Here is a 57,671-nt window from a genome sequence, read left to right as displayed (position 1 = left end):
CTGATCGATGGCGAAGGTTTCATCCGCGCCTTCGACCGCACGTGCGGCAGCACGCCATTCGACTGGCCACGCGCCAGAGCATTGGTGGTCGGCAGCGGCGGCGTCGGCTGTGCTGTGGCTGCAGCGCTGGCGGCGCGCGGCATTGGCCATGTCGCCATTTACGATACGCGCCAGGAGCAAGCCGAAGCGCTGCAGCAGCGCCTGCAGAAAATGTTCGGCGCCACCGAAGTGGTAATCGGGGCGCCGTCCGCCGCAGGTTATGACTTGGTCGTCAACTCGACGCCGCTTGGCATGAGCGCGGACGATCCGCTGCCGCTTGACCTGAATGGCATCGCACCGTCTTGCATCGTCGCCGATTGCGGCATGAAGATTGAAATGACGCGGTTGCTGGTGGAAGCGCAGCGCCATGGCTGCCGTATCCAGAAGGGACGCGAGATGATGATCGAACAAGCGCCGCTGTATCTGGAGTTGTTCGGATGGTCGGGTGTGTCGTCGGATGCATTTCGCGAGCTGGGGGCGATATGAATCTGAGTAATTTCGGCATGGACAGTATCACCTTGGCGGGACCGCTGGAGTCGAAACTCAATGCCTCCAAGGCGGCAGGATTTTCGCAAATCATGTTGTGGGCCAAGGACCTGGCCGGCCATCCCGGTGGCCTGGAGCAGGCGGTGCGCCTGGTCAGGGCGAGCGGGATTCGTGTTACCGGCATCCAGGTCATGCGCGACTTCGAGGGATTGTCCGGTGCCTTGCATGAATACAAACTCGACATCGCCAAGAACATGCTGCATGTGTGCCAGGCGGTCGGCGCACCGCTGTTGATGGTTTGCTCCAGCACCTCCAGCCACGCTAGCGGTGAATTGCCATTGATCGCGCGTCACCTCGCAAAGTTGGCGACGCTGGCGGTGCCGCTGGGTGTGCGTATCGGCTATGAAGCGTTGTCGTGGGGCCGTCATGTCAACCAGTATACGCAATCGTGGGAAGCAGTAGAACTGGCTGACCACGCCAACCTGGGCGTCGTGATCGATTCTTTTCACATGCTGGCGAATCAGGCCGACCTAGATGGTTTGCAAGATATTCCGAGCGACAAGATCGCGATGGTGCAGTTGTCGGATTTCATGTGGCGTGATATCCGCAGCGCCGAAGAGCGGCTGGAAACGGCGCGCCACCTGCGCGTATTTCCAGGCGAGGGCGCGCATTCGAAAGAACTGTCCGATTTGTTGCGCCGGCTGGATCGGGGCGGCTATCGCGGCGACTACAGTTTCGAAGTCTTCAATGACGATTATCTGCAACTGTCGCCCGATATCGTGGCCCGCCGTGCCCACCGTGCCGCCAAATGGGTGACCGATCAGGTCCTGCGACGCAGCCTGCAGGTGCGTCAACCGGGTGCGGGACATCCGACCATGGCTTAGCCGTCCGCAGCAAGCGGTACAAAAACCATAGCCGCAAACAAAAAAAATAACGCGGCTTTAGCAAGGTTATCGAGGAGACAGCATGACCCCACACCCAAAATCCGTTCTGGTTCTGAACGGCCCGAACCCGAATCTGCCAGGTTGCCGCGAACCGGCCGTGTATGGCAGTCAGACCCTGGCTGGCGCAGTGTTCAACGCCGGCGCCTATACCCACCCATGCTTCGATTGCCCTGCATGACGCTATTAAGGGCGCTGCCGTCGACCTGGTCGAATTGCACCTCTCGAACGTCCACGCGCGGGAACCGTTTCGCCATCACTCGTAGTTCTCGCTGTAATGAATCATTAATCGTTAACCATAAAAACAAACCAAATGGAGATGTCATGAAGATAAAATTCGTCGCTGCCTGCAGCCTCGCCGGCTGTTCGGCTCTGACGCAAGCTCAGTCCAACGTCACCTTGTATGGAGACGTCGACCAGTACCTGGGCTATATTCACAGCAGTAGCGGCACCAGTGTCGTCGGCCTTAACGATGGCGCCATCTTGCGTAGTCGGCTTGGCTTGCGCGGCGTGGAAAAACTGGGCGGCGGCTACCAGACCAAATTCACCCTGGAGCAGGGGTTGAACGCCAATACCGGTGGTGCGGCGGATTCCAGCCGTCTGTTCGACCGCCAGGCATGGGTCGGCATGAATACGCCGGCAGGTGAGTTCCGTATCGGGCGCCAGAACAGCATTCCGTTCTTCATCGGCGGTGCTATCGATTACACCGAACGCACGACTTATGGTTCGATCATAAATACCTTCGGTGTACCGTCGCGTTACGACAATGACCTTTCCTACAAGTCGCCACGTCTGGCCGGCTTTCAGCTGGACGCGCATTATGCGCTGACGGAAACCGCGGGCGAGGGCGTAGGAGCACGCGGCGTCTATCAATTCGGGCTGGACTACAGCAAGGGACCGTATCGCGCAGGTTACGCCGGACTGTGGGCGAAGCCGGCGGCGAATACACTGTATTCAGAGCGCGTGGTCTATCACAACCTGTATGCGAATTACGACTACGGCAAGGGCAAGCTTTATTTCGCCTACGTACGCAGCAACAACGTGACAGCCAATGCCAGCGGCAATAACGCAACCGCGATCCTCAGCAACGTCAGCATCCCCAACAATGCCTTCGCGGGAAATAATCCAGACGTGCTGCGCATGTACAACATTTATCAGATATCGGCCGACTATCGTCTCAGCCCGCAACTGCGGATCGGCGCCTTGTACGGTGTGATGCAAGACACGTCACACCGGGATTCAGGCGCGCACGGCGGCAACTTCGGGGCTTACTACGATTTATCCAAGCGCACCACGCTCTACAGTTTTGCCAATTACATGAAAAACGACGCCAACGCCGGTTTCCGTTTCAGTGGTTCCGCCGGCCCTGCCGCCAACCTGGCCGGAGCAGACATCAACGGCAAAAGCCTGATCGGTTTGCAAGCCGGCATTCTGCATCGGTTTTAACGCGTCGCTTTAACACGTCATTTCAACATTATCATGTAGGGAATTCGTTCTCTTCGTGTAAAAAATAACCTATAGATCATCGAGGACGTTATGTCTACATCTACAGTATCGAAACAAATTCGGACGCCAGGCGCGACCAGCGCTGCCATTGCGGCGCCGCAGGCCGCCACTCGTTCACCGCGTAAGGCAGCGCTGGCCAGCTGGATCGGCAGCGCGGTCGAGTATTACGATTTTTTCATCTACGGCACTGCGGCCGCACTGGTGTTCGGCAAGATATTTTTCCCGTCGTTCGACCCGGTAACGGCTACCATCGCAGCTTTCGCCACGTTCGGTGTCGGTTACGTGACGCGGCCGATCGGCGCGGTAGTGCTGGGGCATATCGGCGACAGATACGGGCGCAAAAAGGTACTCACCTTTACGTTGTTGTTGATGGGGGTATCTACCTTCACGGTCGGTTTATTGCCAACTTATGGGCAGGTCGGTATCGCGGCCCCGATCATGCTGGTGATACTGCGCATGCTGCAAGGTGTGTCGGCTGCAGGAGAACAGGCCGGCGCCAATTCGATGACGCTGGAACATGCACCACCGCATCGACGTGCTTTTTTTACAAGCTTCACCCTGAGCGGAACCCAGGCCGGCCTGATTCTCGCCACCCTGGTTTTCCTGCCGATTTCAGCGCTGCCTGAAGATCAGTTATTGTCCTGGGGGTGGCGCATTCCATTTTTTCTGAGCGCGATCGTGGTGTGGGTTGGGATCTGGGTGCGCCGCACCTTGCCCGAGACACCAGCTTTCGAACAGGAAAAGTCGCAGGCACAGGGAGAGAAGGAAACAAAACTGCCGTTCATGGTGCTGCTGCGCGAGCATAAGAAGAGCCTTGCGCGGGTCATCTTTGCCGCCCAGATCTCTGTGGTGAGCACGATTTTCAGTGTGTTTACGTTGTCATACGCAGTCAACACCATCCATATTCCACGCGCCACCATGCTGACCGTGCTGGTATTGGCAAATGTGGTGGCGCTGGCGGCGATTCCGGCTTTCGCCGCATTGTCGGACCGTATCGGCCGCAAGCCTGTGTTCATCTTTGGCGGGCTGGCTTGCGCCTTCCTGATCTGGCCTTATCTGTGGAGTATCAGTCAGGCCAACATCCCGCTGATCTTTGTTTTCGGCTTGCTTTTGTCTGGCGTTGTGTATAGTGCGGCAAACGGTGTCTGGCCATCCTTGTATGGCGAAATGTTCGATACCCGGGTGCGCCTGTCCGGCATGGCCATCGGTACTCAGATCGGTTTTGCCCTGGGTGGTTTCGCACCGAGTATCAGCGCCGCGATCTTGAAACCTGGCGCGGATGGCTGGATACCTGTGGCGATATTCGTTAGCGCTACCGCGATCATCTCCGCCATCTCCGCAGCTACGGCGCGCGAGACCTATCGCACCCCGATGCATGAACTCGGCAAATAATAAAAGAGACGAATCTGGCCGCTGCTTTTGCCGAAACTTAAGTAGAAATTTCTGCTGAAATTCGGTCTATATCAGGGGTCGCTCCGGCGTAATGGCATGGCCTTTTGTCGGGAGCGTAAATGTGAAGCAGGTGCCGCTACCAATGGTACTGGTGACATCAATGCTCCCGCCGTGCAATTCGACAATAGATTTAGTCACCGCCAAACCCAGGCCGGTATTTTCACCCGAGCTGCGGGAAATATCAGCCCGATAGAATCGATCGAACAGATGCGGCAAATGTTCCGAACTGATGCCGGCGCCGGAATCGCTCACCGACAGCAAAACCATGGAGCCGCCCGGTTCTGCCCGCAATGTAATGTGGCCCTTTGGCGATGTGTAGCGGAGCGCATTCATGATCAGATTGGAGAGCGCGCGCCGCAGCAGCAAAGGATCGGCACAAATCACGATGTCGCCGTGAGCGTTCAATGTGACATCTTTTTCTTCGGCCAGTGCTTCGAAGAAGTCGAGTACTTTCTTGAATTCATCACCGGTTTGCAAGGTTTCCAGATGTATGGCTTGTGTCGCGTTTTCCGTTCTCGCCAGGAACAACATACCAGACACCATTCGTGACAAGCGTTCGCCTTCATCCACAACGGTGGCAAGCGTGTCCTTATAATCGGCCGGGTCCCTGTCGCGGGAAAGCGTGACGCCGGCAGCGGCCACCAGATTGTTGATCGGCGACCGGAACTCATGTGCCAGATCTGAAGAGAAGCGCGATAACTGATCGAATGAATTTTCCAGCCGGCCTAACATGGCGTCGAACGTCTGGGCCAGCACTCTTAAATCGGAGGGCCAGGGTTGATTGCCGATGCGTGTATCCAGTTTTTCGATGCTGATGCGTTCGATAGCGCTGCTGATAGCCCTGACTGGCGCGAGCCCCTTGTGGGCAACAAAAAAGCCGAAGCAAGTGGAGAAGATCGTGACGGCGCATAGCATCAGCGCGAGGCCTTCCCAGTATTCATTGATGATGGCACGGCTTTGCGTCACGTCAAGTGCGGCCTGGAGAGACCATGTCCGGCCGGGCTGGGTAGTGATCGCGACGTTGGTCAACATGTAGCGTGGGTGATTGCCGCCCACTTTTTTTGCTTTCCAGATTTTGAACTCCGGACTGGAGGATGACGAGACTGCGGGAAATTTATCAAACGGAACAGTCACGCCGGAGAGTTCCGACGTTTCCGACGCTCCCGTATGTGCCGGATCACCAGGTGCTGTCAGGCGGAACCACAGCCGATCGGATTTCTCCATATGCTCGCGCCATTCCTGTTGCCACATGCCCGGCGCCTGGTTGTTCTCCAGGGCACGTACCATTTCTTCCTGGAGCGCGATTGCATGCAGTAGCTCGGTTTGGTCTTTTTGATAGATCTGGTGTTCTACCTTCTCATACAGAAAGCTGGAAACGCTAAGCAGGATGATTACCATCGATGCAGAAAACAGCAGCGTCAACCGTACGGTAAGAGGCCAGAGGCGAGGATCGAACATTCGCATCCGCAGGTTGCCCTGGCGAGCGAACATCGGGTTAGTCGCGTAGTTCGAGGACATAGCCGACTCCTCTTACGGTATGGAGTAATTTGCTCGGGTAAGGATCGTCCACTTTGGTACGCAGGCGGCGCACGGCGACTTCTACCACGTTGGTGTCGGAATCGAAATTCATATCCCATATCTGTTCGGCCAGCACGGTACGGGAGGTTACTTCGCCGCCACGACGCATCAACAGGCTCAGCAGCGCGAATTCCTTGGGGGTGAGCTCCAGGCGATCGTTGTTCCGCATTGCGCGATGTTTGAGTAAATCCAGCGTCAGGTCGCCAATCTGGAGCATGGTGGTTTCGCTACTCGGGCGTGGCGCCGAGTAGCGCCGCAGAATGACGCGAATGCGCGCCAGCAATTCGCTATAGGCGAAGGGTTTGACCAGATAGTCGTCGGCGCCAAGTTCCAGGCCGCGTACGCGATCGTTGATTTCGTCGCGCGCGGTCAAAAAAAGTATCGGCGTTTGCCTGCCGGCGCGACGCGCGGTTTCCAGAATGCTCCAGCCATCCAGCCCGGGCAGCATGATGTCGAGAATGGCGACGTCGTAATCGTTCGTCAACAAAAAATGCAAACCGTCAGGACCGTTATTGGCGATGTCGACCGCCATTCCTTCTTCCCGCAGGCCTTTGGAGATATAGTTGGCGGCGGTTTGTTGATCTTCGACCAGCAGGATTTTTATCATGGACTGAATTTCTGAATTGGATTTCTGGATTAAATTTCCGACAATGTCGTTTTGCCTCGATTCGAACCGATTTTTTCCCCTAGCTGATCGAACCACAGATAAAGCACCGGTGTGATAAACAAGGTAATCAACTGGGAGAACAGCAGGCCGCCGACGATGGCGATACCCAGCGGCTGACGCAATTCAGCACCTGCGCCTATACCGAGTGCAATCGGCAAGGCGCCCATGATGGCACAGAATGTTGTCATCATGATCGGCCGGAAGCGTTGCTGGCAAGCCTTGCGGATTGCCAGCGCCGGCGGCAAGCCGTCGCGGCGTTGTGCTTCCAGCGCAAAATCGATCATCATGATCGCATTCTTCTTGACCACCCCGACCAGCAGCAAGATACCGATCATGGCGATGAAAGACAGTTCCAGTCCGGTTATCCGCAATGCCAGCAAAGCACCGACCGCGGCGGACGGTATGCCCAGCAATATCGTCACCGGATGAATCCAGCTTTCGTACAACATGCCGAGCACTACATAAATGACGGCCACGGCGATCAGGATCAGCCAGAGTTGTGTGCTCTGCGATTGCTGGAATAACGCGGCCTGTCCGGCATAGGCGCCGAAGATTGAAGTAGGCAGGCCGATCTCCTGTTTTGCTGTGTCGATGGCGGCACTGGCGTCAGACAGCGACTTGCCGGGGGTGAGGTCGAAGGAAATGGTGACGGCCGGCAGTTGCCCCTGATGATTGATGGCCATCGTGCCTTTGCTGCGTGTGACGGTGGCGAAGGCGCTCAGCGGTACCAGGGTATTGCTGGTGCTGCTGCGGACATAGATTTTCGACAGGTCGCTTTCGTCGCGCCGGTTCTGGCTGACGACTTCCATGATTACCTGATAACTGTCTTCCGGCGCGTAGATGGTGGAGACCTGCCGGGTGCCGTAAGCGGCATATAGCGTATTGCGGATGCTTGCCATATCGACGCCCAGCAGCGATGCCTTTTCCCGGTCCACGTTCAGCTGCGCTTGCATGCCATTTTTTTGAGAATCTGAATTGAGGCCGACGAAGACATTCGATTTCCTCATGGACTCCATCAGTTTGTCAGCCCACACGTCCAGTTGACCGGGGGTGACGGACTGCAAGGTATATTGATAGGTACTCTTGGAGCTGCGGCCGCCGATCTTAAGGTTTTGAACCGGACTGAAAAGTACCCGGATGCCTGGAATGAAATTGGCGTCCTTTCTCAACTGTGCAAGTACCGCTGGCATGGGCGGCCGTTGCCCCTTGTCTTTGAGCGTGATGACAAAGGCGGTAGTATCGTGGTCTACCTTAGAGGCGAAATCGGCGATGCTGGCGTCTTTCAGGAGACGTTCTTCAATCTGCGTCAGCACCGCCAGTCGCCCTTCGTAGGACATATCTTCAGGCGTATCGACATTGGCGGATATCTGGCCGATATCTTCTTGCGGAAAAAATCCCTTCGATGCGCCGGCATACAGCCAGGCGGTAAGAACGAAGGTTGCCAGGGCCACCGCCAGGACTGTATTGCGATGATTCAGCGACCACTCCAGACCTTTTTGATAAGTGGCCAGCATGCGCTCGAACATGGCTTCGAAGCGGCGGCTCCAGGCGGCTGTCTCGGGTTGCGTCTCATGGTGCGCAGCGATGTTCTTGATCAGCATCGGCACCAGGATAGGAATCAGGGTCAGCGCAACTGCGGCCGACACCAGAATCGACAGCGACACCACGATCGCAAATTCGTGAAACAGCAGGCCGATGGTTCCCGGCATGAAGAAAATCGGAATGAATACCGCCACCAGCGAAATCGAAATCGAGATCACGGTAAAGCCGACTTCACGCGCGCCGCGCACGGCGGCAGGGAAGGGCGCCATGCCTTCTTCGATGTAGCGCATGATGTTTTCCAGGACCACGATGGCATCGTCGACCTCCAGGCCGACGGCAATCGTCAGGCCCATCAGCGATATGTTGTTGAGGCTCAGGCCGAAGGCGTACATCAGGCCGAAGGTGCCTAGCAGGGAGATCGGCACGCTGATGGAGGGGATGAGCGTAGCTGACGCGTGCCGCAGGAAAAGCAGGATAACCATGATCACCAGTGCGATCGTCAGCAACATGGTCAGGTTGACGTCATGGATAGCCTGCCGGATCGATATCGAACGGTCGCTCAGCATTTTGACTTGCACCGAGGCTGGCATCTGGCTTTGCAGTATCGGCAGCATGGCCTTGATGGCGTCGACGGTGGCGACGGTATTGGCGCCAGGCTGGCGTTGCACGGTTAATAAAATCGAGCTTTCGCCATTGATGGTACTGCTGTTCTGGTTGTTTTCGATGCTGTCTTCGACTTTTGCGATATCCGACAGCTTGATCGGCTGGCCGCGGCGTGTCGCAATAATCACTTTGCCGAAATCCTCAGCTTTCATGAGGCCATCGGACATTTGCAGCATCAGCATCTGGCGCTTGTTGTCGAGCTGCCCGATCGGCGCGTTGGAATTGGCCGCTTTCAAGGCATTGCTGACGTCGGACAAACTCAGGTCGATGGCCGCCAGGCGCTCCGGGTCGATCTCAATCCGCACGGCATAGCGCTTTTGACCGGTGACCATGACCTGGGCCACGCCGCTGAGCGTTGACAGGGCTGGCACGATCAAATTGTCGGAATAGCCGTTGAGTTCAGTCAGCTTGAGTGTCGGAGAGTTGAGGCCGATCAGGATGATGGGGGCGTCGGCGGGATTGATTTTCTTGTACGATGGCGGCGTTGTCATTTCCGCCGGTAGCGAACGGGTGGCGCGGTACAGGGCCGCCTGGACGTCGCCGGCAGCGGCATCGATATTCCTGGCGGGATCAAATTCCAGGGTGATCTGGGTTTCACCTTGTATGCTGCTCGAGGTCAGCGCCAGCAGGCCCGGTATCGCCGAAAATTGCTTTTCCAGCGGCGTGGCGACCGATGTGGACATGGTTTCCGGACTGCCTCCGGACAGATTTGCCTTCACCTGAATCGTCGGCATGTCGTAATCGGGCAAGGCGGAAATCGGCAGTTGCAGCCAGCAGGCAGCCCCGCCGACGATCACGCTTAGCCACAGCAGCATGGTGGCAATCGGACGCTGCATGCAGAATTCTGAAATGTTCATTGTTGCGATCCGGTGATGGCGACGGCCGGCGAGTTGGCATCGCCCTGGGTTTCGGCTTGGGCAACAACGCGGACGGCGGCGCCGGCGCGCAGATTGTGACCGCCGTCGCGGACCACGCGCACACCTTCCGGCAAACCGTCGATGACAGCATCCTGATCCTGCATACGCAATAATTTCACCGGCATTGCCGAGACCTTGCTGTCAGCGCCGATCAGGTACACAAAGCGCCCCTTCGGCCCCTCCAATACCGCTTGCGGCGGCAGCACGACGGCGCCTTTGCTGACGCCTGCGCGCAGAGTGATGCGGGTGAATGCGCCGGGCCACAGGCTTTTGCCGGGATTCGGGAAATTGGCTTTGAGACTGATGGTCCCGGTATCAGAACTGACGGTATTATTGACAAAAGTAAGCGTGCCTTCCACCGGTTTGCCACCAGGCACCTCGGCCACCACGGTGACTGTGCCGGTCTGGCGGGCGGCGACGATCTGACTCAGGGCTTGTTCCGGCAGGCTGAATTCGGCGGCGATAGGATCGAACTGGATCAGGCTCAGCAGCGGCGCGCTGGCGCTTTGCTGGGCCAGGCTGCCCGGATGGACGGTCAACGCGCCGGCCTGCGCCGATATCGGCGCGGTGATGCGGGTATAGCTCAGTTGCACTTGCGCGCTCGCGATGTCGGCACGCGATGCACGCAGTTGCGCCTGGAGAGATTCGACTTTGCTGGCGGCGGTATCGACAGCGCTAGGGGCAATGAAATCGGACTTGACCAGTTCCCGCGAGCGGTTGTAGTCGCGCTTGGCATCGTCAAGCTGGGCCTGTATTTGGGCCGCCTGTGCCTGCACCCGGTTGAGCTGGGCGGTGGCGTCGTTATTGTCCAGCGTGAATAGCAACTGGCCGGCGTGTATCTGATCTCCTTCATGAAAATCGACACTGCGAATGCTGGCGGTAATCTGCGGGCGCACATCCACCTGATTGAGCGGAACGATATGGCCCTGGGCGGAAAATTCCACGGGCAGGTCGCGTAACTGCGAGGTGGTAGCCGTCACTTGGGGAAGCTGCCTGGGTTGCGTCTTGTCCGGATTTTTTCCGAAAGAGACAAACTGACTCAAGGCTAATCCAGCCCCGATGACAGCGCAGCTGAGGATCAGCAGATGGGATATTTTTGTTTTTTTCATGGTGTAACCCGGTATCGGTAAATTAAATTGGCATGTCGGGAGAGCGGCGTGATCGCGGCCGATCAATGCTTTTCTTGTATCTGGGTTTGCGCTGCCAGCCAGCTGTTGACGTCGACCAGCTCAGCTTCATTCAGATTGCCGACAGATGCCGATAATTGTAGTTTGTTGAACAGGTATTGATATTTTGCTAACACAAGGTTGTATACGGTCTGGTAGTAGTTCTGTTCTGCATTGAGTACGTCGACGGTGGTGCGAACGCCCACCTCGCGCCCCATCTTGCTTGAGGCGACTGATGATGCACTGGAGGTTTTCGCCTGTTCCAATGCCTTGATCTGGGCCGCGCCGCTTTCCACGCCGAGATAGTATTGCCTGGCCGACTGTTCGGTGTCGCGCCGGATCTGCTCCAGCGTATCGCGTTGCTGGTCGCGGAAAGATATTGCCTGGCGCAGTTGGGAACTGCGCTGTCCGCCGGTGTAAAGCGGAATGGTAAGTTGCAGGCCTATGAACCCGGACAGGGTCCGGTCGCGGCCGCCGGAAGTCGAGATACTGCCGTTCTCCGTCTGGTTCCCGTAACTGGCCACCAATGACAATTTCGGAGAATTTTCGAGCCGGTATCGCTCGATATCGAAGCTGGCTATATCCAGATCGATCTGCTGGGCGCGTATTGTCAGGCTGTCTTCGCGTGCTTTGCCCATCCAGATGTCCACCGACGACGGCTCCGGAGCGGTAGGCATGCGCAGGTCCGCAAACACGTTCAGCCGGGTCGGCGGCTGGTTGGTCAGGTTGCGGTAAGCATTGGCCTTGACCACCAGGTCGTTTTTTGCCGAGATTTCACTGGCGATGATGGCATCGTAACGGGCCTGGGCTTCGTTGGTGTCGGTAATGGTAGAACGTCCCACCGCGAAGGTTTTCCTGGCCAGCGCCAGCTGTTGACTGACGGCTTCCTTTTGCGAGTTGACGAGGGCCAGGTTTTCTTGTGCGATCAGGACGTCGAAATAGGCTTTCGCCACACGCAGGATCAAGTCCTGTTCGGCAGCCTGATACAGGATTTGCGCCTGAACGGTTTTTTTCTTCAATTGCTTGCGCGTGGCAAAGGCCGATGCGTCATAAATCGGTTGCGTCAGATTCAGCGCCGTATTGTAAGTCTGGCCTTGTTTGGTCGCGCTTGGATCGGAAATGCCGTATTGGCCGGCATGATAGGTGCTGGTGGATTGACTGGCGTCTCCTGTCATCGTGACTTGCGGCAGTATTGCGGCATCGCCTTGTTTGGCGTTTTCTGCGCCGACGGCTAGCGCATCTCTGGCCATGGCGAAATTGGCGTCATACGAACGGGCAGCCTGCCATGAAGAAAGCAGATCGGTCGCTTGCACGTTTTGCAAGACGAACGGCGTAACCAGTATTGTGAACAGAAGTATTTTTTTCATGTGTTGTCATCGATGGTTTTCGCGCGCATCTGTTCTGCAGGCACGTCAAGATGGATGGCGTGGAACCGACAGCGGGCAGGGCGATGCTTGTTGTTGCGTGGATTATGCCAATGCATCGCGGACAAATATCAGATCCGGAGATTACATTTTTGTTATCTGAGCGAGTATTTTCGATGCTTAAGCGGCCGGCAACTCGCAGAACCAGCATATTTCAATGCTAGATGCGTGATGTAAATTGAAAGTGAATGATTTCTGAAAATTTATTCAGGTTGACGCCGGGCCGATCGCGGGGCGGGCCATGAGCGGATCTATGGCCGCATTCACAACATTGAAGCTGGAATTTCGATGGTGATCTGCAGGCCGATGTTATTAGTACCTGAACTGGCAAAAATACGGCCGTGATGCAAGCCGACTATGCTGCGGCAAATGGCCAGGCCCAGGCCATTTCCCTTGTCTTCGGAACCCGGCGGGTTGAGGCGCACGAAGCGCTCAAAAATGCGCTCATGCTGTTCTACCGGTAAGCCGCGTCCTTCATCTTCGACGCAGATGCGCCAAATGCCGTCGTCCAGTTGCGAGCGCAGCGTAACGCTTCCGCCAGGCGGCGAAGCGCCAAGCGCATTGGTCAACAAATTGAGGAAAACCTGCCGCATCCGCTTCTCGTCAAAACAGGCCATGCCTGCGCCGGTGTGGTTATGGGCAAACAGGCGGCCCTGGCTTTCGGCAAGCACGCGGGCATCTTGCGCAAAACTGTTTAGGAAATACACCGGACTGACTTGTTTCAAATCAAGCGTGATGGCATGGGCTTCCGCGCGTGAAAGGAACAGCATTTCTTCGATGATCTGGTTGAGTCTGGCAACTTCCTCCAGCTGTAGCTGGACCGCCTCCTCATTGGCAGGACTGAGGCCGCCGCCAAGCAGCATTTTTTCGGAATACAGGCGGATCAGGGAGAGCGGGGTTTTCAATTCATGCGAGGCCTCGGCGCTGAATCGCCGGATTTGATTGAAGGAAGATTCGAGACGATCGAAGGTCTGGTTGAGCATTTTCGCAAGATCGGATATTTCATCGCGCACCGCATTTACCGGGATGCGCTCGCTCAAGTTGTCGGAGCGGATGCGATTGGCGGTTTCACTGATCATCCGTACCGGCCGCAGCGCCAGCCGGCTAAGCAGCATGCCCACGATGATGCTAATAAGCAACATTCCGGCGAGCAGCGCGAGACAGACTTTGATGTACTCTTCCAGCGCCAGATCCACTCCGCGCAGCGGGGTGCCGACTGTGATGGTAAACGGACCGCTGACATTTTCCACGACGCGCAATTTGCCGATGTCGCTCACTTCCGTATTGAATATCTTCTGCCCGCCGCCGTCGGCGATCGGTTGCCCTTTTAAATTGCTGGAATAGAAAGTGGCGCCGCTTTGCTGGTCGCGAACGTTGATATAGAAGAGCGATGCGGTGCGTTCGGATGCTTTGCGAATACGTCTTTCGATCAGGGCGGCATCATACGGATCGTAATCGTGCATGAGATGCAGTTTGATCACCTCCGCTTCTGACCGGTTCAGTATGTCGATGCCGTGAATAAGGTTGTGCTGGAGCAGAAGATAGCCGACCACGAACAGGCCTGCGAGGGTCGTTGTCGCGGCCGTGGCGTACCAGACGGCGAGGCGTGTACTGATCGATTTCATCGGAAAAACTGCCGATTTAAAGAAGCTGATATCCGACGCCGCGTACAGTCTTGAAGAGAGGTTTGCTGGGTGTCGTATCGAATTTGGCGCGCAGCTTGCTCATATACACGTCGAGCAAATTGGTGTCGACGTCATAGTGAGAAGCCCAGATTTTTTCAGAAATTAGGGTGCGCGGCAGGATGCGTCCGACGTTCTGCATGAAGATTTCGAGCAGGGCGAATTCGCGGCTGGTGAGGTCGACCGGCACGCCATTGACGTGCACCACATGTCCCAGCAGGTCGAGCTTGATCCCGCGGTGTTCCAGTACCGTTTCTTTTGCCGCGGAGTGGCGCCGCAGCAAAGAGCGTACGCGGGCCAGCAGTTCTTCGAGGCTGAAAGGTTTCGGTAAATAGTCGTCGGCGCCGAGATCCAGTCCCTTGATGCGGTCCTGCACGGTATCGCGGGCGCTCAAAATCAGTACGGGCTCATTAAAGCCGCTCTTGCGCCATTCGCGCAGCAGGTCGAGGCCGTCGCCGTCGGGCAGTCCAAGATCAAGCACGATAACGTCATAACTGGTTTCACATAACGCGTCACGCGCCTCGCGGCAGGTGCCCACCCACGATACGGTATAGGAATGTTCGGTCAGGCCTTGTTTTACAAACCGGCCAAGCCGTTCTTGGTCTTCGACGATCAGAATTTTCATTTTATAAGTCCCTTGATCCCTGGAAAAGCCGCACGACCAATTGCATCGGGCGGGTGAGCGACGCTACAGAATACGCATTCAAATCCACCGGTTTTATTAGAAATATCCGGCTGTCTCCGAGATGTAATGCGTCATGCGCCGCACAAGAACTGGCCATCAGCATACTACTTAATCGGCGTAAATGAAACGTGCACGAGCGCTCTTTCCCCGTTCCGTTTCACATCTGATGCAGGGTGGGCCTTTGCTCAGGCTGCATTGCTTTTCGGCATTTTAACCAGGCCGCTTAACCTGAAAAAAAACTCAGAAACGGTTCAGGTTCCGTTTAGTTTGGTAGCGCATTCTTGGCGCAGGGATTTGAAAACCCGGGCTAGCGCCAACCGCTGAATACCTCCCTGGCGGGGCAGGCATGTTGGCAAACCCTAAATCAATTAAATAAAGGAGACATCACATGATCGGCAAATTCAGCAAACATACAGTGCTTACTTCTATCGCTTTCGCCGCTGCACTTGCAGGTTCGACGAGCGCAATGGCCACGGAAAAAGTCACCCTCATGGTTGGCGGATATGAAAAGCAGATTTATCTGCCGGCCAAGCTGGCCGAGGGACTGGGCTACTTCAAGGCCGAGGGGTTGGACGTGGTACTGCTGAACGAAGGGGCTGGCGTTGATGCCGAAGGTGAACTGCTGACCGGTGCGGTGCAGGGCGTGGTCGGTTTTTACGACCATTGCATCGATATGCAGAGCAAGGGCAAATTCCTCAAGTCGGTGGTTCAGTTCAGCCAGGCGCCAGGTGAAGTCCAGCTGGTGTCGACCAGGCATCCTGAAATCAAGTCGATGGCAGATGTCAAAGGCAAGAGCCTGGGGGTTACCGGCCTGGGTTCATCGACCAACTTCCTGACCCAATATCTGGCGGTGAAAGCAGGAGTGCCGCTGGGGCAGTTCAATTCGGTGCCGGTGGGGGCAGGTACGACCTTTATCGCCGCAATGCAGCAAGACAAGATCCAGGGCGGCATGACGACAGAGCCGACAATTTCCCGCCTGCTCAAGACCGGCGAAGCGAAGATCCTGGTCGATATGCGTACTATCGAAGGCACCAAGCAAGCCCTCGGCGGTACTTATCCTGCGGCATCGCTCTACATGGAATCGGGCTGGATCGACGCTCACAAGGAAGTCACGCAGAAGCTTGCAAATGCCTTCGTAAAAACCCTGAAATTCATCAACACCCACACAGCTGCAGAGATTACCGAGGCAATGCCAAAGGCCTTCTATGTAGGCGACAAGGAAAGCTACGTCAAAGCGCTCGAAGGCAGCAAGGCGATGTTCACGTCTGACGGCGTGATGCCGGCCGGCGGACCGGAAACCGTGCTGGCTGTGCTGTCGGGATTTTCGAAGAACATCAAGGGAAAGCAAATCGACCTGGCCAAAACCTATACGACTGAATTTGTAAATAAGGCCAGGTAAGTTGTCAGAGAGAGGCGGCGGGATGTCCTGACGCCTTCATTGCATCTTCACCGCATTCAATAATCTGACACCGTACTGCTTTTCCACTTTTGCCGAGTGGAAGAAACAGGGAAAGGAAAGTATGTCTAATTCTCCAGGAAAGATGAGCCCGGCCGTGGAGCTCATCAACGTCAGCCGGCGTTTCATCACCCCGGATGGAAAATCCATGACGGCCATCCGCAACTTCAACATGACCATCGAACGCGGCGAGTTTGTCGCCATTGTCGGTCCGACAGGCTGCGGAAAATCAACCACGCTAAATCTCGTCACCGGCCTTGCCAAGCCATCCAGCGGCGAGGCGCGCTTGTTCGGCGAACCGGTGAGCGGCATCGATCCGCGCATCGGCTTCGTGTTCCAGACCGATGCGCTATTTCCGTGGCGTAGCGTGATCGATAACGTTGTAGCCGGTCCCATGTTTCGCGGAAAACCTAAGGAAGAGGCGTATGAACTGGCGCGCAAGGCGCTCGCCCGCGTCAATCTTGCCGGTCATGAAACAAAATATCCGCATCAGCTTTCCGGCGGCATGCGCAAGCGTGTTTCGCTGGCACAGACCTTCATCAACGAACCGGAAATATTGTTGATGGATGAGCCATTTTCCGCACTGGATGTGCAGACGCGCGCATTGATGCATGACGAACTGCTGAAACTATGGTCCGACGCCAAGGCCTCAGTCCTGTTCGTGACGCATGACCTGGAAGAGGCGATTGCGCTGGCTGACAAAGTTTACGTGCTCACGGCAGGGCCGGCCACGGTGAAATCCGTTTATACGATCGATATACCGCGGCCGCGCGTCGTTTCCGATATCCGCTATGACCAGCGGTTCATAGACATCTCGCAAACCATATGGAACGACCTGCGGGATGAAGTAAAGATCGGTGCGGCACGCACCGAAGTTTCTGCGTAAGCGCGACGAGGACATCATGACAGAATCAATCATACAAGCCGACAACTCCATCTACAGCCCGGGGACATCCGATGTGGAGATCGAAGCTGCCGCAGCCAGGGCCGCGCTCAAAAACAAGCGTTCGGTGACCTTCTGGCGATGGCTCATCCTTGTCGTCTTTCTCGGGGGATGGGAATTCGGCACGCGCTACAAGCTGCTCGACGACTTTTTCTATTCGAAACCGACATCGATTCTGCAACGCCTGTATGAATGGATGACGGAAGGCATAGACGGCGTTTCGCTCTGGTACCACCTCTGGGTCACCATGGAAGAATCGCTGCTTGGCTTTTTCACCGGCGCCATCGCGGGCATCTTGATCGGTGTGGCGCTCGGACGCAACAAAAAGGCCGCCGATGTGTTCTCGATCTATATCAAGGTGATCAATTCGATTCCACGCGTCGTGCTGGCGCCGATATTCATCATGCTGTTCGGTCTCGGCCTCTGGTCGAAAGTGGCGCTGTCTTTCGTCATGGTGTTTTTCGTCGTGTTCTCCAATGCGTTCCAGGGCGTGCGTGAGGCAGACCGTTCGCTGATCGCCAACGCAAGAATTCTGGGCGCATCGGATTGGCAGCTGACGCGATCGGTCATCGTGCCGTCGGCAATGAGCTGGATTTTCGCTTCTTTGCATGTGAGCTTCGGCTTCGCCATCATCGGCGCCATCGTCGGCGAATTCGTCGGCTCCAACTTCGGCATCGGACTGCTCATCAATATCGCAAAGGGATCTTTCGATGCGGCGGGCATGTATGCGGCCATCATCATCGTCATGGTGGTGGCGCTGGCAGCAAGCTATCTGATGACAGCTGTTGAAAATCGGGTTGCCAAGTGGCGTCCGGCGGCCCTGAACGATACCGAGTGAGTGAATCATCATGGCCGGCCGATAGACGCCGGCCATGGCGGAAAAAACCCGAAAACCAAAAAAAACTGAGAACGGAGACATAACCATGAAACGTACCGGTATACATGACACACTACGTCACACAATCATTTCTCTCGCCGTTGGTTTGACACTGAGCGCCGCGATGGGGGCGACGGGCGCGTCAGCCGGCCCCGCAGCCGGCGTACTCGAACCGCCCGCACCGAGAGCCGCAGGCACCCCGGCGCCGATGGTGCAATGGGTCGAGCCGGCGGTGGCGTCAACCAAGCCGCAAACCAAAGAACAGTCGGATTCGTCGATTAAGTCCGGTCGGGAACTGGTCGAGCCGGAAATCCTGCAGCCACGGCTCGATGCTGCTTTGCCATCTTACCGGCCACGCACAGACATCAAGCTGGAAGGCGCATTCAAAGGCGCGGCATCCGATGTGTTGCCATCGCTGGTCAAGCGCTGGATCGACGGTTTCAAGAAATTTTATCCGGGCGTGAATTTCGATGTGTCTCCGCCATACGCCGGCAGCCTTGGCGCCAAGGAACTGGTCAAGGAAAAGCTGGATTTCGTGTTCGTTTCGCGTGAGCTGAAACCGGACGATATCACCGATTTCAAGGCCAAATTCGGCTATAACCCGCTGAGCGTGCCGATTTCGGGCGGTTCCTATCGTCACTTCGGGTTTCTGGATACGATCGGGTTCTATGTGAACAAGGACAATCCGATCGAGAAGCTGACTTACGATCAGATCGATGCGCTGTATTCCAGCACCCATTATCGCGGCGGCAAGCCAATCAAGACCTGGGGCGAACTGGGAGTGACGGGCGAATGGGCGGATAAGCCGGTTCATCTGTATGGCATCAAGCCATGGAACGGCTTTGAAGAATTCATCCGTCAGAAAATCCTGAGCGTCGACGGCAAGCGTGGCGAATGGAGCCAGGACATCCAATTCGACAAACTCGTGTTTCCTGCAGCCCGGCGCGTGGAAGATGACAAGTACGGCATCGGCTATTCCGGCATTGCCTATATCGATAGTAGCGTGAAGATGCTGCCGCTGGCCGAGAAAAGCAGCGGCCCGTTCTATGCACCGTCATACGAGAACGTCGCACGGGCTGCCTACCCCCTGAGCCGCCTGGTGTACTTCAACACGAACAAGGCGCCGGGTAAGCCGTTGAACCCCGTCATCGCTGAATTCCTGCGCTATGTGCTGAGCAAGGAAGGGCAGCAAGCGGTACTCGATCATGCGCTGTATGTGCCGCTGAGAGCGGGGCAGGTAAGTAACGCCCGGGCACTCGTCGATAACTGATACCTGAGACCTGTGCCGCGCATGTGATGTTTTCCTGCGCGGCGCCGCAGGAGTGCGCGCACCTTTTGTGCGCCGGAATCACTCAACCGGGAGCAAGTTCCGTGTTTCATCTTCTTCATTCTTGCAGTAGCTTCTTTGGACTATCGGGGCCGGCCATGAAAAGCCGGCCAGTGCGTCGCGCGCCTGCCCGTTTCAGGACCATGCAAACTGGCTGGATGCTGGCCGGCTGCATTGCCGGGCTGGCGCCGGGTGCCAGTGCCGCATCTGTTGCCGCCACGGTGGATCCGGCACTCCCGACCTATCATTTTGAACGTGAAATCACGGGCAGTATCAGCGGCGTCGGCGATGACGCGATGAAACCTTTGATGGATGCCTGGCTGGCAGCGTTTCGCAAACGGCAGCCGGGCGCCAGGCAGGGCGAACGCTGGGAATATGTGAGCGGCGCCACTGCATTCGGTGCGTTGATGTTCGATACCGCGGATATTGCACCGCTGGCGCGCGCGCCGTTGCCGGAAGAACTGGCGCCATATGTGCACCAATATGCCGGCGACATGATGAAGTCGCCGGTGCTGGTACGGGTTGGCGGCGATACCAGCCGCCCGGCTTATATCGCATTGAACAAGCGCCCCGGCTCGCCCTTGCCGCCGAAAGTGAAGGAATTTATCACCTTTGCGCTCAGCCTGGAGGGCCAGGAAATAGTCGCCCGCCAAGGCAAATTCCGCTCTCTCAGCGCGACTGAGGCAGCCGAGGAGCGTGCCAAACTGCAGGGTTACCTGGCGCGGCTTGATCCGACGCTGCCGGCGTACCGGCCCGCCGAGTCTGTCAGTGGCGCGATCGATAGTGTCGGCAGCGACGGCATGAAATCGCTCATGGAAACCTGGATGCGGGACTTTCGCCGGGTCCAGCCCGGCGTTCACAAGGGTGAGTTCTGGGAGCACCTTGGCACGCTGAACGGCTTCCACGCGCTGATTGCCAACCTGACCGATCTGGCGCCGATGGGGCGCGAATTGTGGCCGGATGAAAGAGCCGTCTATGAGGTCACGCATCATCAGGCTATGCCTCTCGAAATCCGCGTCGCGCGGGGCGGATTCAATACGCCGCAACGCACCACCGCGCAGGCGATATTCGTGAATCAGCACAATCCGCTTGCCCGTATAACGCTGCCACAGCTAGCGGCGATTCTCGGGGCGCATCCCGGTATTACCCGTTGGGGGCAACTGGGACTGACCGGCGAATGGGCCGACCGGCCGATCACTATCTATGTGCCGCCCCGGGTGGCGCCAAATGCGATGTCGATGCAGGTGATGGTGCTCAAGGGCGGCGCATGGAGCAGTACGGTGCATGAAGGTTCGATTGCCGAGACGGCGCAAGCCATCGCACGCGATCCGGGCGCAATCGGGTTCGGCGGTTTCGAAGAGGGCGGACCGGGACTCAAGACCCTGGCTGCGGCTGCCACCGAGGGCGGTCCGTTTTACAGCGGCTCCGGCGATAGCGCCTCCAGTGGACGCTATCCACTCACGCGTTACATGTATATCCGCCTTAACCGCAAGACCGGCGAGCCGTTGTCTGCGCCGGTGAAGGAATTCTTGCGCTACATCCTGAGCCGCGAGGGTCAGGAACCGATCTTGTATTCGGGTTATTTCCCGTTGACAGCGGAAGAAGTGAAGCAGGAACTCGCCAAGCTGGAGTGACTGATTATTTCGCGCTTGCGCTTGTCCCGAATGAGCGAACCGGTCAACGATAACGATTGATGGAAAGGAGTAAATCGCTTATATACGCAATGAAGCCTGATAATAGACAGCAAAAAAATGCTGCTTTCAGAAAAGAGCGTGATTCCCATGCAGGCCGGAATTCACGCCATAACAAGGTAGGAGACGAAGTCAAATGAAGAACAAAGGGAAATTTAAAGGACGTTGTGTATCAAGAATCATATACGCGACTATCGGCGTGGCGGGGATGGCCATGCCATTTGCTGACGCGGCAGCCGCAGCCGATGATGCAGCCGGCAACGGTGTCGTAAACACGGCTGGCGACAGCAAAAAAATCAGCTTTAAAGATCAAGATACCTTGCCTATGACAAAAAATGTCGTGTCGGGCAAAGAGGTCGAAAATGCGCAGGACGGTTATGCCGATGCGATCAAGAATGTGGCGGGCGTGTCAAGCAACAATGCGAAAGGCAGCGCAAACGACAGCGTCAAGATTCGCGGCATCCAGCTTAATCTTTTCACCGATTATCGTTTGAACGGCGGTCTGCCCATTACCGGCGTCATTTCGTTTCCGACAGAAGACAAGGACCGGATTGAGGCGTTGAAAGGGGCAAACGCGCTCATGTTCGGCATTGCCAGTCCGGCCGGCATTGTGAATCTGGTCACCAAGCGGGCAACGGACAAGGACATCAACACGCTGACCTTGTCCGGAAATTCCTTTGGGCAGTATGGCTCCGCTGTCGATCTTGGCCGCAAGTTCGGCGATGAAAAACAATTCGGGCTGCGCGTCAATCTGGCCGGCTCCCATCTGGAAAACGGCGTCGAAGGCGGTAACGGTCACGGCCTGTTCGGCAGCGTGGCAGCCGACTGGAAAGCCACCGATCGCCTCAGTTTTCAATTTGACTATGAGAACTACCGTAAGGATGTAGTTGAACAAGCCAGTGTCAGCTTATCGCCGGTCAATCCCAAGACAGGTACTATCCCGGTGCCGCGTGTCCCGGATCCGACCAACTTGCTGTCGGGAACCTGGGATATTTATCATCCTCGGACCGAGAACGTCCAGCTCCGTGCCGATTACAAAATTGCCAACGACTGGAAATTGACTGGCGAGGTATCGCGCTCTCATTCGGAGCGCTCACGTCTCCAGGACCGTATCGACATCGGTAACAACCTGGTGTCGGGGTGGGGTGCTAATAACGTATCCTGGATACATAACAATTACACCACGGAATTTGAGAAAGTCGAGTTGCTTGGCAAGTTCCTCACCGGCTCGCTCAGGCACGAGCTGACATTGGGTGTCTCGTCAACCGACAGGACCACGACCACATCGACCATCAACAATGTCCAGCCTCACGGGCAGCAGCAAAACATCTATAACCCGGTGGTGCTGGCGCCACCGATCCTGCCGACCGGACCGCTAGCTTATACGCTCTCGACCGGCAACAACACGGGGATTTATACCTACGATACGATTAGCATTGGCGCCCGCTGGAAGGTGCTGGCGGGTTTGCGCGAAACCAATTTTACGTTTGAAAACCAGGTAGGACGTACCACGGGCAAGACGGCATCGCCAGCGATCGGGCTTCTCTATGACATCGCAAGAGACACAACGGTGTATGCGAGTTACATGAAAGGTCTGGAAGAGGGCGCCACTGCCCCCACCAATGCGCAGACAAAAAATAGCGGCATGATTTTGCCGCCCGGCGTAGCGTCTCAGGCTGAACTCGGCATCCGTACGACATTTTTCAAAGGGGTTACCGCGAGCGCAGCGTATTTCAGCATTGAACGTCCAAACGCCGTTACCGATCTGGATACCGGTATATTCGCGAATGCCGGGACGAACAAATTTCGCGGGATAGAGACCACGCTCAGTGCCGATATCAATCGCTGGTGGACAGTCAATGCTAGCGGGCAGTATCTGCATGTGCTGCAAAATTCGATAACCAACATCAACGGGCTGGTGCCGGAAAATACGCCACGATTCGTCGGCAATTTTTCGGTAACGCACCGTTCGCCGCTGGTTCAGGGGTTAACACTCACGGCAGGTACGTCTTACGTATCGAGTCGCTTTATCAATCCGCAAGACCAGGGAATCATCCCGGCGGTTACCTTGTTCTCTGCAGGAGCCGGTTATGCGACAAAGATCGGTGGCCACCGGACGACCTTCCAGCTTAGCGTCGATAATATTGCGAACAAGCGGTATTGGAACTCTGTCACCACCGGAACATATGGCGCCGGCATGGACCGCAGCTTCAGATTCAATGCAAAGATCGACTACTAAAGGTTGTTGACCCAGGTAGCGTGGCATAAAAAAAGCGTGGCAGATAAATTCTGCCGCGCTTTTTTTTTTTCAGTTTCTGCTGATGCATGAAGCGGAACATCCCTGATACTCAATCCAGCTTGGAGCGCTCCTCCGCAAGCTCCTCTGCATTCAGGGGCAGGTAGCCGAGTGTTCCGGAGGCGATCGCCTGTTGTCCCTCATATGACAGCACCAGGCGTAAATATTCGCGCACGAAAGCATCGAGCGGCCGGCCAGGCGAGCGCCGCACGAAAATATACAGATGGCGGTCCAGCGGATAGCTGCCCGAGATAATGTCTTCACGCGATCCGCGTGAAGACGGATCCGCGGGGTGATCAGAGACGGCCAGGATTTTGACCTCCGGCGTCGCCCGGTTGAGCGCTGCAAAGCCGAGCGCCAGCGGGTCCGTACCCACGCACTTGACCGCCTCGGCCGATTGCGGAAATCCGGAAAACCCCACTGCATATGGATGCCCGCCGAGTTTGTGCTTTTGCATGAAGATGCCGAGCGCCGTTGCAGCGTGCAAGCCGCACAGATGGATAGGGCGCTGTGCCCATTCGCCGGTCAGGCCGAGCTGCCCCCAACGTGTGATTTGATCGTCCGACGTGCGCGCCGTGAAAGCGCGCGCAGCCTGGTCGATGGACAATTTTCCGATCGGATTATCATGATGCACGTAGAGTGCAAGCGGTGCGGAAAGCGCGCGAGGTTCCAGCGAATCATGTGCCACGCGGATGGCGGTCGGTTTGGATCCGGCCACGCTTTCATAGGCAGTGAGCTCGGCATCCGAGAACTCCGCGCCCATCGGTGCGAAAGCCGAGCGGCCTTGTGCGAGCGCTGCAGGCGCGGTGCGTGTTCCCTTGAGTACGAGCGAAAACCGGAACTCGGGATGAGCCCCGACGAACAGAGTATTGATTGCGGTGAGAATGCCAAGCATATCGTTGTAGCCGATGATGCTGATCTCGCCGGCAGAGGTAACATACGATGCTTCCCGGGGAAACGCGATCGGCTCCGGCCGGTAGCGCGGCAACCGAGCGTCGACTAATGCTGCCGCCGACGTTGGACGCAAGGCTGGTTCAGATATCGGTTCGACGGCGCCGGCCGGTGTGCCTTGTGCTGCACAAGTGAAGATAGAGCCGCCTAGCATAGCGACTATCCAATGGAAGTTTTTCATTGCTGGCCCCGCAGAATGGTGAAAATGGCGTCAACGAGTGCGACGATTAAAAAAATGGACGTGTCGCCACGTCCGAAACAGCATTGAAAATGCTGGGGAGAAACTCTGGAATATGTGCCGGATGGTAGTTCAGGCCCGCCGGATATGGAATCCGTTGGACAGGTTCGCTGCCGTCATATCTACATGATTGAATATTGTTATTGAACGGGCTCGAACAATTTCTCCAGTGATGGCGTTTGCATGCGTAATTCTTCTTTAAGTTTTTCCGCCATTTCGCGGACCGCTGATTTGTCTTCGCCAGCCTTGTACTTGAAGGTCGCGCCAAGAACGCCGATCGTTTTCCCCGCTATGTCTTGCATCAGCAGCTCGACCGACGTGTCGCCGGTTTTGGTGGTTTCCATCCGCGGCTTGCCGGTATTGAGCACGCCGAGATCGTCGGCATCGGCTTTCTTGCCGATCCGCCCGATGTTGGAAGCGATAATCACATTATCGGTGCCGTTCGGGGGTGTCACATGCATCGCGAGCACGGTCAGGTCGCTATGTTTTGCAACGGTCGCGTCAACCAGCTTTTGTGCGTAGATCAGGTAGGACGGCTGTGCCGAGGCAGGCAGCGATACAGTGGCTGCCGTCACAAGAAAGGCGAGAGTTGCGTTGCGTATCATCTATTTCTCCGGTATTGTTAATCTATGAATCTAAATAAAAATGTCGATCTCGCTAGCCGTTGACCTCAGGAATTTCAATCACGATTTGCAAACCTGCGTCATTTGAGGCGGAGGTGGCGAAGATACGGCCACGGTGCAATTCCACGATGCTGCGGCAAATGGCAAGACCCAGGCCATTGCCTTTGTCCTCGCTGTTGGGGGGCGTGATGCGGACGAATCGCTCGAAAATGCGCTCATATTGTTCTGCCGGCAGGCCAGGGCCTTCGTCTTCGACACTGAAGCGCCACAGGCCTTCGTCCAGTCGGGAGCGTAAAGTGATTTTTCCGCCCGGAGGAGATACATTCAATGCATTGGTGAGCAGATTCAGCAGCACCTGGCGCATCCGGCTATCGTCAAAGCTGATACAGCCTTCGCCGTGATGGGTATGAAAGAAGTCGCGGCCATGATGCTCGGCAAGCGTGCGGGCATCCAGTTCAAAATCCCGCAGGAAGCGCGCCGGATTGACCGGCTTGAGATTGAGCGTGATGGCGTTGGCCTCGGCTCGTGAAAGAAATAGCAGCTCTTCAATGATGCGATCCAGCCGTGCCACTTCTTCAAGCAGTTCCAGGAGTGTGTCCTGGTCGGCGCTGCTGCGATTGGTGTCTAACAGCATTTTTTCCGCATACAGGCGCACCAGGGAAAGCGGCGTCTTGAGTTCGTGCGACGCTTCTGCGGAAAAACGACGAATTTGATTGAACGATAATTCCAGGCGGTCGAACATCTGGTTCAGCATGCGGCCCAGATCGGATATTTCGTCATTCACTTCGGAAACCGGAATCCGATGACTCAGATTGTCCGAGTGAATGTGATTGGCAGTCTCGCTGATGAGACGTACCGGCCGCAACGCCAGCCGGCTGAGATAGTAGCCGATACTGGTGCTGACCAGCAGCATGCCTCCCAGCAGCGTCAGGCAGACGATCATGTAGCCATCCATCACACTGCGGACCTGGTGCAGCGGCGTGCCTATGCTGACTTCGAACGGCGGCAGGAAATATTCGCTCACACGCAATTCGCCGATGCCATCCATTGTGATGTTGAACGAATGCTCGCCCTTGATATCGGGCATGGAACGTCCATTCAGGTTGGTCGAATGGAATAGCATTCCTTTTTGCGGATTGTCGACGTTGATATAGAACAGTACGGAGGCATAGTCGGTGGTTTCGCGTATGCGGGCGTTGATGACTTCGCCGGTAAGCGTTTTATAGTCTGAACCCAGATGCGATTTCAATTGTTTGAATTCGGCCGCGTTCAGCAGATCCAGGCCGTTGATCAGGTGATTCTGCAGCAACACGTAGCCGGCGAAGAACAGGCAGGCAAGGGTGGTGGTAGCTGCAAGTGCATACCAGGCCGCAAGCCGCACGCTGATGGGCTGTAGCAGCTGGTTGAGACGGTGGGGGGAAAAGTTCATCGATATTACTCGTTTACTGAGGCCAGGCAATAACACTTATCGGCGCTCAAGCCGGGAAAAAATCCCCGTCTTGTCAGGACGGGGGAATGCAGACCTCAGGAAAACTGTTGTTGCCAAACATTCGGACTGGCGAGTGCAGGCCATTATTTCCCGGCCAGATGGAAACTCCAATCCAGGCCAACCCTTAACTCGCTGATGTTTTCGCCATCCGCGCGTCCTTTGCGCACGCCGAAATCGAAAGACAGATCTTCGCTATGCTTCCAGATAGCGCCTAGCAATATCGAGTTTGTGCGTGGCTCGGTGGCATCCCTTTCGGTAAATATTTCCATCACCGGCCTCACCGGCCACGCTTCGGGACCTTCCAGAATCACGCCCAGGAAGCGGCGGGTCGTGTGCTCACGTGTACGCGTCAGCGCTGCGTTCAGGTGCACCGCACCCGCTTCCCCGCGCCCGGATACGATGCCGTTACAGGTCGCGCCGGTGCCGGACTGGCCATATATGGTTGGCAGCAGAACACCGCATTCTGCGGCGATGCTTGGCCCGCTCCCATCTTGCAGGCTGCCGCGCCGAAAGACGTGTTTGACTGAAAATGCGGTATCTGAAAAACTTGTCCGCCGGGTATTGCTGAAATCACCGAACTGTCGCTCCAGCCGTCCTTCCAGCACCAGTTCCGTATCGCCGGCCAAACCTAGATTGCCGGTCACGGCAGGAGCGGACAGCGATTTTTCTCTGCCCTGGTGCTGATAGCTGCTGCCGAATTCCAGTTCAAATACGCCAGGCTCCGCCGTTCCCGCATCCGAGCCGTCGAATGGTCGATAAGCATACGCAGGAGCCCAGATTGCGCTCAGTAAAGCGACGCACATAATTGGTTTAAGCGACATTTTTCCAAATCGTTCTGCTGCGGGATGGCTGCATCTGGCTGGCTGCAGCAATGATGCCGCCAGCGCATAAAATCTGCCATGAATCATGGTGTTCTTTCACTATGAATGTGCAGGACCCGGGCTATGCAGTCCGAATCCTGCCTAGTCTCGCCAAAGCGATTAATGTTTATCTGGCTTGTTTGTACAGAGCCTCATAGCTCGGGATCTGCTTTTGCAGGTTGTCGCGCAAGGCGGTTGAAGACTTGAAGAAATCTATGTCTTTCTTGCCGCTGTTCGCCGGATTTTTATATGCCAGGACGAGCATTCCACAGTTTTCACCCTGGGCATCGCGCAGCGGCACCATCATGACGTACTTCGGTTTCACGTCTTTCGTACGGTGCCAGCGCGGATCCAGGATGGTGATGCCGGTTTCGACAACCATGACATCGTCCGGATCGTCCGGATTGCCGATCCGCTCAGGGTAGGAACCGGCGAACATCGTGTATACCTTGGACATGCCCGGTGGAACGCCGTGGAAGGTAACGCTCAACAGTTCAGGATGTTTCGCCATGATCTGGTCGGACAAGGTTTGTGCATAGATCTTGTATTCCGGAGGAGTCCAGTTCTTTGCTTCCGCCGCGAAAGCGCTGGAGGCGCTGAAGACGGCTGAAGTGGCGAAGACAGCTGCGACTGCGATTTTTGCTAATGTTTTCATGATTTCCTTGGGGAGATGGTCAAAAAATATTTTTACTTTTTGCACCGGCCGAGCCGGTGCACCGGTCGATCTTTATCAGTCGACCTTGTCCAGCTTGGCCAACTCTTCCTTGACGACCGCCGGTGTCAACGGAATATAGACACCCTCGTTGGCGACGACTTCCTGGCCTTGACGGCTCAATACCATCTTCAGGAATTCCTTGACCTTAGGTTCGATCGGCTGCCCCGGTTTTTTGTTGATGTAGATATATACGTAGCGGCTCAGCGGATATTTATGGCTATACACGTTCTCCAGATTCGGTTCGTAATACGGTTGCCCCGCCTTCGCGGCGAGCGGCACTGCGCGGACGTCAGGCGTGAGATTGGCCAGCAGCGCATAAGTCAGGCCGCCAGGATTCTTTGCCATGTCTTCGGCCGCAACGTTGAAGGCGTGGACAAAGCCTTTGCCCTTCATCATCTGGATATTGTCCTTGTACTCGCCGCCCATCATCGCCTGTGCCTTGATGAACTGCTCGATGCCGTTGACCGCTTTCAGGCCATACAGATGGATAGGGCGGTTCGCCCACTCGCCGGTCAACCCCAGGTCGCCCCAGGTGTTGACTTCCTTGTAGCCGCGCATGCGTGTCTTGGAATAGATCGCGTCGACCTGCTCCATGGTCAAACCTTTGATCGGATTATTCTTGTCGACGAAGATAACGCTGGTAGCTGTCTTGCCGAGCGACCCGACACTACCTGTAGCGACGCGAATCGCAGTAGGCTGGTAGCCGAATTTTTCCACGAACATTTTTTCTTCGGCCGGTAGCAATTCTCGCCCCACTGGTGCAGCTTCTGCGCCGTTAACCAAACCTGGAGCGCCAGCGCCGGAGGCACGGGCTTCAACCGACACGCTCATCTTGGGTGCATAGGCTTTGCGAAAAATCTTGGCCCAGCCAAACGTGATTTCATCCATCACGTCGGCGCCGACCAGGCTGAATTCTTCCTCCGGAGGATTGATCTTGATCGGGCCAGGTGTCCAGACCGGGATGGCCGGATCGACTTTCAGGTGATGTTCGACTTCGGCGTATTTCAAGGCGAATGCGGGTGTTGCCATTGCAGCCAGGGCTGCCAGGCAAACGGCTTGCGTGACGGAGCTGGCGGCTACCTTGCGCAGCGACTTGAGAGAGTGTGCGGTTTTCATATGTCTCCTACAATAATTGGTTTAATTGTCATTAAAGTCTGTTGCGAAATATCCTGGCGGGCCAGGTCAGCCAGATTAATTTCGCAACAGTCTCTGGCATCCAATTTAAGCCCCGACCTTAAATTGGACATGAACATTTTCTGAAATATTATTTAGGATCCGGCTTGATGTGCTGCCGGGGACAGGCGAAACGACGCGGAGCATCCGATCACGACGGCATGGCGCCGGTGAATCGGATGTTTTTTATTGAGGAAGGAGATGGCTTATCTGTATTGCGCGCGTGCGGCTGCCGCTTGCTCTGCATTGAGCGGGATGAAATGCATGTGATCTTCGGCGATCGCTTGCTGGCCTTCACGACTAAGAACGAAGCGCAGGAATTCGCGCGCTAAAGGCGCGAGAGGACGATCCGGGGCGACAGTGAGGCCAAGATAGATCTGGCGGCTGAGCGGGTAATTCCTGCTCGCTACATCAGCCGGCTGTCCCGGATAAAACAGCCCCGGAGAGGCCTCTGCAAGCGCAATGGTCTTGACGCCAGGCGCGCCGAAAGCAAAACCGCTGTAGCCGATGCCAGCCGGATCTTCGGCGACCCGGTTGACGATCGCTTGCAAGGCGCTTTCACCCGGTTTGTCGGTTTGTTCGCGCAGGTCGTCACGCCATTCGCCACCCATTAGAAGGCGTTGGCCGACGTAATTCACGATGCCGGGGGGATTGCCGGTTTCGCGTTGGCGCAGCATGCCATACAGATGAATCGGACGGTTTTTCCAATCACCGCCGAGGCCCAGTTGCCCCCAGGTGGTGACGGCCTCCGAGGCGCCGCGCCGCAAGGTTTTAGAGAAAATCGCATCCAGTTGCGACAGGGTGAGTTGCGTGATCGGATTGGCGGCGTTGACGTAGATCCCGATGGCGTGTGTGCCTCCCTTCGTTGCATAGCTGCCGCCGGCCACATTAACAATCAGGAACTGGTGGCCGAATTTCTTTGTGTATGCAGCTATCTCGGATTTGAATGGTTCACGCACGAAAGTGACAATGTCGGCTTTTCCAGCCAGCATGGCGGTAAAACCATCCGCCGAGAATTTACTGGCATGACCGACGTGTATCGTGGCGGCCGGATGGAGCGAGTGGAATGTTTTTGCCCAGGCGTCCATCAGATCTTGCATGGTATCGGCGCCGTCGCAGACCAGGTCGCCGGCGATGTCGACGGCAGGATCGGTATAGGCAGGCAGCGCCGGGTCGACGCTGGCCGCCGCCCCTGCTGCGGCAGCGTTTACCGCTGTCATGGCGCTGAATACCCACGGCAGCAACAGATAAATGCGGCGGGCGCGGCTGCCGGCGGTCAACTTTGGCAAGGGGAAGTTTTTCGGCATCAGCTCTTGCCGCTCACCTGGTCAAAGGTCTTTATCAAATCCGCCAGCGACTGCTTGCAAGCTGCCGCATTCGGCGTGCTCGCTCGCAGCGCCTCCAAGGCACGGTCGATGGCTTTGTCGACGAGATGCCAATCGCCTGCTGCGCGCGGTTTCAGACCGGCTTCAGCCGAATCCCAGGATAATTCCAGGTCTTTGATGCGCTTTTTCGCCCCTGGCAGATCACCTTTGTCCACGATGGCGGCGACGTCAGCAGCAATGGCACGGAAAGAAGTCAAATCCCCAAGCTTCGATGGCGTTGCGGCTTCGACTGAACTGATCATGCCAACGGATGACGGTGCGGCATACCCTGCGGCCAGTACGGCGAAGGTAAACATTACTGCGGAGAGCGGGCGGGCAATTTTGATTGAATTAATGTTGATTGAATTCATGACTTTTTCCTTTAAAAATAAATTGATAGCTGCTTCCGGTCGGCTGCGCTACTGCCGCGTTATTGCGCGCTTTCCGTCTTGAAGAACTCATTGCGCTGCGCCGCGATTACCAGTCCGATGATCACCACGAGGAACATGACACTCGTCAACCTCGCACCGACACCGAGACCGCCGTACTGCCGGGATTGTGACAATAAATCACCAAGCGCTGCACCCAGCGGTCTCGTGAGGATGTATGCAATCCAAAAGGTCAGCACCTTATTCGCGCCCAGACGGAATGCCGTCATTGTGATGGCGATCAGTACGCCAAAGACAACCACTCCCAATTGGAAACCCAGGCCCAGGGCCTCGGTGGCCAGGTCGCCCGCTGCGGTGCCGAGCGCAAAGGTGCACAAGATGGCCGCCCAATAGAACAACTCTCGACGGCGCGTGAAAATCGCCTGGATGGAAAGTGTCCCCTCGCTTCGGTACCACAATGCAAATATCCCGGCAAGTGCGGCAGCAAAAACGGTCGTACTGAGATAAAGGCTTACGCCCAGGCCATCGGTTAACGCATCGGTGATTTGGGTACCTACCACGCTCACCAGCACCACGGTCAACCAGTACATCCACGGAACGTAGCGGCGTGCGCGGAGCTGCACGAAAAGTGCAATCGCCAATAACGTTGCCATCACGCTGCCGGTAATAGCCTGGCCGAAACCTGCGTTTACAGCAAGATAGTCTGCGCCGGTTTCGCCGACCGTGGTCGACATGATCTTGATGATCCAAAAGCCTAGCGTGACTTCCGGGACTTTGTTTAACCAGGCAGATGTCATTTGGTTTGGCAATTTATTCATGGCACGTTCCAATGGGTATGATGAGGCGGACTATGCGCCGAAAAACTTAGGCGAGACATAGTTGCAGGAAACAGAAAAGTGGCGTCACGGTGCTGATGGCAAGGCTACCTGTTGACGCCGCTATGTTCCGATCGGCGATCGTTTGCTATAAGGTTACCGCGCCGGCGCGACGTCAAACCGCAGCACTGCTGCGCCTGTATTCCCTTCGCCGGGCGACACAGCCGCGTACAGGCGATTCAACTCCGGCACCAGGATTGCCGTCTTGGCACCCTTCGCCGTGGAGATGTGAGGGAGTTCCTGATAATGGTCGGCGTCCTTTTGCTGGAATACGCTGATGAAATCATCGCCGGCGAGATAGACGCGGCGATTGACCTTGTCGAACATCGCCTCATTTGTACGTTCCGGAGCGTTGAAACTGGCGACCTGGGCGCCGGTTTTGGTATCGAGAACGACCAGTTTGTATGGCTTGCGCGTTACAACAAAGAGACGGTTGCTGGCTTCGTCGAATGCCATCGCTGCGTTCATCTTGCCCTCGTTGATCGGCCATGTGCCGACTACGCTGAAGGTCTTCTTGTCGATCACGGCTACGGCGTTCTTGCCAGTCACATTGATGTACAGGTTTTTACCTTTCTGTTCAATCGCCATGGCCTCCACTTTGTCGGTGTCGAATTTGATGTCGCCAAGATGCTTGCCGGTCCGCGGATCGACCTTAGACAGGAGCGAATCCGGCAGATTGCCGTTCTTGCCACCCGCCACGATATACATGCTTTTCTCACTCGCGTCATAGCCCATCGAATCGGCGCCGGGAATGAGTTTGATCGTATCGATCACTTTGTAAGTGCTTGCATCAAGCACCTTGCTCAGGCCCGCACCACTGTCGGTTACAACCAGACGGTTTTTATCGGCCAGATACAGGATGCCGTGCGGGGTTTCAACCCCTTTGATGGTCTTCAGATGCTTGCCGGACGCCAGGTTGAACACTTCCAGGGTGCCGTGGTCTTCGGCTGCCAGGAAAAGACGGTTGCCTTTCACGTCGACCGCGAAATGGTCGAAATCGCCGGTGTAACCTGGCATTTCGGTGCGGCTATGGAGGTGCATCGATTCAGGGGCATTCTTGTTCACGTTGGCAGAGGCGGCAGCGGAATATGCCGGTTGCCCCGCGAGGCCAAGAGTGAACAGGATGGAGCAGGACAAGATGGCGGTATTTTGTTTGTTCATGAAATTCTTTCAAATAAAGTTGGCTTGGCGCGGAATGAGGCACGGATGTCTCCCACTCGCCGCAATAATGCGATCGGACTTTAAATCGGACCTGAACCGTTTCTGAAAAAGTATTCAGAATATTTCGCCGGTAGCCGACCGGGCCAATAGAAAGCCGGTTCCCCTGATGCTGCGGTGTGTCAAATTTTATTCAGCTTATTTTCGGTTTGATTTCAGGTCCAATTCAGGTTGAAGGCATAGTCTTCCGTCTCACCGAGGGTGGGCAAATCCAGCAATGAAGTACGTGGCAAATTTTGCCAGCCCTACCTTGGACCCGCGATGGAGCGGGTGATTTTTCAAGGTGAGGAATATTGCTTTCATGAACACAAGAGTTCGAAATTCTCTGCTTTCATTGCATCGCTGGACAGGTTTTACTGTTGGCCTGGTGATCGTGCTGATGGCGCTGACCGGCGCCGCCATCATGTACCGCCCGCAGCTTGAGCCACTGCTGAGTCCCGACCTGCTTACCGTGCCGGCCTGCTCAGGACTGGTTCCGCTTGATGCCCTGACAGCCGCCGCAGCTGCTGTGCGGCCTGCCGCCAAACTCGACTACATCAGGTTGGTCGCCGGGGATGCGGCGGATGCCGGGACGGATGCACGCATGCCGGCTGCAATGGTGCGCTTTACCGATCAGACCTTTGTCTATTTGAATCCCTGTAATGGCGAGGTACTGGGGCAGCGTCATCGTTACGGCGGACTGCTTGGCACTATCGAACAAATACATCGCTTTCGGTTCATGAAAAACGGCAATCTCATTACCGGCACCAGCGCCATCGTATTCGGCCTTGTCCTGATTCTTGCCGGCCTGTACATCTGGCTCCCGGCGACGCTGCGCGGCGTCAGGAGCGCCCTGAAATTTAATGGACGCCTCAAGGGACCGGCACGTACGATCAACCTGCACAAGACAGTTGGTTTCTATGTAAGCCTGATCTTGCTGACCAGCGTGCTGACCGGCTTGCCGCAGGCATTCGACTGGTACAAGAACGGCATTTACACAATCGCCGGTTCGGCGCCGGCTGCCAAGGCGCCCAAATCGCAGCCTGCGGCCGGCGCACAGCGTTTGTCGATGGAGGCGATGTGGCAACGAGCCCAGGAATACATGCCGCATCCACAGGAAATACTGTTGCACTATCCAGACAAGCCGCGCGATGCCGTGGAAATGTATCTGATCGCCAACGATGCCCCGCATCCGAACGCGCGCACCATGCTTTATCTCGACGCTTATAGCGGAAAGACATTGAAATATATTCCCTATGCCGACAGTAGCCTCGGCAGCAAATTGTATTTCTGGACGCTTTCCTTGCATACCGGCCACATCGGGGGACCTGTTGTTCAGCTGTTGCTGATGGCGGCGGCGTTGTCAGTGCCATTCCTTGCCTACACTGGAATTGCGACCTGGCTGCGCAGGAGAAAGCGTGCAACTGCAACCCGGCGTCTTCGGGTCAGGGTAGCGAGAAAAATCAACGAAGCAGAGGGTATCTGGGCATTCGAACTGGTCGATCCGAAGGGAAGGGCGTTGCCACGGTTCAGTGCGGGTGCGCATATTGACGTCTATCTGCGCAACGGCCTGGTGCGCCAGTATTCCTTATGCAACGATCCCGGGGAAAGCCATCGCTACCTGATTTGCGTGCAGCTGGAACAGGCTTCCCGCGGCGGATCGCGTGCCATGCATGAGAACATCAAAGAAGGGCATGTGATTGAAATCGGTATCCCGAAAAACCGCTTTGCCGTCGACCCGACGGCAAGACGTTCGGTGCTGATCGCCGGTGGCATAGGCGTGACGCCGATCTTGTGCATGGCGGAGCATCTCGCGGGCCTGAATGCGGACTTCGAAATGCATTACTGTACCCGCACCAGGCAACGAACGGCTTTCCTTAATCGCATCAAGAAAGCAGTTTATGCGGACCGCGTCACATTCCATTTCAGCGACAGGCTGGCTCAACCGCGGCGCGATTTCATGGGGCTGATCGGTAATTTCGAAAGCGGTACTCATCTGTATGTGTGTGGCCCGGCAGGATTCGTCAACATGGCGATCGATGCGGCCAGGCAGCGTGGCTGGCCGGACAGAAACGTCCATAAGGAATATTTTTCTGCCGAAATGGTCAAGGCCGAGAACGATACCGGTTTTGACATTAAACTTGCCAGCACAGGGAAAGTCTTGCATGTCGCAAAGGGGAAGTCGGTGCTTGAAGTGTTGTCCGACTGTGGCGTCGATATTCCGCGCTCGTGTGAACAAGGCGTTTGCGGCACCTGCATGACGCGGGTGCTGGCTGGTGTGCCGGACCATCGCGACGTGTATCTGAGTGATGAGGAACGCATCAGGAACGACCGGTTCATACCCTGTTGCTCACGTGCGCGCAGCGACATGCTGGTGCTGGATCTTTGACTTTCCAAAATTTTTTAATCCATTTCATAGAATCGCGACCCATGAAAATTCTTGCTCCTACCTTATCCCTCGCACTCATGCTCTGCAGCCAGTGCATGCATGCCGAGCCGGTCAAATCTGTCAAACCGACGGATACACCTAATCGCATCGTGCTGCTGGTAGACGAAATCAAGGCGATCCGGTCGTTCCCGATTGTGCTGGCGGAACGGCTCGGTTATCTGAAGGATGACGGCATGGACGTGACAGTGATGAATATCCGGGATGATGTATTTCATGACCAGATGCTGATGGACGGGCGAGTCGACGCCGTGATGGCGTACTACCACCACAATATCGTCAACCAATCGAAAGGCAACAGCACCGAAGCAGTGGTAACGCTGGGGGTGACACCCGGCGCCAAGGTGCTGGTAGCCAATCAGTCGAAGGAGAAGTTCAAGACACTGGCCGACCTGAAAGGCAGCCGCTTTATCGCCGGCGGAGCCGGATCGTCCAAGACCACGGTGGCGAATTACCTGGTGCTTGAGGGCGGTAACAAGCTTGACGATTACACCCGGCTGGGCACGGATGGGAAGGACAAGAACGTTGTCGCACTGCGTAACGGTGCAGCCGATTTTGTGGTTGCGCCTACGCCGGATGGCAATTTTTACGAGGCGCAAGGTGTCGCCACGGTGTTTGCCGACCTGACTACGGTTGAAGGAACCAGGAAAAATTTTGGCACGCTGTTTCCGTCGAATACGATCTTCATGGCGAGTGAGCGCGTGAAAGCGCATCCCGAAATTGCGCAGCACCTGGCGAACGCGTTCGTGCGCACGCTGAAGTACATCAATACGCACACTGCTGAAGAAATCGCCGCGCTGATTCCGGTTGAGATCAGTGGCAAAGACCGCGTTACCTACCTGAAAGTACTGAAGGAGCAAATCCCGATGTTCGCCAACGACGGCCGCATGCCGCCAGACGGCGCGGCGAAAGAGTTGCAGGTTCTGGCTGAATTCAATCCGAAGTTCAAGGCGGTGAATGTCGAGCAGACCTACACCAATACCTTCGTGGACGCGGCCTTGAAGAAATTCCACTGACAACCAGCCTTATCTGCCTCGTATTTGTCTTGTTAACTGATTTTATGAAAGATGGTAGTCATGAAAAATAATCTACTGCGATTTTCCCGGTTATTACGGCTCGCTGCTGTGTGCGTTGTACCGATGCTGATGGCAGCAAGCACCGTGCACGCGGCCGATGAAACCAAAGGCGGGCCGCTATCCCTCATCATTACCTATCACTCGACACCGGCTAATCGCGTGGCGTTGCGCGAAGAAATGGAAAAGTCGCGAAAAGGGTTGTTTCAGCATTGGAAGGAACAAGGCATTCTCAAGGATTACCGCCTCTTGTTCAATCGTTATGTCGATTCAGGCAGCTGGGATGCGATGGCTTTGCTGACGTTTTCCAACCCTGCCGATGCCGAGCGCTGGAATAAGGTTGAGCAGGCTAATCCGGCAGGCTTGTCGAAGAAAGCGCTGGCGTTGACCACGGCGATTGATACGGCTCCCGCAGACCTGGTGCGCAATAACGCTGTTGCCAATGCACCGCTTCATCCAACGCTCATGGTCATTCCTTACGAGACAATGGTGTCGGCCGACGAATATCTGAAATATGCGGACGGCTACGTGATTCCTCAGTTCGAGGGCTGGATACAGGAGGGTGTGCTGTCGCGTTACGGAATCTATGTCAATCGATATGCCGCCGGCCGGCCGTGGTCGACCATGGTGATTCTGGAGTACAAGAACGACGCCGCGCTTGGTGCGCGCGAAGCCGTGGTCGCCAAGGTTCGCGCAAGATTGAAAGAAAATCCGGAATGGAAAGCGATCAGCGACAGCAAGAAAAATGTCCGTGCGGAAAAGCTGGCCGTGATCGCCGATTCACTGATGACGCCTTAGATCAAGCTATTGCTGCCCCAACTCCCGATAAAGGTCGTTGGCCCGCATCAGATGGCTGCGCATCGCCTCGGCAGCTGCATCGCCGTCATGCATGGCAATCGCATCGACAATACGCTGGTGCTCGGTCAGCGTAAGTTCTTCGGCGCCTGGCGCCCGAACCAGGGTGTAGTAGAACTCGCTGGCCCAGCGGAACATCGATTCGACGATAGACGGGAAAATCGGGTTGCCGCTGATGTCGGCGATTTCGCGATGGAACGCCATGTCGCGCTCGATGAATTCTTCCAGGTTGACCATGGAAGCCCGATGCTCGGCGATGCTCAGGCGCAGGCTGGCAATCTGCGCCTCGGTAGCGCGTTCGGCGGCCATGCGGGCAGTGCTGGTTTCCAGGAAGACGCGTGCTTCCTTCAGGTGTCCCAGCATCGCCGGCTTGGTGCGCAGCAGATGCTGGGCGCCGATGGCAATCTGGGCAATCAGGCGATCGGCGGTCGGGTCGACCACCCGAGCCCGTTCGCCGTGGACAATCTCGACGAAGCCTGAGCGTTCCATCGCCTGCAGTGCTTCACGCACCGCGGGACGGCCGACGCCATATTGTTCCATCAATTCGCGCTCGGAAGGAAGTTGCGAACCGGGCGGCAGTTCGCCGCTATGGATACGCTCCATCAAGCGTTCGAGCACTTCTTGATATAACTTGCGTCGCTGTATGGTTTCCGACATGTCTTGCACTAGCTTAAATGATATTGATAGCGTGACTTTACCATATCAATTTTGCCCCATCGTATCAGTTTGCTGCCAACGGCTTGCCTTCCAGTACATCGCCAAAGAAACTGAGTCCGCCAACCTGGCCGCCTTTCAAGACAATTTCCAGACCATCGCGGCGCGGATTGTCCGACCATGCGCGGCACAGTGGCGCTCCCGGCGACATGGCGGCGCTGACGCTAAGCGCGGCGATATCGAGGGTACTGGCTACCTCGCCAGAACTATCGCCGCCGGCGATTGCCACCCGGGTAACAGGGCGGGCATCCAGCAAACGCCGCATGATTTCCGCCAGCGCCATGCCGACGCGCCGCGCTGCATCCGAACGGCTGATTCCTGCTTCCCGGGCGATGGCATCGAAGCCGGTGACATTAGCATCGTCGGGCCCTTCAGCACTGTAAATCAGGGGGCTGCGGCCATTATCGACGGCGGTAACGGCCAATGCCACCATGCGCGCCAGTTCTGCCTCTCTGGTTTTTTCGGTCAGCACTGCCTGTAAATCAAGTCTTTCGGCGGCAAATCCATGCGTCCGCGCCCAGGCTATCTGCCTTGCGGTGACCGGTGAACAGCTGCCGCTCACCGCCGCGATGACCGGCACCGGCCCCGCCGTCGGCAAGGATGTTTGCTGCACTATCCAGCCGCGCGATCGCCAATAGGCCGTCAGGGCGTACTGGAGACCGGACGACGACGCACTGAAGACGCCGGCGCCGCGTTGTTCCCACACCAGGCGGCCGGCTTCGCGCAGGGTTTCCTCATCGAGAACATCGATCAGGACTACTGGCGTATCGGCACCTTGCAATTTGTCGATGCATGCGCCGGTCCGGGCAGCGCCATCGCGCAATTGCAGCATGTCGATCAATTCAACCCGGCGCTGCGTCTGCGTGGCGAGATGGCGCCGTAAATCCGATTCGTTCATCGGCGTCACCGGATGGCGGGCCATGGTCGGGTGCCGGTCCAAGCGATATCCGGTGCCATCGACCGCCGCAAACAAATTGCCGAATATCTGATAACGCTTCAGGCGTGGTGCGCCGACAATCATCGGCGACCAGGCTCCAGGCATGTGCCCGACGCCGAGATCCAGGGCGCGGCCGATCGATCCTGTCTGCACCGACGAATCGAAAGTGGAACAGATCTTGTATTGCATCAGCGGCGGCTTGAGCGCCGCCAGTCGCGCAAATACATCCGGCAGATGCGTATCCATCCATTCCGGGGAACGCCCGCGTGACGATCCGGCAATCCCGATACAGCGGACCTCCGGAAAACGCTGCAGCATGGCGGCGTCAGGTGTTTGCAAAAATAGCGCTGTCGGCAATCCGGCGGCCGCCATCACTTCCATGGCGTCAGTCGAGCCGGTGAAGTCGTCGCCGTAATATGCCAGCAGCAATCCGTCAGGCAGGGCGGCCTTGGGTTCTTTAGTGCTCATTTCCAGAATCCGAGTGCGGCCCGCAATGCGGGGCGGCGTTCTGCATATTGTTCCAGAGGTACGCCTTCAATCGCAGCAACCCATGCTTCGCGCAACGCTGAGACCCCGGCCGCCACACCTTGGGGATGGCCGAAGATGCCGCCGCCGGCGGTATGAATCAGGTCTGTGCAACCGATGGCCTTATAGGTGTCGGCTGCCTGCAAACCGGTTTGGCCGGAGCTGAATACCGGCATTGCAGGCAGCGGCGCTTCCGGCATGACCGGGCTGAGTACCGAGCGTGCGGCCGCAATCACGCTATCGTCCGGCTCGCTGAATTTGTTGCGCAGGCCATTGACGTGCATATGGTCGGCGCCGGCCAGTCGCCACAGCATCTGCCATGGCGCGTAATCCCAGCCCAGTTGCGGACAGCGGCTCAGGTAGCCCCAGCCGGCGCGATGGGCATGAATCGGCAGCTGTGAATGGCGGCGTAATTCCTGCAATCCGATCAGGCCGATCGAGTTAAGGCTGGCCATGACGCAGGTGCCGCCTTCGGCCAGCACCAAATCATGGCGGCGGCGCATCTGGTCGAGATCGCCGGTCAGGTTGAAGGCCATCATGACCTTCTTGCCGGTGCGATCGGCGTGTTTGTTGATGATACGCATGACGCCGCGTACCCGCTCATCAAAAGGACAACGGGCGCCGTCAACCTGCAGCTCGTCATCCTTGATGAAGTCGACACCGCCGGCGACCAGTTCGCGTACCTGCTGCACGGTTTCGTCCACAGACAGGCCGATGCTGGGCTTGATGATGGTGCCGATCAGCGGGCCGTGTGCGATGCCGGTCAGGCGACGGGTACCGGCAATACCGAAGGCCGGTCCTTGGTAGGCTCTGGCGAAAGCCGGCGGCAACCGCAGCCCGGTAATCCGCAAGCCGGAGACCTGGCGCAGCTCGAACAGATTGCCGGCAATCGTCGCCATCAGGTTGGGCAGCGACGGGCCAAGGTTTTCCAGCGGCCACGAGATTTCCAGCTCGCATTGGGTATAGCGCTCGGAACGCATGCCGCCTGGCAGGCTGGGTTGTTTGCTGTATCCGAGGATTTCCAGGCGCTCGACACGCGCGCCAGAGCGTTGTTTCAGTTCCGGGGTTTCAGTAGGCAGGGCGACAAAGGTGCCGCTCGACTGTTCGCCGGCGATGACTTCGGCCGCCCGCGCAGGGTCGTCGCCGGTTTCCAGCCAGTAGCTGGCGTAGATGCGTTCCATGGATATGCTCGCTAAAAAGACTTTTCTCATGAGGCCATGACAAAGTTCATCATGGCCATCATTTGCAATATGCCGCTCGGTTGATCACTTGATCAGGTGATGCGGCGAATGCTTTCGGCGATCTCTTCATGATCGAATACCTTTAGCCAGTCGTCGCGCATCAGGCGCGGCTTGCCGAACTGAATCGCCTTGTTGCAGGCATCCGAGAAAGCACCGGGGATTTCGTTGAAAATCACCGCGCCGAGAATGTTCATGTGCCCTAGGAGGAAGTCGCGTGCAGCTTCCTTCGGCACACCGCGGCGGACAGTTTCATCCATCGCCTCGCGCATCACGTACAGCAAAGTAGCGCAGACCGTTTCCGACAGGCCCGGCTCCAGCAGCGCCATCTGCTCCACCGTCAGGCGATAGGAGCGCAAGATCGGCGCATAAATCACCTTGGCAATGTCCTCGCCAAGGTCAAAGGCCGAGTCCGGGCCCTGCATCAGGGCACTGGTGATTGACTGTTTGGCAGCGCCGCCGCCGAAGAAATCGCGGCGCGCTTCTTTGGTTTCTTCGTCGTTGTAGATCGGCGGGTGGCAAGGGTGGGCCACAAAGTAGACCAGGTCTGGACGTTCAGGCAGATGACCGGCGAAAGGAGCAGCGGCATCCAGCGTCATGACCATGGTGCCTGGCTGCAGTTTCGGCGCTATTTCAGCGGCGATCTTGCCGATCATCGTATCCGGCACGGCCAGGATCACAACGTCGACGTTATCCAGCGCAGCATCGGTGCCCATGCATTCCACTCCCAGCTCATCTTTGAGCCGCTGTTGTCCGACCCGGCTCACTTCGACGTGCGCCACACGGTAGTCTGATTTCTGCAAATTCTTTGCCAGACGCACACCCATTTTGCCGCCGGCGCCAAATAACGCGATTTTTTCTTTCATGATCTTTCTCCATTTAAACCAGTTAAAACGATGCTTTCATCACTTGCACAAGTATTTCAGTCGGCAATGACCTTGCCTCTCATGTCGGCCGACAAGGCGCTCTCCTGCCGGGTGCCGGCGCCGATGGCAAAGATCACCAGCGACGACAGCAACATCAGTCCGCCGACCACGAACATCGGGACTTGATAGGAACCAGTCGCGTCTTTGATCGCGCCGGTGACAAACGGCGCGATGAAGCCGGCGGCGTTGCCGACCGTGTTGATCAGTGCAATGCCTGCCGCAGCGGCAGCGCCGGACAGGAACCGCGCCGGAATCGACCAGAAAGTCGGCAACGCAGAGAAGATGGCGCAAGCCGTAATCGTGATCACGGCAACCGTCGCTGCCGGTGTGCTCATATAGAGCGCCAGCGGAATACTGACGGCGCCCAGCAAGGCAGGAATACCGACGTGCCAGCTGCGTGCGCCACGGCGGGTGGCGTCACGGCTCCACAGGAACAGCGCGACCGCGGCTGGCAAATAAGGGATGGCAGTGATCAGGCCTTTTTGCAGCACGTTGAATTTGGTGCCGAACTGGCTTTCAAAACCGCCGATGATCGTCGGCAGGAAAAAAGCCAGCGCATACAGGCCGTAAATCAGTCCGAAGTAGACCAGCGCCAGCAGCCAGACGCGGCCGTTGGTGAGTGCCTTCTTCACGTCCGAGACGTGGCTGGTACGCTTGGTACGCGCCTCGGCAGCCAGTGCTGTCGTGAGCCAGGTACGCTCGGCTTCACTGAGCCATTTGGCGTCGGCCGGCTTGTCGGCCAGGTAGAACCAGGCGATGACGCCGACCGCGATCGCAGGTAAAGCGACGCCGGCAAACATGACACGCCAGCCTTCCAGGCCGAATGTACCGTGTGCTTCGATCAGCATCCCGGCAACCGGCGCGCCGATGACGATAGTCAGCGGCTGCGCAAGATAGAACAACGCCAGGATATGGCTGCGATGCTTGGCTGGCACCCACATGCTCAGAAACAGGATCGCGCCCGGGAAGAAACCTGCTTCCGCCACGCCCAGCAGGAATCGTAATGTGTACAAACCTTCGACGCTGCTGACCCAGGTAAACAGCAGCGCGACGATGCCCCAGGTCACCATGATCCGGGCCAGCCAGCGCCGGGCGCCATATTTATGCAGTGCGAGATTACTGGGGATTTCCAGCAAGACGTAACCGATGAAAAACACGCCTGCGGCAAAACCGAACTGTGCCGCGGTAAGGCCGAGATCCTTGCTCATGCCGTTCGGCCCGGCAAAGGAAATAGCGGTTCGATCCAGGAAATTGATAAAAAACATTAGTGCGACGAAAGGTACGAGTCGAAACGCTACCTTCCTGATAGCCGATTTTTCAACGGCGCTAACTGCGGTCTCCATACTGTCTCCTGAGTTGATTGAACAAGGCTGTTGCCATGTCAACAATAAACATCATTTCGCCGGGGGGCTTTAAGAAGCTCTTCTGACGGTTCGGTTTTTGAATCCAGTACGCGAGCCCACGTCAATTCGTGGAAAACGCAACTGGTATAATCACTATACCACTTGATTTTAAAAATAGTCCACAAAAACGATTTATTCGCGAAGCCGATTAAAAGTTGTATTTTGGAAATAATTTGACGAGGCAGCCATCCCGGCTGAATGTCGCAAGAACATGCAATGGATGAGCAAAAAGCGGGGTAGGGGCTGGACTTGAAATAGAGACTTGCAGATTAATCGCCAAGCCTGAAGGGGTGATTTTTCAAATTACAAAAAAACCGTGGTTGCCGTTAGCTGTCGTCGGGCGAAGTGCCTGATGATCGGCGCACGATTCGGACAATTGTTCCAATTTGCATCAACTCGCTGTTTGAAATTGAAACACTTCCATATCTCCTCCGGCTATATGTGAGGCATCAATCAAATACTAGCGGCTGGCTCCTATGCCGAAATGTTTGGCATGCATATTGCGTCATATGAATCGTGGAATTCATGGACACCATCGCATCCCGATCAACCATTTCCGATAGGTACCTGCATTATGAAGAATAACTACTTTCAACATGTCTTCGTGACGTCGTCATTTGCCGGCCTTGCTAAACGAATGGCCGTGGCCGGGGCATTGTCTGCGCTATTGATGCCGTGTACGTCGGGCGCGCTGCCGTTTGCCTATGTCCCGAATGAGAAATCGGGCACGATTTCGATCATTGATTGTGCCAGCGACAGCGTCGTAGGACAAATCAAGGCCGGCACCAAACCGCGCGGCGTGGCGATCAGCAGCGATGGCAATACCTTGTACGTCAGTGACCAGCCGGCTAGCGCCTTGCTGGTTATCGATCTGAAAAAAAGAGAGCAGATCGGCTCGATTTCCTTGGGCGAGTCGCCCGAGGGCGTCGATATTTCGCGTGCAGGGGATTGGGTTGCCGCGGTCAGTGAAATCACGAACTCGGTCAGTTTCATTTCCACCGCCACAAACAAAAAAGTGTTCAGCGTCAAGACCGAGGGCAAGAATCCGGAGCACGCGACCTTTAGTCCGGACGGAAAATGGCTATATGTCAGTGCTGAAGAGGCAGATTCAGTGGATATCGTCGATGTAGCGAGACGCCGGCAAGTCGCATCGGTCAAGCTTGGGTTGCGCCCGCGTGGCGTCGCTTTTAGCCCGGACGGCAGCCAGGCTTACATCGCGGCGGAAATGGCCAGTATGGTGTACGCGGTCGATGTGGCTACGCAAAAGGTGGTGGCGGAAATCAAGCCGGGCAATTTTTCGAACGGGGTAACGATGTCGCCAGATGGCGGCCGCGTCTATATTTCGAACGGGAAGGATGGCACGGTGTCGGTGATTGACGCAAAGAGTAATACGGTCATTGCAACCATTCCGGTCGGGAAGCGTCCATGGAACATGGCGATTACGCCTGACGGCAAGAAGCTGTATGTAGCCAATGGCCGCTCCAATTCAGTGTCTGTCATCGATACGGCAAGCAATACCGTCAGCAAGGAAATAGCGGTCGGAGAGTTGCCGTGGGGGGTGGCAATCAGATGAGCGCGCTGCCTGTCACCGTTGATAAAGCGCGTTATACGTTGCCGGCGATCGGTTTGCACTGGGTAATTGCCTTGCTGATCATCGGTATGCTGTGCCTTGGCTATTACATGGTGGATATTCCAAAGGGTATTCCCGGCAGGGCTGCGTATTTTAATTTGCACAAATCCTTGGGTGTGCTCGCCGGTGCGTTGATTTTGCTGCGGCTGGGGTGGCGCCTTGCACACCGGCCGCCGCCACTGCCGAGAGGTACTTCGCGTCCTATGGCAAGGGCAGCGCAATGGAGTCATGGCTTGCTCTATTTTTGCATGTTGCTACAGCCGGCGACTGGCTATCTGTCATCTTCTTTCAATAAATATGGCATCAAGGTTTTCGGCGTGGCGTTGCCGAACTTGGCTTGGGAAGACAAGCATTTGCGCGAGTTTTTCATGACCTATCATCAGTTGATCGCTATCCCATTTATCGCGCTGATCGCGATTCATGTGCTGGCCGCATGCAAACATGTGCTGATCGACCGCGACCGGATATTCGGCCGCATGCTTCCCTGATCGGTAGTGGCGGCGCGGCGTTTACGCCGGAGTTGTACGCAAGCCTGGCGTCATCCAGGTCTTTCCTCGTTTATCGACCAGCAAGACATCGACATTATCGAGCTGTGCGGCGATGGACATTGCCTTAGCTGAGCCCATGACAAACAGCGCCGTCGACAATCCATCTGCCTGCAGTCCTGTCGGCGCGGCGACGGTGACGCTTGCCAGTTCCAACGGGGAATCGCCGGTGGCCGGATCGAAGATGTGGTTGTGGACGAAATCCGGAGTAAATATCGTTTCGTAATCGCCCGAAGTCGCTACGCTGCGACCGTCCATTTTCAGCACCGCGGTTAACACATCGTCGCGCCGGGGATCTTGCACACCGACCATCCAGTCGTGAGAAGGTGCTTTATTCCCGGAAGAGATGAATTCGCCGGTATCTAGCAGCGCATGCCTGATTCCTCGCTGTCGCACTGCTGCGAGTGCGAGATCGACAGCATAACCTTGCGCCACGCCATTCAAGGTGATGGACATTCCCGGTTTGTGCAGGCGCACTTCGTGCCGGTCGATGCTTAGATTCCGCCAGTTGACGAGTGCCTTGGCGCTTCTTATTGCGGCGGGCGACGGCAAGGTGTTCATTGCAGCGGCCTTGGTGAATTGCAGCCAAAGCGGTTGCACCGTGATGTCGAAGGCGCCGCCGCTCAATGTCGACAGACGCACGGTTTCCTGCAGCACGCGTAACAGATGCGGATCGGGCTGGCATAGCCTGCCGTCTCGATTTAACTGGAACACCTGGCTGGATTCGCTGTAGATACTCATCAACGCATCTATTTTCTTTGCTTCGTGAAATCCATCCTGGATCGCCAGCTCTGCTTGTCGTTGATTGTCATGCAGAACCTGTATGGCGATGGTCGTGCCGAATGCCAGATCGGCGCCGGTATAGAGTCGCATTCCCGGTTGCGCCTCCCAGCCCCGCACTATCGTGCCTGCCTGTGGAGGTGGCTGGAGAAGGCCCCAACCGGCGACGCCTGTCAAGGCGCTGCCCAAGGCAGCTGAAATCAAGGTGCGTCGTTGCATGATGAATCCTTAACTCTTAAATCCTTTAATCGGTGACCGGCAATGGCAACGCTTGCACCGGAATAAATCTGGCCCTTTTCTTTTCCAGGATGAGCGGTGCGCATTTTTCATCGCTTGCATAAATGACGACGCAATCCATGCACTGAAAACATTCCTGGTAGTCGATTTTTCCGGTGGCTTCTATTGCCTGGTAATCGCACCGGTGACGGCAGGTCTGGCAGGGTTTGCCACATTCCTTGCGCCGAGGTATCCAGTCGAGCATCCTGAAACGTCCGAGCACGGCCAGGCCTGCGCCGAAAGGGCAGAGATATCGACAAAAGAACTTGTAGACGAAGGTGCTGGCAAGCAGTAGACCTACGGCGTAAGCGACATAAGGCCATGAACGCACGAAATTGAGGGTAATCGCGGTTTTGAACGGTTCGATTTCTATCAAAGCGTCGGTAATATTGCTTGAGAAAAAGCTGCTGGCCACTATGCCGGCAAGGACGACGTATTTGACGCGTTTCAGCCGTGCATCAGTTTTCGCTTTGATTTTTAGTTGCGGGATCTTCAGGGCGCGCGCCAACTTGCCGGTAAATTCCTGCAGTGCGCCGAATGGACACAGCCAGCCGCAAAATGTGCCACGCCCCCATACAACTAAAGAAACGGCAACGAATCCCCATAACAGGACCGTCATCGGGTCGTATAGGAAAAAATTGAGATTGCGTCCGGCAAGCAATGCTTGAATCAAGCCGGTGATATTAACGATCGACAATTGCCCCTGCGCGTACCAGCCGACAAAAAATAGTGTAAACAACAAAAAAACACGTCTGAACCAGATGAAACGCTTGTCGTTTCCGGTCAAGGATTCTTGCCTGCTCAAGGCGACGGCCAGCACAGCAAGGGCAACGACCAATGCGGCAAGTTCGTGCCAGCGGCTTTTCCAGATGCCAACCCAGGACTTGTTGTCGCCTTCTGCCTCGGTATAAAAGCGGGATGGCAACCGGGTGCTGAACGAGAAATCCTTTGTGAATCGCTCCGGATAGATGATGCCCTTGCTGCGGGTGACCGGCAGCGAAAAATCGAGGGGGCGAGATGGATCCAATCCTGACTGACTCATGATACGGAACACTTTCATCGACACTGGATGCGGCAATGCGGCACTGTCTTTTAGTGACAGGTCAAGATTCAAGTCGCGTATTTCAATCGGCAATTTGTCTTGCTTTAACACCAGGCGCTCCGGAACCGAACCGGGAACAAAGTCTTCGCCGACGATATCGTAGCGTCCTTGCGACAAGATCAGAATAGCGTGGTCACCCGGTTCCAGGCGGGCCTCTAGCTTCTTCCAGCTTGCCGGATTCAAAAGATTGCGGCCAATGCCTGGAATGGAAACATAGGCCAGGTACAGATCGACGAAGAGCGCATCTGGTTGCTGCATTGCTGCGGGATCAAGCTCGGCTCCAGGCGTGCCGGAGAATTGTTTTTCGATGTCTTTGTTGCGCAGTACCACGTGCTTGATCAATCTCTGGTCGATCAAGTCCTTGACGCTATGTGGTTCAAACAAGTCCGTTTTGATTCGAGCGATCAGGTCCGGATCCCGGCCTTCAGCGAAACCGAGCTTCTTGCGCGCCACCTTCAAGGCCGAGGCGAGCACGCTCTGATTGATGATGCGCACCGATGCCGTGGCCTTGGTGACGCCATCCAGATAAGCGTTTGCAGCCGAAACCTTGCTGTCGTGCGCTCCGATCTTGATGTTCTGGTTTAACGACAATCCCTTGTATTGACTCACAAACTGAAACATCGGGGCTTCACCTAGCCCATCGAGAAACACCGGCTCGTGATGGGAGATGACTCCGACTTCCAGAAAATTACCCTTGGGATCGAGTGCGATCAGCAGATTGATCGGTATCCCTGAGAACCCGGGAATGGGTGCCAGGTCGATGGATTCGAATACATAGCCAACCAGTTCGTTGGCGGTGGCATTTTGTTTGAAGATCGGCCAAATCGGTATGCCCGGGTCCTTTTCACCGACGATCATTGGTGGTGGAAAGCGTTTGACCAGCTCGTCGTGCGTCATGACGCCTGCCTGGCTGACTGATGGCCAACAGGATGCCATAAGCATCAAGATTAACATCAAGATTCCAGGAATCCAGCTACGCATGCATGACCTTGATTGATTGGGACAGGTGCTAAATGCGAGCAACTAACGTGCCATCGGTCGCCCTGGCTGCCAAGCGGCGCTTTGCCCGGAGGGACAAGTCGAGCGATCAAAATTTGAACAGGTTGTTGCACAAGTGATCCTAATTTACACAGGCAATGTGCTATGCGATCGCCCCCGATCGCTACCGCCTGAGATCTTTGCGGATCTAGTTCCGCGCCGTCAGACGGATGAAATCAGGGGGCAAAAAACACGGTATTTCATTCCTGAGTACGACGTCTTTCCGGTGGCAGCGGCGAGCGCCGTTGCGACCAGAAAAACCCGACATGGCAACGCGAGAACCTCACAGGCATGCAATTTGCCCATTGGCTGTTGCATCCACATGTTGATGCGTAGAAAAAATCAACTATACAAAGGAGATCTCGGTGGGAAAAATACTGAATAAATCGCTATGCACGTTCATGGTGTTCGGCGCCGCAGCCGCAGCTGGTACGGCGCAGGCACAATCGTCGGTGACTATCTACGGTGTGGTCGATGCAGGAATTGTAGCTGTCAATAAGCAGAAAACGTCGTCTGGCGGTACCGGAAGCGTTTTCGCACTCAGCTCGGGTGGTGTCAGTCCTAGTATCTTTGGATTCAAGGGTTCAGAAGACCTGGGCGGGGGATTGAAGGCCAATTTCGATCTTGAAGGCCATTTCTTTTCGAATTCCGGTGCAGGCAATCAATGGGGCGGTTTGTTCGGTCGCCAAGCCAATGTCGGTCTTTCCAACAGCTACGGCACAGTAACATTGGGTAAGCAATATTCACCTGCGGTGCTGGCATTTGCCGCCACCGATCCGCGTGGCTTGAAAGAGACTTTTTCCGGTTTGATTTCATGGGCGCTAACGCAGAATCCCTTGAATGCCGGTACCGCAATTGCCCCCGCCAATTCGAATGCGGTGATTGATGTTTTTGTCGCAAATGCGATCAGCCTCAGTACAAAAATTGCCGATGTCAATTTGAGCGGTTCGTACAGTCTGGGTGAAGTTGCCGGTAATAACTCGGCGAACAGTGTCATTGCGCTGGGTGCAACGTATACCGGCCCGGTCACGCTGTCGGCCGCCTATCAATCCGATCGGGGGCAACCAGCCGGCCTGATCGGCGGCAGCGGCATACAAACCAGGAAATACAGCGTCGGTGCAGCGTACTCGATAGGCGATGCAACGTTGACAGCAAACTACCTGAACAACAAGAACAGCGATCCCGCATCGGGTTCCAGCCTGGCGCAATACCGTGTTTATGGCGCGGGTTTGAATTATCGGACATCGCCAAGCAACACTGCGACGCTGGCTTATTACTACTCCACCAACAAGATCGGCGTCAGCGATACTTCCAGGACATGGATACTCAGCGATGACTATGCATTGTCCAAGCGTACCACCCTTTACGCGCTGGTCTCGGGCGTCAATGCCGGGAACGGCTACACCTCCGGCGCGGCCTTTGGCGTTGCCAACGACAACGCTTTTCTCGCCAGCGCAGGAAAAACAACCACCGCTGTGCAACTGGGTATCAAACATTCATTTTGATATGCCGGCGCTATCTCGAATTGGTGTTTCCCGATCTTGATAGCAGAGGGCGCAGCCGGAAAATTAACTATTCCGGCTGCGCTTGTCATAAGTTCCGGAGCAACACGTTTAAACAATTTGGAACAGTCGATTCAGCGAGTGTTCAAAAATATGACAGTTTCAACCTGGTCAGTCGGAGTGTTCATTTTGCAGCTGTCGGGTTCTTATCCTTTAACCGGCGCTTTCCCTCTGTGGCATGGCAATTTTAGCGGCTGGCATGGCGATTGCTGAGTAGTAGCTGTCGGAGACGCACATTCCGAAAATTTTGATTCATCAACGACACACGATTCGACCATACATTAACCGGAGGAAGACATGAATCTCGCAGACATTAGTAAACTCGGTGTCAAGAACCCATTCAAGAAACGTTACGATAATTTCATCGGCGGTAAGTTCGTGCCGCCGGTCAATGGCGCTTATTTTGAAAACGTGACACCGGTGACGGGTCAGGTATTTTGTGAAATAGCCCGTTCCTCGGCAGAAGATGTCGAACTGGCGCTGGATGCCGCGCATGCTGCCAAGACCAGCTGGGGCAAGACCTCACCTGCCGAGCGCGCAAATATTCTCAACAAGATTGCCGACCGCATGGAAGCCAATCTGGAAACCCTGGCAATCGCCGAAACCATAGACAATGGCAAGCCGATCCGTGAAACGACGGCAGCGGATATCCCGCTGGCAATCGATCACTTCCGCTACTTTGCCGGTTGCATCCGGGCTCAGGAAGGCTCGGTAGCCACGATTGACGACCAGACCTACGCTTACCATTTCCATGAACCTCTGGGCGTGGTCGGCCAGATTATTCCGTGGAATTTCCCGATCCTGATGGCGGTATGGAAGCTGGCCCCGGCACTGGCTGCAGGTAACTGTGTCGTACTGAAACCGGCCGAGCAAACGCCGGCGTCGATTCTTGTTTTGGCCGAGCTGATCGCAGATCTGTTGCCGCCAGGTGTGTTGAATATCGTCAACGGCTTCGGTCTGGAGGCAGGCAAGCCACTCGCTTCTAGCAAGCGCATAGCCAAGATTGCCTTCACCGGGGAAACCGGCACCGGCCGCCTGATCATGCAGTATGCGTCGCAAAACATTATTCCGGTGACACTGGAACTTGGCGGAAAATCGCCAAACATTTTCTTTGCCGATGTGATGGATCAAGACGACGCATTCTTCGATAAGTGCCTCGAAGGTTTTGCCATGTTCGCGCTGAACCAAGGGGAAGTGTGTACTTGTCCGTCGCGCGTCCTGATCCAGGAATCGATCTACGACCGTTTCATCGAACGCGCAATCAAGCGTGTCGCCGCGATCAAGCAGGGTAACCCGCTCGAGAGTACGACAATGATCGGCGCCCAGGCATCGCAAGAGCAGCTGGAAAAAATCCTGTCTTACATGGACATAGGCAAACAAGAAGGTGCGCAAGTCCTGATTGGCGGCGAACGTAACAACCTGACCGGCGATTTCGGCGGCGGTTACTACGTGCAGCCTACGATCTTCAAGGGCCACAACAAGATGCGCATCTTCCAGGAAGAAATTTTCGGCCCGGTAGTGTCTGTAACGACCTTCAAGGATGAAGAAGACGCGCTGGAAATCGCCAACGATACCTTGTACGGCCTGGGCGCTGGTTTGTGGACACGTGACGGTTCGCGCGCATTCCGTATGGGACGCGGGATTCAAGCCGGCCGGGTATGGACCAATTGCTATCACCTGTATCCGGCGCATGCGGCTTTCGGCGGTTACAAGCAATCCGGCATTGGACGTGAAAACCACAAGATGATGCTTGATCACTACCAGCAAACCAAAAATCTTCTGGTCAGCTATAACCCCAACGCGATGGGCTTCTTTTAAGGGCGAATAGCGTTGGTGCGATGCGCCCGCCTGACCCAAGGGCGCGTCGCAAATCCGAGTGAGCCGAGTGAGCCGAGTGAGGAAAACATGACACAGCCAACCGTTCATCGTGTGGTTGCGACCGCTGCTGCCGAAGAATTCATCAGGCTGTTGAGCGAGCAACACGGACCATTGATGTTCTTCCAGTCAGGAGGATGCTGCGATGGCAGTTCACCCATGTGCTACGCGTTGGGTGAATTCAGTATCAGCGCTACCGATGTGCTGCTCGGAGCGCTGTGCGGCCAACCCTTCTACATGGGAGCGGAGCAGTTCGAATATTGGAAGCACACCCAACTCATCATCGATGTCGTGGCCGGAATGGGAGGAATGTTTTCGCTGGATAACGGATCCGGGAAACGATTCCTGACACGTTCGAGATTATTTTCCGATGAAGAATACATGCAGCTCATATAGGAAGCAGCACCTCCCGGGGTGGATGCCATAAGTCAGTAGTGAACTAGTGTTTTAAAAAAAACAGGAGGATGACATGAAGAGAAATCTGATAGCAGCATTGGTTGGGATGATGGCGTGCAGTTCGTTTTCTGCCCACGCGCTGGGTGTTACCGATGCAATGATTGCCAATGACGCCAAGGCACCGAACAACGTCTTGTCTTGGGGCATGGGCACGCAGGGACAACGCTTTTCGCCATTGACGCAAATTAATACGCAGACTGTGAACAAGCTGGTTCCTGCCTGGTCTTTTTCATTTGGAGGAGAGAAGCAGCGCGGGCAGGAATCGCAACCGTTGATCTATAACGGCAAGATGTTCGTCACAGGCTCGTATTCCCGCATCTACGCGATCGACCTGAAAACCGGCGCCAAACTGTGGAAATACGAGCACCGTCTGCCAGACGGCATCATGCCTTGTTGCGACGTGGTCAACCGCGGCGCAGCGCTGTACGATAACCTGGTCATTTTCGGTACGCTGGACGCACAGCTGGTCGCACTCGATCAGGATACCGGCAAGATCGTCTGGAAAGAAAAAGTGGACGACTATGCTGCGGGATATTCGATGTCCGCAGCGCCGCTGATTGCCAACGGGCTGCTGCTGACAGGCGTGTCCGGCGGTGAATTCGGTGTGGTAGGCCGCGTCGAGGCGCGCAATCCCAAGACCGGCCAGCTGGTATGGAGCCGCCCGATGATCGAAGGTCACATGGGTTACAAGTACGACAAGGACGGCAAAGCCACGGAAAACGGCGTTACCGGTACGGTCAACAAGTCATGGCCTGGCGATTTGTGGAAAACCGGCGGCGGCGCTACATGGCTGGGTGGAACCTATGACCCGACAACCAAACTGGCTTATTTCGGCACAGGTAATCCTGCACCATGGAATAGCCATCTGCGTCCTGGTGACAATCTGTATTCTGCATCGACAGTGGCCCTGGATGTCGACACCGGAAAAATCAAATGGAGTTACCAGACTACGCCGCATGACGGCTGGGATTACGACGGCGTCAATGAGTTCGTTACCTTCGACATGGATGGCAAGCGGATGGGCGGCAAAGCCGATCGCAACGGTTTCTTCTATGTGATCGACGCCAAGGACGGCAAGTTGGAAAACGCTTTCCCGTTCGTTAAGAAAATCACCTGGGCATCCGGTATCGATTTGAAGACTGGCCGGCCCAACTATCTTGAAAGCGGCCGTCCCGGCGACCCTACCAAGGGTGAAGAAGGCAAGAAGGGAGCGACCGTGTTTGCCGCACCGGCTTTCCTCGGCGCCAAAAATCAAATGCCGATGGCTTACAGCCCGCAAACCAAGCTGTTCTATGTGCCAGCTAATGAGTGGGGCATGGATATCTGGAATGAACCGGTCACCTACAAGAAAGGCGGAGCGTTTCTCGGCGCGGGTTTCACGATTCATCCGCTTAACGAAGATTACATCGGCGCCATGCGTGCCATCGATCCGAAGACTGGCAAGATCGTCTGGGAAGTCAAGAACAGCGCGCCGTTATGGGGTGGCGTCATGACAACTGCGGGCGGCCTGGTATTTTACGGAACGCCTGAAGGATTCCTGAAGGCGGTCGATGCCAAGACCGGTAAGGAACTCTGGAAATTCCAGACCGGTTCGGGCGTTGTGGCGCCGCCGGTCACCTGGAAAGATGGCGATACCCAGTATATCGCGGTGACCTCCGGATGGGGTGGCGCCGTGCCGTTGTGGGGTGGTGAAGTGGCGAAAAAGGTCAACTTCCTGGAACAGGGCGGCTCGGTATGGGTATTCAAGCTTTCTTCAAAATAATGACGGCTGCCCTTCAGACTGTTGCGGCATAGCGTCGGCTCCTCCGCTCCTCCCTGGGCAGTTTTGGCTGACGACTGCGGTCGTCAGCTTTTTTTTGCCTGTCGCCATGGCGCTTATGATTATCAATGGCTACCGGCTCCGGCAACAATCAGACACATGCAGGATAGAGATAGATATGGACGACATCACACTGTTAAAACAAGCATCCGGCCAATTTCACCCTTCGGCGGATTTTGTAAAAAACGCCACGATCTCCGGCATGGATGCGTATCGCGCCTTATGTGCAGAAGCCGAGCGCGATTATCAAGGCTTCTGGACGCGGCTGGCGCGTGAAAACCTGATCTGGCAAAAGCCGTTTACCAAAGCACTGGATGAATCCGATGCACCGTTCTACAGATGGTTTGAAGACGGTCATCTGAACGTTTCCTACAATTGCCTGGACCGGCATCTCGTCAACGGCAATGCCGATAAAACGGCGATCATTTTCGAAGCGGATGACGGCGAGGTGACCAGGGTCACTTATCGGGAATTGCATCGGAAGGTATGCAAATTTGCGAATGGCCTGAAAGCGCTGGGCGTTCGCAAAAGCGACCGGGTTGTCATCTATATGCCAATGTCGATCGAAGGCATAGCCGCGATGCAAGCCTGTGCCCGCATAGGGGCGATCCATTCGGTCGTATTCGGTGGATTCTCGGCCAAATCTTTGCAAGAACGCATCATCGACGCCGGCGCTGTTGCCGTCATCACGTCGGATGAACAGGTACGCGGCGGCAAATCGTTGCCGTTGAAATCGATTGTCGACCAGGCGCTTGAGATGGGCGGCTGCGATGACGTCAGACACGTCATCGTCCATCGCCGCACGGGGAACATGACAGGGCAGGTCGACGGACGGGATCTGTGGCTTGCCGATCTGATGGCCGCTCAATCGGACGTGTGCGAGCCTGAGTGGGTGAGCGCCGAACATCCGCTTTTCATCCTCTATACATCAGGCTCGACAGGCACGCCCAAGGGGGTGCAACATTCAAGCGGCGGCTTCTTGCTGTGGGCGACGCTGACGATGAAATGGACCTTCGACCTCAAGCCGTCCGACGTCTTCTGGTGCACTGCCGATATCGGCTGGGTGACCGGCCATAGCTATATCGCGTACGGCCCGCTGGCTGCCGGTGCGACTGAAATCGTGTTTGAAGGTGTGCCGACTTATCCCGATGCAGGGCGGTTCTGGCAGATGATACAGAAACATAAGGTGACGATCTTTTATACTGCGCCAACGGCGATCCGCTCGCTGATAAAAGCCGCCGACACCAATCCGGATGTGCATCCGCAACGATACGACCTGCAGAGCCTGCGTCTGTTAGGTTCGGTCGGCGAGCCGATCAATCCCGATGCGTGGCTCTGGTATTACAAGCATATAGGGCGCGAGCAATGCCCGATCGTCGATACGTTTTGGCAGACCGAAACCGGCGGCCACATGATTAGCCCGTTGCCGGGCGCCACTGCCATGGTGCCCGGCTCGTGCACTTTGCCGCTGCCCGGCATCATGATCGGCGTGGTCGATGAGGTCGGCAAGGATCTCCCTGACGGGCAGGGCGGTATCTTGGTCGTCAAGCGTCCATGGCCATCGATGATCCGTAATATCTGGGGCGATCCGCAGCGTTTCATCAAGAGTTATTTTCCTGAAGAGTTGGGTGGCAAGTTGTATCTGGCCGGCGATGGTGCTATTCGTGATGTCGAAACCGGTTATTTTACGATTACCGGACGCATCGACGATGTGTTGAACGTATCGGGCCACCGGATGGGAACGATGGAGATCGAATCGGCGCTGGTTGCCCATCCGCTGGTGGCGGAAGCTGCCGTGGTCGGTAAGCCGGACGCAACGACGGGGGAGTCGATTTGTGCTTTCGTGGTTCTCAAGCGAACGCGGCCAGTGGGTGACGAGGCGAAGCTGATTGCGGCCGAACTGCGTAACTGGGTGGGAAAGGAAATCGGTCCGATAGCAAAACCGAAAGAACTGCGTTTCGGGGATAATCTGCCGAAAACCCGTTCCGGCAAAATCATGCGGCGCCTGTTGCGTCTGCTAGCAAAGGGAGAAGAAGTGACGCAGGATATCTCGACATTGGAGAATCCAGCCATTCTGGAGCAATTGAAAGAGGTGGCCTGAGGCTGAAGTTGACGCCGGCAATGCCGGCGTCAACCCTTGTTCTCAAAGAAAAGGCGTGAATTGGCATCGGTCCGGAACAACACCGGTTTTTCCACAGATGCCGCAACATCCCGTGACCTGGCGTGCAAGACGATCTTCTTTACTTCGTCGTGATGTGGCGACTTGTTGCACACCGGATCCGCGCCGGCCGCATCGCCGGTGAGCGCGTATGCCTGGCAGCGACAGCCGCCGAAATCCTTTTTCTTTTCGTCGCAGCTACGGCACGGCTCCTGCATCCAGTAGTCGCCGCGATAGCGGTTGAAGGCGTCGCTATGCTGCCAGATGTCGTGCAGGCTGTATTGCGTTACGTTCGGGAATTCCATGCCGGGCAATGATCTGGCCGCATGGCAAGGCAGGGCAGTGCCATCGGCGCCAACTGCCAGAAAAACCGAACCCCAGCCGTTCATGCAGGCTTTTGGCCGTTCTTCGAAGTAATCCGGAACGACGAACAGGATCTTGACCCGGTTGCCGATCCGGGCGCGATACTCGTTGACGATGGCCTCCGCCTTCTCGACTTGCTCGCGGCTCGGCATGAGATGTGCGCGATTGACCAGGCCCCAGCCATAATATTGTGTATTCGCCAGTTCCAGGTATTCGACTCCCATCTCGATCGCCATATCGATAATGCGTGCGACGTGATCGAGGTTGTAGCGGTGCAGCACGACGTTGAGCACCATGGGATAGTCGTAGGCCTTGATCAGCCTGGCGGTGCGCGACTTCAGGTCGAAAGTCTTGGTGCTAGACAGGAAATCATTCATTTCCCTGGTTGAATCCTGGAACGACAGCTGGATGTGGTCGAGTCCCAGTTGCTTCATCCGGGCGATGCGGGTTTCCGTCAGGCCGATACCGGATGTGATCAGGTTGGTATAGTAACCGAGCTTGCGGCCTTCTTCTATCAAGTCTTCGAGATCGTCACGCAGCAATGGTTCGCCGCCGGAAAATCCGAGTTGGGCCGCACCCAGTTTGCGTGCCTGGCGCATTACATCGATCCATTGCGCGGTGCTCAATTCCTTCTTGTTTTCTGCGTAATTGAGCGGGTTGTAGCAAAACACACAATGCAGCGGGCAACGATACGTCAGTTCAGCCAGCAGCCAGAGCGGCGGCGGGGCGGCCTGATAG

At 56.1% G+C, this 57,671-nt stretch carries 45 protein-coding genes and 1 pseudogene (2 of these 46 only partly in view); 21 read left to right on the top strand and 25 right to left on the bottom strand.

The window, feature by feature from the left end; genetic code table 11:
* From BM205_RS03590 to BM205_RS03570, 5 genes and pseudogenes are all read left to right on the top strand, one after another.
* On the top strand, positions 1-525 hold the 3' portion of the coding sequence (locus BM205_RS03590; RefSeq protein ID WP_092412548.1) for a shikimate dehydrogenase family protein. The gene continues 324 nt to the left of window position 1, outside the view; only the last 525 of its 849 coding nucleotides appear in the window; its start codon lies beyond the left edge, outside the window; the stop codon is at positions 523-525.
* Positions 522-1,409, top strand: coding sequence for a sugar phosphate isomerase/epimerase family protein (locus BM205_RS03585; protein ID WP_092412546.1), 888 nt, complete (start codon positions 522-524; stop codon positions 1,407-1,409). The genes BM205_RS03590 and BM205_RS03585 overlap by 4 nt, the downstream gene beginning before the upstream one ends.
* A gap of 82 nt (positions 1,410-1,491) precedes the next feature.
* Positions 1,492-1,729 (top strand): annotated as a pseudogene (locus tag BM205_RS03580) (type II 3-dehydroquinate dehydratase); the annotation flags it as partial.
* Between the two features lie 61 nt (positions 1,730-1,790).
* The gene (locus BM205_RS03575) at positions 1,791-2,912 is read left to right on the top strand and encodes a porin (protein WP_092412544.1); all 1,122 of its coding nucleotides are present in this window, start codon (positions 1,791-1,793) and stop codon (positions 2,910-2,912) included.
* 90 nt (positions 2,913-3,002) lie between these two features.
* Positions 3,003-4,364 (top strand): MFS transporter, encoded by a 1,362-nt coding sequence (locus BM205_RS03570; protein WP_092412542.1) that lies wholly within the window; start codon positions 3,003-3,005, stop codon positions 4,362-4,364.
* A 66-nt stretch (positions 4,365-4,430) separates the two neighbouring features.
* Here BM205_RS03570 and BM205_RS03565 read toward each other — a convergent pair whose 3' ends face one another.
* From BM205_RS03565 to BM205_RS03535, 7 genes are all read right to left on the bottom strand, one after another.
* Entirely contained in the window at positions 4,431-5,942 is a 1,512-nt protein-coding gene (locus BM205_RS03565; protein WP_092412540.1) for a heavy metal sensor histidine kinase, read from the bottom strand.
* Positions 5,920-6,606 carry a heavy metal response regulator transcription factor gene (locus tag BM205_RS03560; RefSeq protein ID WP_092412703.1) on the bottom strand — a complete coding sequence of 229 codons (687 nt, stop codon included), beginning with the start codon at positions 6,604-6,606 and terminating at the stop codon, positions 5,920-5,922. The genes BM205_RS03565 and BM205_RS03560 overlap by 23 nt, the downstream gene beginning before the upstream one ends.
* A 32-nt stretch (positions 6,607-6,638) precedes the next feature.
* Entirely contained in the window at positions 6,639-9,731 is a 3,093-nt protein-coding gene (locus BM205_RS03555; protein ID WP_092412538.1) for an efflux RND transporter permease subunit, read from the bottom strand.
* A complete protein-coding gene (locus BM205_RS03550; RefSeq protein ID WP_139227206.1) occupies positions 9,728-10,900 on the bottom strand; it encodes an efflux RND transporter periplasmic adaptor subunit in 1,173 nt (390 codons plus the stop codon). Before BM205_RS03550 ends, BM205_RS03555 begins: the two co-directional genes overlap by 4 nt.
* A gap of 62 nt (positions 10,901-10,962) precedes the next feature.
* The gene (locus BM205_RS03545) at positions 10,963-12,324 is read right to left on the bottom strand and encodes a TolC family outer membrane protein (RefSeq protein WP_092412534.1); all 1,362 of its coding nucleotides are present in this window, start codon (positions 12,322-12,324) and stop codon (positions 10,963-10,965) included.
* A 320-nt stretch (positions 12,325-12,644) separates the two neighbouring features.
* The gene (locus BM205_RS03540) at positions 12,645-14,006 is read right to left on the bottom strand and encodes a sensor histidine kinase (protein ID WP_092412532.1); all 1,362 of its coding nucleotides are present in this window, start codon (positions 14,004-14,006) and stop codon (positions 12,645-12,647) included.
* Positions 14,007-14,022: 16 nt separating this feature from the next.
* On the bottom strand, positions 14,023-14,688 hold the full coding sequence (locus tag BM205_RS03535; RefSeq protein WP_092412530.1) for a response regulator transcription factor: 666 nt from the start codon (positions 14,686-14,688) through the stop codon (positions 14,023-14,025).
* 448 nt (positions 14,689-15,136) lie between these two features.
* Between BM205_RS03535 and BM205_RS03530 the strand changes: the two genes are divergently transcribed.
* From BM205_RS03530 to BM205_RS03505, 6 genes are all read left to right on the top strand, one after another.
* Positions 15,137-16,147, top strand: a complete 1,011-nt coding sequence (locus BM205_RS03530) for an ABC transporter substrate-binding protein (protein WP_092412528.1) — start codon at positions 15,137-15,139, stop codon at positions 16,145-16,147.
* Positions 16,148-16,268: 121 nt separating this feature from the next.
* On the top strand, positions 16,269-17,090 hold the full coding sequence (locus BM205_RS03525) for an ABC transporter ATP-binding protein (RefSeq protein WP_092412526.1): 822 nt from the start codon (positions 16,269-16,271) through the stop codon (positions 17,088-17,090).
* Between the two features lie 16 nt (positions 17,091-17,106).
* Complete coding sequence (locus BM205_RS03520; protein ID WP_092412701.1) at positions 17,107-17,985, top strand: ABC transporter permease; 879 nt, start codon at positions 17,107-17,109, stop codon at positions 17,983-17,985.
* Positions 17,986-18,070: 85 nt separating this feature from the next.
* Positions 18,071-19,294 (top strand): PstS family phosphate ABC transporter substrate-binding protein, encoded by a 1,224-nt coding sequence (locus BM205_RS03515; RefSeq protein ID WP_254783714.1) that lies wholly within the window; start codon positions 18,071-18,073, stop codon positions 19,292-19,294.
* Positions 19,295-19,449: 155 nt separating this feature from the next.
* Positions 19,450-20,985 (top strand): substrate-binding domain-containing protein, encoded by a 1,536-nt coding sequence (locus BM205_RS03510; RefSeq protein ID WP_254783713.1) that lies wholly within the window; start codon positions 19,450-19,452, stop codon positions 20,983-20,985.
* A 271-nt stretch (positions 20,986-21,256) separates the two neighbouring features.
* Positions 21,257-23,281: a TonB-dependent receptor gene (locus BM205_RS03505; RefSeq protein ID WP_175511131.1), complete on the top strand. Its 2,025-nt coding sequence runs from the start codon at positions 21,257-21,259 to the stop codon at positions 23,279-23,281.
* Between the two features lie 109 nt (positions 23,282-23,390).
* Here BM205_RS03505 and BM205_RS03500 read toward each other — a convergent pair whose 3' ends face one another.
* The 10 genes from BM205_RS03500 to BM205_RS03455 form a co-directional block, all read right to left on the bottom strand.
* A complete protein-coding gene (locus BM205_RS03500; RefSeq protein ID WP_139227205.1) occupies positions 23,391-24,470 on the bottom strand; it encodes a PstS family phosphate ABC transporter substrate-binding protein in 1,080 nt (359 codons plus the stop codon).
* Positions 24,471-24,667: 197 nt separating this feature from the next.
* Positions 24,668-25,132 carry a hypothetical protein gene (locus BM205_RS03495; RefSeq protein ID WP_092412518.1) on the bottom strand — a complete coding sequence of 155 codons (465 nt, stop codon included), beginning with the start codon at positions 25,130-25,132 and terminating at the stop codon, positions 24,668-24,670.
* A gap of 52 nt (positions 25,133-25,184) precedes the next feature.
* Positions 25,185-26,579: a sensor histidine kinase gene (locus BM205_RS03490; RefSeq protein WP_092412516.1), complete on the bottom strand. Its 1,395-nt coding sequence runs from the start codon at positions 26,577-26,579 to the stop codon at positions 25,185-25,187.
* Positions 26,580-26,722: 143 nt separating this feature from the next.
* Positions 26,723-27,460, bottom strand: coding sequence for a hypothetical protein (locus tag BM205_RS03485; protein ID WP_139227204.1), 738 nt, complete (start codon positions 27,458-27,460; stop codon positions 26,723-26,725).
* Positions 27,461-27,626: 166 nt separating this feature from the next.
* Positions 27,627-28,154: a hypothetical protein gene (locus BM205_RS03480; protein ID WP_092412512.1), complete on the bottom strand. Its 528-nt coding sequence runs from the start codon at positions 28,152-28,154 to the stop codon at positions 27,627-27,629.
* Positions 28,155-28,229: 75 nt separating this feature from the next.
* Complete coding sequence (locus BM205_RS03475) at positions 28,230-29,330, bottom strand: PstS family phosphate ABC transporter substrate-binding protein (protein WP_092412510.1); 1,101 nt, start codon at positions 29,328-29,330, stop codon at positions 28,230-28,232.
* Between the two features lie 263 nt (positions 29,331-29,593).
* Entirely contained in the window at positions 29,594-30,694 is a 1,101-nt protein-coding gene (locus tag BM205_RS03470; RefSeq protein WP_092412508.1) for a PstS family phosphate ABC transporter substrate-binding protein, read from the bottom strand.
* Positions 30,694-31,122 (bottom strand): hypothetical protein, encoded by a 429-nt coding sequence (locus tag BM205_RS03465; protein WP_371326447.1) that lies wholly within the window; start codon positions 31,120-31,122, stop codon positions 30,694-30,696. The genes BM205_RS03470 and BM205_RS03465 overlap by 1 nt, the downstream gene beginning before the upstream one ends.
* A 59-nt stretch (positions 31,123-31,181) precedes the next feature.
* On the bottom strand, positions 31,182-31,958 hold the full coding sequence (locus BM205_RS03460; protein ID WP_092412506.1) for a COG4705 family protein: 777 nt from the start codon (positions 31,956-31,958) through the stop codon (positions 31,182-31,184).
* Positions 31,959-32,111: 153 nt separating this feature from the next.
* Positions 32,112-33,176, bottom strand: coding sequence for a YncE family protein (locus tag BM205_RS03455; RefSeq protein WP_092412504.1), 1,065 nt, complete (start codon positions 33,174-33,176; stop codon positions 32,112-32,114).
* A 358-nt stretch (positions 33,177-33,534) separates the two neighbouring features.
* On the opposite strand from BM205_RS03455, the gene BM205_RS24730 reads away from it, so the two are divergent.
* The 3 genes from BM205_RS24730 to BM205_RS03440 are packed head-to-tail and all read left to right on the top strand — an operon-like array spanning position 33,535 to position 37,529.
* Positions 33,535-35,601 (top strand): PepSY domain-containing protein, encoded by a 2,067-nt coding sequence (locus BM205_RS24730; RefSeq protein WP_092412502.1) that lies wholly within the window; start codon positions 33,535-33,537, stop codon positions 35,599-35,601.
* A gap of 41 nt (positions 35,602-35,642) precedes the next feature.
* The gene (locus BM205_RS03445; RefSeq protein WP_092412500.1) at positions 35,643-36,674 is read left to right on the top strand and encodes an ABC transporter substrate-binding protein; all 1,032 of its coding nucleotides are present in this window, start codon (positions 35,643-35,645) and stop codon (positions 36,672-36,674) included.
* Between the two features lie 60 nt (positions 36,675-36,734).
* Positions 36,735-37,529, top strand: coding sequence for a hypothetical protein (locus tag BM205_RS03440; RefSeq protein WP_139227203.1), 795 nt, complete (start codon positions 36,735-36,737; stop codon positions 37,527-37,529).
* A 6-nt stretch (positions 37,530-37,535) separates the two neighbouring features.
* Here the strand turns inward: BM205_RS03440 and BM205_RS03435 are convergent, their stop codons facing one another.
* The 5 genes from BM205_RS03435 to BM205_RS03415 form a co-directional block, all read right to left on the bottom strand.
* Complete coding sequence (locus BM205_RS03435; protein WP_092412496.1) at positions 37,536-38,243, bottom strand: transcriptional regulator NanR; 708 nt, start codon at positions 38,241-38,243, stop codon at positions 37,536-37,538.
* 64 nt (positions 38,244-38,307) lie between these two features.
* Positions 38,308-39,705 (bottom strand): 3-oxo-isoapionate kinase OiaK, encoded by a 1,398-nt coding sequence (gene oiaK / locus BM205_RS03430; RefSeq protein ID WP_092412494.1) that lies wholly within the window; start codon positions 39,703-39,705, stop codon positions 38,308-38,310.
* A complete protein-coding gene (locus tag BM205_RS03425) occupies positions 39,702-40,943 on the bottom strand; it encodes a ribulose-bisphosphate carboxylase large subunit family protein (RefSeq protein ID WP_092412492.1) in 1,242 nt (413 codons plus the stop codon). The genes oiaK and BM205_RS03425 overlap by 4 nt, the downstream gene beginning before the upstream one ends.
* Before the next feature lie 92 nt (positions 40,944-41,035).
* A complete protein-coding gene (locus BM205_RS03420) occupies positions 41,036-41,866 on the bottom strand; it encodes a phosphogluconate dehydrogenase C-terminal domain-containing protein (protein WP_092412490.1) in 831 nt (276 codons plus the stop codon).
* Between the two features lie 56 nt (positions 41,867-41,922).
* Positions 41,923-43,269 (bottom strand): MFS transporter, encoded by a 1,347-nt coding sequence (locus BM205_RS03415; protein ID WP_092412488.1) that lies wholly within the window; start codon positions 43,267-43,269, stop codon positions 41,923-41,925.
* Positions 43,270-43,903: 634 nt separating this feature from the next.
* Here BM205_RS03415 and BM205_RS03410 point away from each other — a divergent pair.
* Positions 43,904-44,902 carry a beta-propeller fold lactonase family protein gene (locus BM205_RS03410; protein WP_254783712.1) on the top strand — a complete coding sequence of 333 codons (999 nt, stop codon included), beginning with the start codon at positions 43,904-43,906 and terminating at the stop codon, positions 44,900-44,902.
* A complete protein-coding gene (locus BM205_RS03405; RefSeq protein WP_092412486.1) occupies positions 44,899-45,447 on the top strand; it encodes a cytochrome b in 549 nt (182 codons plus the stop codon). Before BM205_RS03410 ends, BM205_RS03405 begins: the two co-directional genes overlap by 4 nt.
* A gap of 21 nt (positions 45,448-45,468) precedes the next feature.
* Here BM205_RS03405 and BM205_RS03400 read toward each other — a convergent pair whose 3' ends face one another.
* Both BM205_RS03400 and BM205_RS03395 read right to left on the bottom strand, forming a co-directional pair.
* A complete protein-coding gene (locus tag BM205_RS03400; protein ID WP_092412484.1) occupies positions 45,469-46,503 on the bottom strand; it encodes an FAD:protein FMN transferase in 1,035 nt (344 codons plus the stop codon).
* 25 nt (positions 46,504-46,528) lie between these two features.
* Positions 46,529-48,559, bottom strand: coding sequence for a 4Fe-4S binding protein (locus tag BM205_RS03395; protein WP_254783711.1), 2,031 nt, complete (start codon positions 48,557-48,559; stop codon positions 46,529-46,531).
* A 506-nt stretch (positions 48,560-49,065) separates the two neighbouring features.
* Here BM205_RS03395 and BM205_RS03390 point away from each other — a divergent pair.
* The 5 genes from BM205_RS03390 to acs all read left to right on the top strand — a co-directional run bounded on the left by BM205_RS03390 (position 49,066) and on the right by acs (position 56,513).
* Positions 49,066-50,205, top strand: coding sequence for a porin (locus BM205_RS03390; protein WP_092412480.1), 1,140 nt, complete (start codon positions 49,066-49,068; stop codon positions 50,203-50,205).
* A 354-nt stretch (positions 50,206-50,559) separates the two neighbouring features.
* Positions 50,560-52,080, top strand: a complete 1,521-nt coding sequence (adh, locus tag BM205_RS03385) for an aldehyde dehydrogenase (RefSeq protein WP_092412478.1) — start codon at positions 50,560-50,562, stop codon at positions 52,078-52,080.
* Between the two features lie 87 nt (positions 52,081-52,167).
* Positions 52,168-52,533, top strand: a complete 366-nt coding sequence (locus tag BM205_RS03380) for a DUF779 domain-containing protein (protein WP_092412476.1) — start codon at positions 52,168-52,170, stop codon at positions 52,531-52,533.
* Positions 52,534-52,639: 106 nt separating this feature from the next.
* A complete protein-coding gene (locus tag BM205_RS03375; RefSeq protein ID WP_371326451.1) occupies positions 52,640-54,355 on the top strand; it encodes a PQQ-dependent methanol/ethanol family dehydrogenase in 1,716 nt (571 codons plus the stop codon).
* A 175-nt stretch (positions 54,356-54,530) separates the two neighbouring features.
* Positions 54,531-56,513: an acetate--CoA ligase gene (acs, locus tag BM205_RS03370; RefSeq protein ID WP_092412472.1), complete on the top strand. Its 1,983-nt coding sequence runs from the start codon at positions 54,531-54,533 to the stop codon at positions 56,511-56,513.
* Between the two features lie 29 nt (positions 56,514-56,542).
* On the opposite strand, the gene pqqE is transcribed toward acs, so the two are convergent.
* On the bottom strand, positions 56,543-57,671 hold the 3' portion of the coding sequence (gene pqqE, locus BM205_RS03365; protein ID WP_092412470.1) for a pyrroloquinoline quinone biosynthesis protein PqqE. Its footprint extends 29 nt past the window's final position; only the last 1,129 of its 1,158 coding nucleotides appear in the window; its start codon lies beyond the right edge, outside the window; the stop codon is at positions 56,543-56,545.

Source organism: Collimonas sp. OK307 (assembly GCF_900113705.1).
Classification (GTDB): domain Bacteria; phylum Pseudomonadota; class Gammaproteobacteria; order Burkholderiales; family Burkholderiaceae_D; genus Collimonas.
The sequence above is the reverse complement of the archived record's forward strand: the minus strand, read 5'-3'. Positions and strand labels throughout refer to the sequence as shown.

Bases quoted from the DNA above. Each gene is read 5' to 3' on its own strand.
- BM205_RS03585 (WP_092412546.1), top strand. From the start codon at position 522: ATGAATCTGAGTAATTTCGGCATGGACAGTATCACCTTGGCGGGACCG.
- BM205_RS03575 (WP_092412544.1), top strand. From the start codon at position 1,791: ATGAAGATAAAATTCGTCGCTGCCTGCAGCCTCGCCGGCTGTTCGGCT.
- BM205_RS03570 (WP_092412542.1), top strand. From the start codon at position 3,003: ATGTCTACATCTACAGTATCGAAACAAATTCGGACGCCAGGCGCGACC.
- BM205_RS03565 (WP_092412540.1), bottom strand. From the start codon at position 5,942: ATGTCCTCGAACTACGCGACTAACCCGATGTTCGCTCGCCAGGGCAAC.
- BM205_RS03555 (WP_092412538.1), bottom strand. From the start codon at position 9,731: ATGAACATTTCAGAATTCTGCATGCAGCGTCCGATTGCCACCATGCTG.
- BM205_RS03550 (WP_139227206.1), bottom strand. From the start codon at position 10,900: ATGAAAAAAACAAAAATATCCCATCTGCTGATCCTCAGCTGCGCTGTC.
- BM205_RS03545 (WP_092412534.1), bottom strand. From the start codon at position 12,324: ATGAAAAAAATACTTCTGTTCACAATACTGGTTACGCCGTTCGTCTTG.
- BM205_RS03540 (WP_092412532.1), bottom strand. From the start codon at position 14,006: ATGAAATCGATCAGTACACGCCTCGCCGTCTGGTACGCCACGGCCGCG.
- BM205_RS03535 (WP_092412530.1), bottom strand. From the start codon at position 14,688: ATGAAAATTCTGATCGTCGAAGACCAAGAACGGCTTGGCCGGTTTGTA.
- BM205_RS03530 (WP_092412528.1), top strand. From the start codon at position 15,137: ATGATCGGCAAATTCAGCAAACATACAGTGCTTACTTCTATCGCTTTC.
- BM205_RS03525 (WP_092412526.1), top strand. From the start codon at position 16,269: ATGTCTAATTCTCCAGGAAAGATGAGCCCGGCCGTGGAGCTCATCAAC.
- BM205_RS03520 (WP_092412701.1), top strand. From the start codon at position 17,107: ATGACAGAATCAATCATACAAGCCGACAACTCCATCTACAGCCCGGGG.
- BM205_RS03515 (WP_254783714.1), top strand. From the start codon at position 18,071: ATGAAACGTACCGGTATACATGACACACTACGTCACACAATCATTTCT.
- BM205_RS03510 (WP_254783713.1), top strand. From the start codon at position 19,450: ATGAAAAGCCGGCCAGTGCGTCGCGCGCCTGCCCGTTTCAGGACCATG.
- BM205_RS03505 (WP_175511131.1), top strand. From the start codon at position 21,257: ATGCCATTTGCTGACGCGGCAGCCGCAGCCGATGATGCAGCCGGCAAC.
- BM205_RS03500 (WP_139227205.1), bottom strand. From the start codon at position 24,470: ATGAAAAACTTCCATTGGATAGTCGCTATGCTAGGCGGCTCTATCTTC.
- BM205_RS03495 (WP_092412518.1), bottom strand. From the start codon at position 25,132: ATGATACGCAACGCAACTCTCGCCTTTCTTGTGACGGCAGCCACTGTA.
- BM205_RS03490 (WP_092412516.1), bottom strand. From the start codon at position 26,579: ATGAACTTTTCCCCCCACCGTCTCAACCAGCTGCTACAGCCCATCAGC.
- BM205_RS03485 (WP_139227204.1), bottom strand. From the start codon at position 27,460: ATGTCGCTTAAACCAATTATGTGCGTCGCTTTACTGAGCGCAATCTGG.
- BM205_RS03480 (WP_092412512.1), bottom strand. From the start codon at position 28,154: ATGAAAACATTAGCAAAAATCGCAGTCGCAGCTGTCTTCGCCACTTCA.
- BM205_RS03475 (WP_092412510.1), bottom strand. From the start codon at position 29,330: ATGAAAACCGCACACTCTCTCAAGTCGCTGCGCAAGGTAGCCGCCAGC.
- BM205_RS03470 (WP_092412508.1), bottom strand. From the start codon at position 30,694: ATGCCGAAAAACTTCCCCTTGCCAAAGTTGACCGCCGGCAGCCGCGCC.
- BM205_RS03465 (WP_371326447.1), bottom strand. From the start codon at position 31,122: ATGAATTCAATCAACATTAATTCAATCAAAATTGCCCGCCCGCTCTCC.
- BM205_RS03460 (WP_092412506.1), bottom strand. From the start codon at position 31,958: ATGAATAAATTGCCAAACCAAATGACATCTGCCTGGTTAAACAAAGTC.
- BM205_RS03455 (WP_092412504.1), bottom strand. From the start codon at position 33,176: ATGAACAAACAAAATACCGCCATCTTGTCCTGCTCCATCCTGTTCACT.
- BM205_RS24730 (WP_092412502.1), top strand. From the start codon at position 33,535: ATGAACACAAGAGTTCGAAATTCTCTGCTTTCATTGCATCGCTGGACA.
- BM205_RS03445 (WP_092412500.1), top strand. From the start codon at position 35,643: ATGAAAATTCTTGCTCCTACCTTATCCCTCGCACTCATGCTCTGCAGC.
- BM205_RS03440 (WP_139227203.1), top strand. From the start codon at position 36,735: ATGAAAAATAATCTACTGCGATTTTCCCGGTTATTACGGCTCGCTGCT.
- BM205_RS03435 (WP_092412496.1), bottom strand. From the start codon at position 38,243: ATGTCGGAAACCATACAGCGACGCAAGTTATATCAAGAAGTGCTCGAA.
- oiaK (WP_092412494.1), bottom strand. From the start codon at position 39,705: ATGAGCACTAAAGAACCCAAGGCCGCCCTGCCTGACGGATTGCTGCTG.
- BM205_RS03425 (WP_092412492.1), bottom strand. From the start codon at position 40,943: ATGGAACGCATCTACGCCAGCTACTGGCTGGAAACCGGCGACGACCCT.
- BM205_RS03420 (WP_092412490.1), bottom strand. From the start codon at position 41,866: ATGAAAGAAAAAATCGCGTTATTTGGCGCCGGCGGCAAAATGGGTGTG.
- BM205_RS03415 (WP_092412488.1), bottom strand. From the start codon at position 43,269: ATGGAGACCGCAGTTAGCGCCGTTGAAAAATCGGCTATCAGGAAGGTA.
- BM205_RS03410 (WP_254783712.1), top strand. From the start codon at position 43,904: ATGAAGAATAACTACTTTCAACATGTCTTCGTGACGTCGTCATTTGCC.
- BM205_RS03405 (WP_092412486.1), top strand. From the start codon at position 44,899: ATGAGCGCGCTGCCTGTCACCGTTGATAAAGCGCGTTATACGTTGCCG.
- BM205_RS03400 (WP_092412484.1), bottom strand. From the start codon at position 46,503: ATGCAACGACGCACCTTGATTTCAGCTGCCTTGGGCAGCGCCTTGACA.
- BM205_RS03395 (WP_254783711.1), bottom strand. From the start codon at position 48,559: ATGACGCACGACGAGCTGGTCAAACGCTTTCCACCACCAATGATCGTC.
- adh (WP_092412478.1), top strand. From the start codon at position 50,560: ATGAATCTCGCAGACATTAGTAAACTCGGTGTCAAGAACCCATTCAAG.
- BM205_RS03380 (WP_092412476.1), top strand. From the start codon at position 52,168: ATGACACAGCCAACCGTTCATCGTGTGGTTGCGACCGCTGCTGCCGAA.
- BM205_RS03375 (WP_371326451.1), top strand. From the start codon at position 52,640: ATGATGGCGTGCAGTTCGTTTTCTGCCCACGCGCTGGGTGTTACCGAT.
- acs (WP_092412472.1), top strand. From the start codon at position 54,531: ATGGACGACATCACACTGTTAAAACAAGCATCCGGCCAATTTCACCCT.